General features: G+C 69.4%; 55 protein-coding genes and 2 pseudogenes (3 of these 57 cut by a window edge). 38 read left to right on the top strand and 19 right to left on the bottom strand.

Annotation, left to right across the window (positions count from 1 at the left end):
• The 3 genes from OMP39_RS15065 to OMP39_RS15055 form a co-directional block, all read left to right on the top strand.
• A protein-coding gene (locus tag OMP39_RS15065; protein ID WP_264892661.1) for a malonate--CoA ligase crosses the window boundary here: on the top strand, window positions 1-169 show its final stretch. 1,367 nt of this gene lie to the left of the window's left edge; 169 of the gene's 1,536 nt are visible here — the last part of the coding sequence; its start codon lies beyond the left edge, outside the window; it ends in the stop codon at window positions 167-169.
• Between the two features lie 150 nt (window positions 170-319).
• The gene (locus tag OMP39_RS15060; protein ID WP_264892659.1) at window positions 320-1,081 is read left to right on the top strand and encodes a metallophosphoesterase family protein; all 762 of its coding nucleotides are present in this window, start codon (window positions 320-322) and stop codon (window positions 1,079-1,081) included.
• Between the two features lie 121 nt (window positions 1,082-1,202).
• Window positions 1,203-2,651, top strand: a complete 1,449-nt coding sequence (locus tag OMP39_RS15055; protein ID WP_264892658.1) for a bifunctional serine/threonine-protein kinase/universal stress protein — start codon at window positions 1,203-1,205, stop codon at window positions 2,649-2,651.
• A gap of 112 nt (window positions 2,652-2,763) precedes the next feature.
• On the opposite strand, the gene OMP39_RS15050 is transcribed toward OMP39_RS15055, so the two are convergent.
• The 4 genes from OMP39_RS15050 to OMP39_RS15035 form a co-directional block, all read right to left on the bottom strand.
• Window positions 2,764-3,951, bottom strand: a complete 1,188-nt coding sequence (locus OMP39_RS15050) for a sensor histidine kinase (protein ID WP_264892657.1) — start codon at window positions 3,949-3,951, stop codon at window positions 2,764-2,766.
• Window positions 3,952-4,127: 176 nt separating this feature from the next.
• Window positions 4,128-4,892: a sulfite exporter TauE/SafE family protein gene (locus OMP39_RS15045; protein WP_264892655.1), complete on the bottom strand. Its 765-nt coding sequence runs from the start codon at window positions 4,890-4,892 to the stop codon at window positions 4,128-4,130.
• Window positions 4,893-5,267: 375 nt separating this feature from the next.
• On the bottom strand, window positions 5,268-5,792 hold the full coding sequence (locus OMP39_RS15040; protein WP_264892654.1) for an RNA polymerase sigma factor: 525 nt from the start codon (window positions 5,790-5,792) through the stop codon (window positions 5,268-5,270).
• Window positions 5,789-5,995, bottom strand: coding sequence for a YgaP family membrane protein (locus OMP39_RS15035; RefSeq protein ID WP_264892653.1), 207 nt, complete (start codon window positions 5,993-5,995; stop codon window positions 5,789-5,791). Before OMP39_RS15035 ends, OMP39_RS15040 begins: the two co-directional genes overlap by 4 nt.
• 319 nt (window positions 5,996-6,314) lie before the next feature.
• Between OMP39_RS15035 and OMP39_RS15030 the strand changes: the two genes are divergently transcribed.
• The 7 genes from OMP39_RS15030 to OMP39_RS15000 all read left to right on the top strand — a co-directional run bounded on the left by OMP39_RS15030 (window position 6,315) and on the right by OMP39_RS15000 (window position 14,484).
• Window positions 6,315-7,295 carry an IS5 family transposase gene (locus OMP39_RS15030; protein ID WP_028915768.1) on the top strand — a complete coding sequence of 327 codons (981 nt, stop codon included), beginning with the start codon at window positions 6,315-6,317 and terminating at the stop codon, window positions 7,293-7,295.
• Window positions 7,296-8,268: 973 nt separating this feature from the next.
• Window positions 8,269-9,345 (top strand): IS5 family transposase, encoded by a 1,077-nt coding sequence (locus OMP39_RS15025; protein ID WP_232301078.1) that lies wholly within the window; start codon window positions 8,269-8,271, stop codon window positions 9,343-9,345.
• Window positions 9,346-9,505: 160 nt separating this feature from the next.
• On the top strand, window positions 9,506-11,002 hold the full coding sequence (locus tag OMP39_RS15020; RefSeq protein ID WP_264892651.1) for an RNA-directed DNA polymerase: 1,497 nt from the start codon (window positions 9,506-9,508) through the stop codon (window positions 11,000-11,002).
• 186 nt (window positions 11,003-11,188) lie between these two features.
• On the top strand, window positions 11,189-11,674 hold the full coding sequence (locus tag OMP39_RS15015) for a CC0125/CC1285 family lipoprotein (protein WP_264892649.1): 486 nt from the start codon (window positions 11,189-11,191) through the stop codon (window positions 11,672-11,674).
• Between the two features lie 138 nt (window positions 11,675-11,812).
• Complete coding sequence (locus tag OMP39_RS15010; protein WP_264892648.1) at window positions 11,813-12,358, top strand: hypothetical protein; 546 nt, start codon at window positions 11,813-11,815, stop codon at window positions 12,356-12,358.
• A gap of 218 nt (window positions 12,359-12,576) precedes the next feature.
• On the top strand, window positions 12,577-12,975 hold the full coding sequence (locus OMP39_RS15005; protein WP_264892647.1) for a hypothetical protein: 399 nt from the start codon (window positions 12,577-12,579) through the stop codon (window positions 12,973-12,975).
• Between the two features lie 546 nt (window positions 12,976-13,521).
• The gene (locus tag OMP39_RS15000) at window positions 13,522-14,484 is read left to right on the top strand and encodes an IS5 family transposase (RefSeq protein ID WP_264892646.1); all 963 of its coding nucleotides are present in this window, start codon (window positions 13,522-13,524) and stop codon (window positions 14,482-14,484) included.
• Window positions 14,485-15,201: 717 nt separating this feature from the next.
• Here the strand turns inward: OMP39_RS15000 and OMP39_RS14995 are convergent.
• Window positions 15,202-15,678 (bottom strand): hypothetical protein, encoded by a 477-nt coding sequence (locus tag OMP39_RS14995; RefSeq protein ID WP_264892645.1) that lies wholly within the window; start codon window positions 15,676-15,678, stop codon window positions 15,202-15,204.
• Window positions 15,671-17,332, bottom strand: a complete 1,662-nt coding sequence (locus tag OMP39_RS14990) for a GMC family oxidoreductase (protein ID WP_264892643.1) — start codon at window positions 17,330-17,332, stop codon at window positions 15,671-15,673. The genes OMP39_RS14995 and OMP39_RS14990 overlap by 8 nt, the downstream gene beginning before the upstream one ends.
• A 218-nt stretch (window positions 17,333-17,550) precedes the next feature.
• On the opposite strand from OMP39_RS14990, the gene OMP39_RS14985 reads away from it, so the two are divergent.
• Together OMP39_RS14985 and pal are read left to right on the top strand one after the other, a co-directional pair.
• On the top strand, window positions 17,551-18,093 hold the full coding sequence (locus OMP39_RS14985; RefSeq protein ID WP_264892641.1) for a VUT family protein: 543 nt from the start codon (window positions 17,551-17,553) through the stop codon (window positions 18,091-18,093).
• A gap of 217 nt (window positions 18,094-18,310) precedes the next feature.
• On the top strand, window positions 18,311-18,835 hold the full coding sequence (gene pal, locus OMP39_RS14980; RefSeq protein WP_264892640.1) for a peptidoglycan-associated lipoprotein Pal: 525 nt from the start codon (window positions 18,311-18,313) through the stop codon (window positions 18,833-18,835).
• Between the two features lie 315 nt (window positions 18,836-19,150).
• Here pal and OMP39_RS14975 read toward each other — a convergent pair whose 3' ends face one another.
• On the bottom strand, window positions 19,151-19,699 hold the full coding sequence (locus OMP39_RS14975; RefSeq protein ID WP_264892638.1) for a CreA family protein: 549 nt from the start codon (window positions 19,697-19,699) through the stop codon (window positions 19,151-19,153).
• A gap of 103 nt (window positions 19,700-19,802) precedes the next feature.
• Between OMP39_RS14975 and OMP39_RS14970 the strand changes: the two genes are divergently transcribed.
• The 6 genes from OMP39_RS14970 (at window position 19,803) to modC (ending at window position 25,660) form a co-directional block, all read left to right on the top strand.
• A complete protein-coding gene (locus OMP39_RS14970; RefSeq protein ID WP_264892636.1) occupies window positions 19,803-21,815 on the top strand; it encodes a helix-turn-helix domain-containing protein in 2,013 nt (670 codons plus the stop codon).
• 10 nt (window positions 21,816-21,825) lie between these two features.
• Entirely contained in the window at window positions 21,826-22,590 is a 765-nt protein-coding gene (locus tag OMP39_RS14965; protein ID WP_264892634.1) for an AzlC family ABC transporter permease, read from the top strand.
• On the top strand, window positions 22,587-22,922 hold the full coding sequence (locus tag OMP39_RS14960; protein WP_264892633.1) for an AzlD domain-containing protein: 336 nt from the start codon (window positions 22,587-22,589) through the stop codon (window positions 22,920-22,922). The genes OMP39_RS14965 and OMP39_RS14960 overlap by 4 nt, the downstream gene beginning before the upstream one ends.
• A gap of 183 nt (window positions 22,923-23,105) precedes the next feature.
• Window positions 23,106-23,870, top strand: a complete 765-nt coding sequence (modA, locus tag OMP39_RS14955) for a molybdate ABC transporter substrate-binding protein (RefSeq protein WP_264892631.1) — start codon at window positions 23,106-23,108, stop codon at window positions 23,868-23,870.
• A gap of 4 nt (window positions 23,871-23,874) precedes the next feature.
• Entirely contained in the window at window positions 23,875-24,552 is a 678-nt protein-coding gene (gene modB, locus OMP39_RS14950) for a molybdate ABC transporter permease subunit (protein WP_264892630.1), read from the top strand.
• A gap of 1 nt (window position 24,553) precedes the next feature.
• Entirely contained in the window at window positions 24,554-25,660 is a 1,107-nt protein-coding gene (modC, locus tag OMP39_RS14945) for a molybdenum ABC transporter ATP-binding protein (protein ID WP_264892628.1), read from the top strand.
• Window positions 25,661-25,687: 27 nt separating this feature from the next.
• Here modC and chrA read toward each other — a convergent pair whose 3' ends face one another.
• The gene (gene chrA / locus OMP39_RS14940; RefSeq protein WP_425340645.1) at window positions 25,688-27,043 is read right to left on the bottom strand and encodes a chromate efflux transporter; all 1,356 of its coding nucleotides are present in this window, start codon (window positions 27,041-27,043) and stop codon (window positions 25,688-25,690) included.
• 181 nt (window positions 27,044-27,224) lie between these two features.
• On the opposite strand from chrA, the gene OMP39_RS14935 reads away from it, so the two are divergent.
• On the top strand, window positions 27,225-27,587 hold the full coding sequence (locus OMP39_RS14935) for an SPW repeat protein (protein ID WP_264892625.1): 363 nt from the start codon (window positions 27,225-27,227) through the stop codon (window positions 27,585-27,587).
• 39 nt (window positions 27,588-27,626) lie between these two features.
• Here OMP39_RS14935 and OMP39_RS14930 read toward each other — a convergent pair whose 3' ends face one another.
• From OMP39_RS14930 to OMP39_RS15415, 3 genes and pseudogenes are all read right to left on the bottom strand, one after another.
• The gene (locus tag OMP39_RS14930) at window positions 27,627-28,259 is read right to left on the bottom strand and encodes a MarC family protein (RefSeq protein WP_264892624.1); all 633 of its coding nucleotides are present in this window, start codon (window positions 28,257-28,259) and stop codon (window positions 27,627-27,629) included.
• A gap of 18 nt (window positions 28,260-28,277) precedes the next feature.
• A pseudogene (locus OMP39_RS14925) lies at window positions 28,278-28,434 on the bottom strand (SDR family oxidoreductase); the annotation flags it as partial.
• Window positions 28,380-28,625, bottom strand: a pseudogene (locus tag OMP39_RS15415) (hypothetical protein); the annotation flags it as partial. The pseudogenes OMP39_RS15415 and OMP39_RS14925, both read right to left, overlap by 55 nt.
• Before the next feature lie 38 nt (window positions 28,626-28,663).
• On the opposite strand from OMP39_RS15415, the gene OMP39_RS14920 reads away from it, so the two are divergent.
• The 5 genes from OMP39_RS14920 to OMP39_RS14900 all read left to right on the top strand — a co-directional run bounded on the left by OMP39_RS14920 (window position 28,664) and on the right by OMP39_RS14900 (window position 34,339).
• A complete protein-coding gene (locus OMP39_RS14920) occupies window positions 28,664-29,698 on the top strand; it encodes an ABC transporter substrate-binding protein (RefSeq protein ID WP_264892620.1) in 1,035 nt (344 codons plus the stop codon).
• A 317-nt stretch (window positions 29,699-30,015) separates the two neighbouring features.
• Window positions 30,016-30,897: an ABC transporter ATP-binding protein gene (locus tag OMP39_RS14915; RefSeq protein WP_264892618.1), complete on the top strand. Its 882-nt coding sequence runs from the start codon at window positions 30,016-30,018 to the stop codon at window positions 30,895-30,897.
• A 90-nt stretch (window positions 30,898-30,987) separates the two neighbouring features.
• Entirely contained in the window at window positions 30,988-31,815 is an 828-nt protein-coding gene (locus OMP39_RS14910; protein WP_264894585.1) for an ABC transporter permease, read from the top strand.
• A 78-nt stretch (window positions 31,816-31,893) separates the two neighbouring features.
• Window positions 31,894-32,361, top strand: coding sequence for a DUF2892 domain-containing protein (locus OMP39_RS14905; protein WP_264892616.1), 468 nt, complete (start codon window positions 31,894-31,896; stop codon window positions 32,359-32,361).
• Window positions 32,362-32,431: 70 nt separating this feature from the next.
• Entirely contained in the window at window positions 32,432-34,339 is a 1,908-nt protein-coding gene (locus OMP39_RS14900) for a PhoX family protein (protein WP_264892614.1), read from the top strand.
• Window positions 34,340-34,408: 69 nt separating this feature from the next.
• On the opposite strand, the gene OMP39_RS14895 is transcribed toward OMP39_RS14900, so the two are convergent.
• Window positions 34,409-35,935 (bottom strand): CoA-acylating methylmalonate-semialdehyde dehydrogenase, encoded by a 1,527-nt coding sequence (locus OMP39_RS14895; RefSeq protein ID WP_264892612.1) that lies wholly within the window; start codon window positions 35,933-35,935, stop codon window positions 34,409-34,411.
• Between the two features lie 229 nt (window positions 35,936-36,164).
• On the opposite strand from OMP39_RS14895, the gene OMP39_RS14890 reads away from it, so the two are divergent.
• A complete protein-coding gene (locus OMP39_RS14890; RefSeq protein ID WP_264892611.1) occupies window positions 36,165-37,103 on the top strand; it encodes a LysR family transcriptional regulator in 939 nt (312 codons plus the stop codon).
• A gap of 424 nt (window positions 37,104-37,527) precedes the next feature.
• Entirely contained in the window at window positions 37,528-37,950 is a 423-nt protein-coding gene (locus OMP39_RS14885) for a universal stress protein (RefSeq protein ID WP_264892609.1), read from the top strand.
• 118 nt (window positions 37,951-38,068) lie between these two features.
• Here OMP39_RS14885 and OMP39_RS14880 read toward each other — a convergent pair whose 3' ends face one another.
• Window positions 38,069-38,698 (bottom strand): TetR/AcrR family transcriptional regulator, encoded by a 630-nt coding sequence (locus OMP39_RS14880; RefSeq protein ID WP_264892608.1) that lies wholly within the window; start codon window positions 38,696-38,698, stop codon window positions 38,069-38,071.
• A 239-nt stretch (window positions 38,699-38,937) separates the two neighbouring features.
• Between OMP39_RS14880 and OMP39_RS14875 the strand changes: the two genes are divergently transcribed.
• The gene (locus tag OMP39_RS14875; protein ID WP_264892606.1) at window positions 38,938-39,399 is read left to right on the top strand and encodes a fasciclin domain-containing protein; all 462 of its coding nucleotides are present in this window, start codon (window positions 38,938-38,940) and stop codon (window positions 39,397-39,399) included.
• Window positions 39,400-39,421: 22 nt separating this feature from the next.
• On the opposite strand, the gene OMP39_RS14870 is transcribed toward OMP39_RS14875, so the two are convergent.
• The 4 genes from OMP39_RS14870 to OMP39_RS14855 form a co-directional block, all read right to left on the bottom strand.
• Window positions 39,422-39,634 (bottom strand): hypothetical protein, encoded by a 213-nt coding sequence (locus OMP39_RS14870; protein ID WP_264892604.1) that lies wholly within the window; start codon window positions 39,632-39,634, stop codon window positions 39,422-39,424.
• Between the two features lie 212 nt (window positions 39,635-39,846).
• Window positions 39,847-41,430, bottom strand: a complete 1,584-nt coding sequence (locus OMP39_RS14865; protein WP_264892603.1) for an alkaline phosphatase D family protein — start codon at window positions 41,428-41,430, stop codon at window positions 39,847-39,849.
• 94 nt (window positions 41,431-41,524) lie between these two features.
• Window positions 41,525-42,463 (bottom strand): DMT family transporter, encoded by a 939-nt coding sequence (locus tag OMP39_RS14860; RefSeq protein WP_264892601.1) that lies wholly within the window; start codon window positions 42,461-42,463, stop codon window positions 41,525-41,527.
• A 91-nt stretch (window positions 42,464-42,554) separates the two neighbouring features.
• The gene (locus OMP39_RS14855) at window positions 42,555-43,493 is read right to left on the bottom strand and encodes a LysR family transcriptional regulator ArgP (protein WP_264892599.1); all 939 of its coding nucleotides are present in this window, start codon (window positions 43,491-43,493) and stop codon (window positions 42,555-42,557) included.
• Between the two features lie 73 nt (window positions 43,494-43,566).
• On the opposite strand from OMP39_RS14855, the gene OMP39_RS14850 reads away from it, so the two are divergent.
• On the top strand, window positions 43,567-44,214 hold the full coding sequence (locus OMP39_RS14850; protein ID WP_264892598.1) for a LysE/ArgO family amino acid transporter: 648 nt from the start codon (window positions 43,567-43,569) through the stop codon (window positions 44,212-44,214).
• A gap of 58 nt (window positions 44,215-44,272) precedes the next feature.
• A complete protein-coding gene (locus OMP39_RS14845) occupies window positions 44,273-45,586 on the top strand; it encodes a D-amino acid dehydrogenase (RefSeq protein ID WP_264892596.1) in 1,314 nt (437 codons plus the stop codon).
• 247 nt (window positions 45,587-45,833) lie between these two features.
• Here OMP39_RS14845 and OMP39_RS14840 read toward each other — a convergent pair whose 3' ends face one another.
• A complete protein-coding gene (locus OMP39_RS14840; RefSeq protein ID WP_264892594.1) occupies window positions 45,834-46,793 on the bottom strand; it encodes a LysR family transcriptional regulator in 960 nt (319 codons plus the stop codon).
• A gap of 142 nt (window positions 46,794-46,935) precedes the next feature.
• Here OMP39_RS14840 and OMP39_RS14835 point away from each other — a divergent pair, with 142 nt between their 5' ends.
• Window positions 46,936-47,190 carry a hypothetical protein gene (locus OMP39_RS14835; protein ID WP_264892592.1) on the top strand — a complete coding sequence of 85 codons (255 nt, stop codon included), beginning with the start codon at window positions 46,936-46,938 and terminating at the stop codon, window positions 47,188-47,190.
• 188 nt (window positions 47,191-47,378) lie between these two features.
• Here the strand turns inward: OMP39_RS14835 and OMP39_RS14830 are convergent, their stop codons facing one another.
• Window positions 47,379-49,244: a phosphoenolpyruvate carboxykinase (GTP) gene (locus OMP39_RS14830; protein WP_264892590.1), complete on the bottom strand. Its 1,866-nt coding sequence runs from the start codon at window positions 49,242-49,244 to the stop codon at window positions 47,379-47,381.
• Between the two features lie 499 nt (window positions 49,245-49,743).
• Here OMP39_RS14830 and OMP39_RS14825 point away from each other — a divergent pair, with 499 nt between their 5' ends.
• Window positions 49,744-50,601, top strand: coding sequence for a substrate-binding domain-containing protein (locus tag OMP39_RS14825; RefSeq protein ID WP_264892589.1), 858 nt, complete (start codon window positions 49,744-49,746; stop codon window positions 50,599-50,601).
• Window positions 50,602-51,189, top strand: coding sequence for an MOSC domain-containing protein (locus OMP39_RS14820; RefSeq protein WP_264892588.1), 588 nt, complete (start codon window positions 50,602-50,604; stop codon window positions 51,187-51,189).
• Between the two features lie 514 nt (window positions 51,190-51,703).
• Entirely contained in the window at window positions 51,704-52,039 is a 336-nt protein-coding gene (locus tag OMP39_RS14815) for an energy transducer TonB (RefSeq protein WP_264892587.1), read from the top strand.
• A gap of 4 nt (window positions 52,040-52,043) precedes the next feature.
• Window positions 52,044-52,784 (top strand): MotA/TolQ/ExbB proton channel family protein, encoded by a 741-nt coding sequence (locus OMP39_RS14810; protein WP_264892586.1) that lies wholly within the window; start codon window positions 52,044-52,046, stop codon window positions 52,782-52,784.
• Window positions 52,785-52,806: 22 nt separating this feature from the next.
• Window positions 52,807-53,226, top strand: a complete 420-nt coding sequence (locus tag OMP39_RS14805) for an ExbD/TolR family protein (protein ID WP_264892585.1) — start codon at window positions 52,807-52,809, stop codon at window positions 53,224-53,226.
• Window positions 53,227-53,347: 121 nt separating this feature from the next.
• Window positions 53,348-54,121, top strand: coding sequence for a ferredoxin--NADP reductase (locus tag OMP39_RS14800; protein ID WP_264892584.1), 774 nt, complete (start codon window positions 53,348-53,350; stop codon window positions 54,119-54,121).
• Window positions 54,122-54,302: 181 nt separating this feature from the next.
• Window positions 54,303-55,191, top strand: partial view of a ChaN family lipoprotein gene (locus OMP39_RS14795; protein ID WP_264892583.1) — the 5' portion only. It continues 2 nt past the right edge of the window; 889 of the gene's 891 nt are visible here — the first part of the coding sequence; its start codon is at window positions 54,303-54,305; the stop codon is cut by the window's right edge — 1 of its three bases falls inside, at window position 55,191.
• A protein-coding gene (locus OMP39_RS14790; RefSeq protein ID WP_264892581.1) for a CaiB/BaiF CoA transferase family protein crosses the window boundary here: on the top strand, window positions 55,190-55,191 show a 2-nt sliver of it. 1,198 nt of this gene lie beyond the right edge of the window; just 2 of its 1,200 coding nucleotides fall inside the window; the start codon is cut by the window's right edge — 2 of its three bases fall inside, at window positions 55,190-55,191; its stop codon lies beyond the right edge, outside the window. The genes OMP39_RS14795 and OMP39_RS14790 overlap by 4 nt, the downstream gene beginning before the upstream one ends.

Below are 55,191 nucleotides of genomic sequence, written 5' to 3'. Positions count from 1 at the left end.
CGCCGCGCTCGACGAAGCTGCCCTCATCGCGGGCCTCAAGGGCCGCATCGCCAACTACAAGGTGCCCAAGCGCGTGTTCGTCGTGCCCGAGCTGCCGAGGAACGCCATGGGCAAGGTGCAGAAGAACCTGCTGCGGCAGGAGCGGCAGGGCTTGTTCGTGGGGGGGTGAAGCCGGCGTGGCCTGCCGTTCGCGGCGCCATGCCCTCACGAGCGGCACGACGCCCCGCGTTTCAGCGCCACACCCGTTCGGGTTTCTACCGAGCGACCGCCGCCCTCTTGCAAGCCTCGCCTCAGCCTGGCGCGTCATGATCGGCTCACGATGAAGACCGCCGTGCTGTCCGACGTCCATGCCAACCGGCCGGCGCTGGAGGCGTGTCTCGCCCATGCGCGGGCGCAGGGGGTGGGGCGCTTTGCGCTGTTGGGGGATCTGGTCGGCTATGGGGGCGAGCCGATCGCGGTGTTGGACCGCGTGATGGGTCTGGTGGCGCACGAGGGTGCGCTGGCGGTGTTGGGCAACCACGATGCGCTGGCGCTGGACCCGCCGGCCGTGCCGCGCCAGCGCGGCGAGCAAAGCGCGGTGTGGACGCACGCGCAGCTGTCGCCGGCTCATCGCGACTTCTTGCGCTCGCTGCCGCTCGTGGCGCACCTGTCGCCCGAGGTGCTGCTGGTGCACGCCAGTGCCGACGGCCCCGAGCGTTGGCACTACATCGAGGACGCGAGCGCCGCCGAGCGCAGCCTCTCGGCCGCCGCGCAGCAAGACGGGGCGATCCGCTATGTGTTCAGCGGCCATGTGCACGAGCAGGCGCTGTACTACCTCACGCCCACGGCCAAGCTGATGCGCTTTGCGCCGCAGCCGGGCGTGCCGATCCCGGTGCCCCCGCACCGGCAGTGGCTCGCCATCGTGGGCTCGGTGGGCCAGCCGCGCGACGGCGATGCGCGCGCGATGTACGCGATCTACGACGACGCGGCCGCGCAGATCACCTTCCACCGCGTCGAATACGACGTGCCCGCCGCGGCGGCGGCCATCCGCGCGGCGGGCCTGCCCGAGTTCGACGCCGAGCGGCTGGAGCGTGGCCGGTGAGCGGCAGCCCGCCCGTGGTGGCGGGAGCCGCCGCGCCCGCCACGGCTTGCTTGGGCAACGGCCCGCCTTGGCAAGCGCCGCGCGCAGTCGTCCCCCGCGAGCCCCTGCGAGGCCCCTCTAGATGAAGCTCCTCGAACCCGGCACCGAGATCGACGGCTTTCGCATCCGCCAGTGCATCCACGTGGGCGGCATGGCCCACATCTACGCGGTGGAATACGCCAGCGGCGCGCCGGATCCGGGCTTTCCGATGGCGATGAAGATCCCGCGCATGACGCAAGGCGACGGCGCGGAGAACATCGTGAGCTTCGAGGTCGAGTTGCAGATCCTGCCGACGCTCACCGGAGCGCACGTGCCGCGCTTCGTCGCGGCGGGCGACCTGCTGCGCCTGCCGTACCTGGTGATGGAGTACGTGCCGGGCCGCACGTTGCAGCATTGGGTCGAGGCCCCCGAACGCCCCGATGCCGACACCATCGCGCGTCTGGGCGCCGCCACTGCGCTTGCCGCGCACAGCCTGCACCAGCAGAACGTCTGCCACCTCGATCTGAAACCGGCCAACGTGCTGGTCAAGGACGACCGCACGGCGGTGTTGCTGGACTTCGGCCTCTCGTGCCACGCCCACTACCCGGACCTGCTGGCCGAGGAGATGCGCACGGCCGTGGGCTCGCCCGCATGGATCGCGCCCGAGCAGGTGGTGGGCGTGCGCGGCGACTTGCGCAGCGACATCTTCGCGATCGGTGTGATGCTCTACGAGCTGGCCACCGGCGAGCTGCCCTTCGGTGCGCCCGTCACGCGCGGGGGCCTGCGCCAGCGGCTGTGGATGACGCCCGCGCCGCCGCGCCAGCACAACCCCGCCGTGCCCGAATGGCTGCAGGAGGTCATCTTGCGTTGCCTGGAGGCCGAGGCCGAGCGCCGCTACCCGAGCGCCGCGCACCTGGCCTTCGACCTGGCCCACCCCGATCAGGTGACGCTCACCGAGCGCGGCCGGCGCACCCGCGGGGTGGGCTGGCGCGAGCACCTGCGGCGGTGGGTCAAGGCCGCGGGCATGCACTACCAGCCCAGCCCGCTGCCCTCGCAGCAACTGGCCGAGGTGCCGATCGTGATGGTGGCGGTGCCGCACCGTGACGTGAGCGACGCCACGCTCTACGCGCTGCGCCAGGCGGTCGCGCGCTCGCTCGGCATCCGCCCCGGCGCGCGGCTCGCGTGCGTCACCGTGATCTCGCCGTCATCGGCCAGCAGCGCCGACGACGCCCGCAGCGAAACCAGCCGCCATCGCCGCCACCTGGCGCGCCTGCGCCAATGGGCCGCGCCGCTCGACCTGCACGGCCACCAGGCGAGCTACCACGTGCTCGAATCGAACGACGTCGCCCAGGCCCTGGTGCGCTACGCCCAGAGCAACCAGGTGAGCATGATCATCCTGGGGGCGGCCACCCACGGGCTCCAGTTGCAGCGCTTCATCGACACCGTCCCCCTCCGCGTGGCGCGCGAGGCGCCGTGCACCGTCATCCTCGTGAAAGAGCCGCCGCCCGTGGGCGCGATCGCTGCCGCCCAGGCGCCGCACGCCGGGCGCTGAGCCTGTGCGGCCCACCTTGCGCGACCTGTTCGGGCGGCGAGGGGAGGGCCGACGCGAGGGGCCGGGCCAGGAGCGGGGCGCGCGCCGCGCGCAACGGCCGCTTGCCGCTCGGTCAGCCGTGTGCGGCGAGCGTGCTCTTGGCCGGCTCCCGGCTCGGGGGCCGGGGGGCGGGCGAGGGTTGCCGCGCCCGGTACGGCAGCGAGAAGCAAAAACACGCCCCCTCGCCGGGCCGCCCGCTCGCCCACACCCGACCACCATGGCGCTGCACCACCCGCTTGACGATGGACAGCCCGATGCCGCTGCCGGGGAAGTCGGCATTCGAGTGCAAGCGCTGGAACACGCCGAACAGACGGTCGGCATGGCGCATGTCGAAGCCCGCGCCGTTGTCGCGCACCTGGAAGACGACTTCCTCGCCACGCACCTGGCCCTCGATCTCGATGCGCGGCTGCGGCACCCGGCGCGTGAACTTGATCGCGTTGCCGATGAGGTTGTGCCACACCTGCCGCAGCAACACGGCGTCGGCCAGCACCACCGGCAGCGGCCCGCACACCACCTGCGGCGCCGGCTCGCCGGGCGCGGGGGCGAGCAGGTCGGCCAGCACCGCGCGCACCACCGCCGCCGAGTCGACCGGTTGCACCTCCAGGGTCTGCTGCTCCACGCGCGACAGCGCCAGCAGCTCGTCCACCAGCAGCGTGAGCCGATCGCATTCGCTCGAGATGAGCGCCAGCATCTGACGCGGGCGGGCCTCCAGCGACTGGCCGCTCTCGTACACGAAGCGCGCCGCCGCCCCGATGGAGCCGAGCGGCCCCTTCAGGTCGTGCGACACCATGCGCGTGAAGCTCTGCAAGTCGCTGTTGGCCCGCTCCAGCTCCTGGGTGCGCTCGCGCACGCGCTCCTCCAGCGAGCCGGCCAGGGTCACCAGCTCCCGCTCGCGCTCCCGCAGCCGTGTGACGAGCAGCGCCAGCGAGCGCGACAGACACTCCAGCTCCGGCGGCTCGGCGGCGCCGTGGTCGGCCGTAGCGAAGTCGGAGACGCGGCCCGTCGCCAGCGCCTCGGCCTCCTCGGCCACCTCGCGCAGCCGCTGCCACACGCAGTGGGCCCACCACCATGCCGCCCCGCCCAGGAGGGCACCCGCCACCGGCGCCCACACCCAGGGAGGCCAACCCTGCAGGGAGGCGAGTGCCGCGCCCGCCAAGCACACCGCCGCGCTCATCACCCCCAGCCAGGCGCCGGCCGTCGGGGGCGAAGGCGTGGGCACCCCGCGTCGGGGCCAGTGGCGGTGAAGGATGGGCGCAGGCATGGGGCCGATGGAGCCGCGCCGGCGAGCGGTGGCGCGGTTACGACATGTTGCAACGCACGCACGCCAACTCGCGCCTGTCTGAGTTGACAGGTGCCTTCATCGACCCTCGGGAAGCGTGCACGACGCCCGACCGCGACCGGCCAGGCCCAGGCCGCCGCCCGCCGCGTGCTGCCCGGTCAGGTCAGTAAGAACGCGTCGTACCCCGTCTTCAGGATCAACGCGCCCACCACGAGCAGGAACACCCCGCGCACGAAGCCCGTGCCGTGCTTGAGCGCCAGCCGCGTGCCCAGCAAGCTGCCCGCCACGTTGGCCACCGCCATCGCGAGCGCGTAGTGCCACCAGATGTGCCCCTTGGCGATGAAGAGCGCCAGCGCCGACAGATTCGTCGCCGTGTTGAGCAGCTTGGCGCTCGCCGAGGCGTGCAGGAAGTCGTAGCCCAGCAGCCGCACGAACAAGAACACGAAGAAGCTGCCCGTGCCCGGGCCGAAGAAGCCGTCGTAAAAGCCGATCACCAGGCCGATGGCCGAGGCGATCCACGCCTCGGCCCGCCCGCGAAAAGGCCGCGTGTGCTCGCGGCCCAGGTCCTTCTTGGCCAGCGTGTAGAGCAGCACACCCAGCAGGATGAGCGGCAGCGCCTTGCGCAGGCCCTCGGGCGGCACCACCGTCACCGTCCAGGCCCCGAGCGCACTGCCCACCAGGGCCGCCACGGCAGCGGGCACCAGCGCACTCCACACCATCTCCACCCGCCGCGCGTACTGCACCGTGGCCCACGCCGTGCCCCACACCGCCGCGCCCTTGTTCGTGCCGAACAGCGTGGCCGGCGCCGCCGAGGGGAAGGTGCCGAACAACGCCGGCACCAGGATCAAGCCGCCGCCCCCCACGATGGCATCCACGAAGCCCGCGAAGAGGGAGGCGACGGTGACGACAGCGAACTCGAGCATGGGCAAGGCGTGAGGCAGGGGCGCCACGAGGCGAAGCGGCGATTCTCACCCAACCCCGCCAGGCGCGACCCTGTCGACCTTCGCCGGCGGTCGTCGCTCGCCGCCCTGGCCGGCCCCGAGCCCAGAAAAACAAAGGGCGCTGGCAGTGCCAGCGCCCGTCAGGCATGGCGTCCGTCAACCGGCGCCACACTCATCTCTTGGAATGGTTGTGCTGTCTCCTCAGTCCCCCGCCCTGCGCGAGCGCCGCCTGTTGGGCCGCCTCGCTGCGAGTGGATGAGACTGTATGCGCTGGTCTCCGGGCGGGCACTAGGGGTTTTCCTGCCCCGTTCTGGGGCGGTCAGTATCGAACGCTCGGTTCGTTGCGCCGGGGAACCGCTACCCGGGGGGTGCCATCAGATGCTCTCGCACCATCATCCGAGCGCGGTGCAAGCGGCTCTTGATGCAGGCGATCGTTTCTCCGGTCCGTCGAGCAATTTCTTGCAGAGACAATTCCTCGAGATCCCTCAACAGCACGATTTCCAGATAGTGGGGAGGCAACGATTCCAGGGCACGCGCCAAGTCCAAGCGCAGCGTTTCGTCGGAGCGCGCCGTGAGCCCGGCCAACACATCAGGGGTCAGTTCATCGTTGCGCATGACCCACCGGGCCAGCCTCGCGCACTCTCTCTTGACGATGGTCATGAGCCAGGCAGAAAGTGCCGTGGCTGCCCGCAGTTGCGGGAGGCGCTGCGCGATGCGCACGAGGGATTCCTGCACGGCGTCGTCGACGTCGGCGGCCATGCAGTACCGTCGTGCGTATCGCCGGATATCCGGCTGACTGCGGCGCAGCAGCCACTCCAGCGCACGCGAGTCACCCTGCACCGCTCGACGGATCACCGAATCGTCAAGGGCGGCCAGGCTCATTTCTTTCGCTCTCCAAAACCGGCGATCGCACACATCGGGCACCAGCCCACCAAACCCGTGACCGCGAGCGCGACGATACCGATGCCGACGGGAATCAGCAGCGCTTCATTCAGAATGCCGGCCACCATCAGGGCGCTGCCAACCAGAGCCATCAGGATGCGGGTCAGGCGGTGCAGGGGCGAAATATTCTTACGATACAGCATGTGGTCCTCCAGTCATGAAGTCGCCAACGACTTCCGAAGACAAGAGGCTGCGAGAGGCGAAAAGGATTCGCGGGCGGTGTCGGCCCCGAAGGGTGACCGCCCTGCGCTAACCTCACCGACGCGAAGCCCGGCAAGCAGCCGCACCAGTGGACGTATTGCTGCTCCGTCCGTATGCTGTAGTGCCGCGCGCGAATACAGGCCAGGCTGCATTTCATCCAGCAGGCGAGGGGGTGCTCCACACGAGACGTCGAGTTAGGGAAGGTCTGAACAACTCCGCCCGATTGCGCGACAATGCCTCACCGTGATCGGGGTGAGTGCGATGCAGCTGTCGTTCGGTGATGCCGAGGGTCTGGGGAGCCGCAAGCGCACGCGGCGCGAGGTGTTTTTGGCGGAGATGGAGCAGGTGGTGCCGTGGCAGGCGCTGCTGGGTCTGATCGAGCCGCACTACCCGAAGATGGGCCGTCCCGGTCGCCAGCCCTATCCGTTGGCGACGATGCTGCGCATCCACTTCCTGCAGCAGTGGTATGCGCTCAGCGACCCGGCGATGGAAGAAGCCTTGTACGACACGCCGGTGATGCGCCGCTTCGCGCAGTTGGGCGGGCTTGCCGACATCCCGGACGAGACGACGATCCTCAACTTCCGCCGGCTGTTGGAGACGCACGGGCTGGCCGAGAAGCTCTTCGAGCAGGTCAACGCCCATCTTCAGCGCAAGGGCCTGAGCCTGCGCAGTGGCACGATCGTGGATGCCACGATCATCAGTGCGCCGAGCTCGACCAAGAACAAGGCGGGCGAGCGCGATCCGGCGATGCACCAGACCAAGAAGGGCAACCAGTGGTTCTTCGGGATGAAGGCGCACATCGGCGTGGATGACGCGTCCGGTCTGGTGCACCACGTGGAATGCACGGCGGCGAACGTGGCCGACGTGACGCAGGTGTACAAGCTGCTGCACGGCCGGGAAGACACGGTGTGCGGCGACAGCGGCTACACGGGTGCCGAGAAGCGCGAGGAGCTGCAGGACGTGGACGCCGGATTCCTGATCGCGGAGAAGCCGTCGAAGCTGCGTGCGATGAAGAACGAGCGCGAGCGGCGCTACGCCGAGCGGTGGGAGCGCTACAAGGCCAGTCTGCGGGCGAAGGTGGAGCACCCGTTCCGGGTGATCAAGCGGCAGTTCGGCTACACGAAGGTGCGCTACCGCGGCCTGGCGAAGAACGCGGCGCAGGTGCTGACGCTGTTCGCGCTGTCGAACCTGTGGATGGCGCGCCGGCGTTTGTTGCCGACGACGGGAGCAGTGCGTCCGTAAGGCGGGGAAACCCGCCAAAAACCGCCCTGCACGGGCGAAATCCGGCTCGAAAGCGACGCCAGGCCGGCGCCACGATGCCGCAATCCGGGCGGCAGAGCGGGTTGTTCAGACCTTCCTTAGGGACCATTGCGATGCTGTATGTATATACAGCATCCCCGCGCAAGCCTAGGGGGCGCGTTGCTCGTGCTAGCTGCCATGTCCGGCTTGTTTGGTCGTGGCTGAAGATGCAGCGCATGGCACGGTCGCGCTCTAACCCGTTGCTCAATCAAACGTCCTCCGGCTGGCTACGCCAGCCTCCGTCCACCGCTTAGCGCCCCCTGTTAGAGCGCGCGTGAAGCGGCACCGGGGCACGTCGGCCGCTGCTTGAAACAGCGGCGAGGGGTTTCTCGGCCTCTTAGGCTCGGGGTGTGTGGAGGTCAGGGGCGCTTGGGCAGCAGGTTCAGTTTGAAGCGCTCGCTGGCTGGGTTGTTCGTCCCCGGGTGCTCATGGTCGGGCTAGTCTGTCTGGTCGTCTGGCCATGTGCCTCCCCCGAAAGTGGGCCTTGCGGGGCGGGGCGGCTCGCGGGAAAACTTTGGCAATGGGTTTCTTGCCGTTAACGCACCGAGCAACTTTGAGCCGCGGTTCTGTCTGAGCAGTGGCGCGGTCGGCTACAGCTCTAACTCTCCATCGAGGAGACGTCTACCGGCAGGCCACGCTGCAGAGGTGGTTCATTGTCGCTTCCGCGCGGCCTGCCGGTAGTCGCCCCTCATGTCGAACGTTGGACCGCATGAGACCGCAGTGCGATGATCCGACCGTCAAAGAGCGGCTCGCCGCTCCCGATCTAAGACTTAGAACCTGATATGACGCAGCCGCTCAAGACACTTATCTCTGCCGAGACCCTCGACTTTGCGTTGCGGCATATAACCAGCTACTACGGGGCACTTCTCGAAACCTCCCTCCCCCTTGCAGCCCGTGAGCCGGCATGATGTCGCCCATGATCACCCCGCGCATCAAGCCCTCGTCTTTGTGGCGTCACCAGCCTGGCGCTGACCTGTTCGTGCAGGACCAGCGCCAAGCCAAGCTCGGCGGCTTCATCGCCAACCTGGCAGCAATGGACGAACTGATCGACTTCGCGGCCATTGCCGCCCGGGTCGACACCGCCTGCCCTCGCGCTGACCGTAGCAAAGGCGGGCGCCCGCCGTACCCCACCGAGGTGATGGTGCGGCTGCTGTTCATCCAGTCGCTGTACAACCTCAGCGACGAGGACTGCGAGTACCAGGTGCTGGACCGCATGAGCTTCCAGCACTTCTGCCGCCTGGACGGAGCACTGCACATCCCCGATGCGCGCACGCTGTGGAGTTTCAAGCAGCGCTTGGCCCAAGGCGGTCTGGGCGGCCGCGCTATCTTCGAGGCGGTGAGCCTGCAGTTGCAGCAGCACGGCTACATCCCGCGCGGCGGGCAGATCGTGGATGCCAGCATCGTGCAGGCACCGCTCACCCAGGCGAACAAGGACGAGCGCGAAGCGCTCAACGAAGGCCGCAGGCCCGAGGGCTGGAATGCCAAGCGGCTGCAGCACACCGACCGCGACGCGCGCTGGACCAAGAAGCACGGCAAGAGCTTCTACGGCTACAAGGTGCACGCCAACGCGGACGCGCGCTACAAGCTGATCCGCCGGGCGAAGGTCACGCCGGCCAACGCCGACGACGGCCAGACGCTCAAGGAGGTGCTGGACCGCGCCAACACCGGCGCGCGGCTGCTGGCCGACCGAGGCTACGACGCGCAGACCAACCGCCAGTTGCTGCAGGCCCACGGGCTGCGCGACGGCATCGCGCGGCGTGCCAAGCCCGGGCAGGAGCGGCGCGTGCGACTGGACGCGCGCAACAAGGCGATCAACCGCGTCCGCGCCAGAGGCGAACATGTGTTCGCCGGCCTCGAGCAGTTGGGCGGCAAGTGCGTGCGGGCGATGACGCTGGCGAGAAACGAACTGGCGATCCTGCTGAAGTGCGCGGCGTACAACGCCAAGCGGCTGGTCTGGCTGGTGCGCCATGACCCGTGCGGGTGTGCGCGATGAAGGGAGAGGTGCGCCCGCAGAGCCTGCAAACGCAGTTTTGCAGGGCCTCGGGCGCCCGCCAAGGCTGCGATGACGGGGCCTGAGCGGCACCGAGAACCCCGAACTGAACGACGCGAGCGCCCTCATGCCGGTTCAGCCTTCGGAAATGGGGTTATGCGAAGTGCCCTACGACACCGACTTCTTCCCTCGAGCAGAGGAGTTCTTCGCGATCGGCCACCTCTGGGACGAGGTGAAAGCGCACATCCTGAACTCAGAACTGGATCAAGTGCTTTCAGCCCCGCCCTTAGTGGAGCCTTGGCCGAAGACGCGGAACGGATTCAGAGTCGTTCATCGACCCGAGCCAATAGATTCGTTGATCTATGCAGCGTTAGCTAAAACTGTGGCAATGTCCGTGGAAGGGGCACGCGCGAGCCCGGAAGTCGCCTGCTCCTACAGAATCTCGGAGAGCGATAGGAGCTTCTTCGCAGACGGGTCAGGCTTTAATGTGTATCGTGAGCGTTGCGAGAACCTCGCCAAGGCATACCCATTCGTGCTTTCTGCGGACATCGCTGACTTCTACAACAAGATCTATCTTCATCGACTGCAGAACGCGATTCAGTCAGCGACCGATGTCCCACCGGGGATCTCCAAGAAAATCGAGTATTTCCTCACTGCGCTCAATACGAGAGCATCCCAGGGAATCCCTGTCGGCCCTGCAGCCAGCATTGTCATGGCCGAGGCTACTCTCATCAATGTCGATCAGTTCGTCTACGGTCGTGGGTTTGACCACGTTAGGTATGTTGATGATTTCCGGATCTTCGGAAACTCATATCAGGAGCTAGAGGCGTTGGTGCAGGACTTTTGCCTCTATCTTCACGAGAATCAGAGACTCTCACTCTCAGCGGAGAAGACTCGGATCAGCAAGTCCGAGGAGTTCGTGCAGAAGGAGCTGAACAATCAATATCAGTTGGAGAAGCTTGAAATCCTCGGAGAGATTGAAGTTGTCAACCCTTACACGATGGAGGTTGAAGATGTTGATTTGACTCCCTTGGACAACGTCGGAGAAATCTTGCTCGATGCCCTGAAGCGCATCACAAAGTTCGACTCGCTGGATCTGGGCGTGATTCGTGCCATCGTGCGTAGAGCTCGGGCACACGAAATCCCGGACATCGCTCCGATGCTCATGGAGAACATGTCGTTCTTTGCTCCGGCGGCGAACGACATTGCTCTGTATCTAGACTCCGTCACGGATTCGGATTTCATCGACTCACACGGAGCAAAGCTGGAGGCGCTTGCAGAAGATCCTGCCGCAAACATCAGGGCCGTTAGGCTCTGGCTCGAATGGTACTTCTCTCGTCACTCTGGTCTTCTGAAGTTGCCTAAGATTCGCTCCTTTGTATTCACGAGCAGACGGCTCCGTCCGCAGGCCCGTGCCGCAATAACAATGGGCAACCAGGCTTGGGTGAAGGACAGGAAGAACCAGCTGCTCCACTATGCGTATTGGGACAGGCGCTCGATTTTGCTAGCAGCCCAAATCCTGTCCAAGGATGAGCGCGAAAAGTGGCTTTGGCCCCTGATCACAGGCGAAAGCCTTAGCACCATGGAGAAGTGGATGGCAAAGTGGGTGCTTTGTGGCTCCCCAGAAACCAACCCTCTCGAAGATGAATTGCCTTTCTGATGCCGTTCGTGACAAGCGCTCTTGTGAACCTCGTCTTCATGCGCATGCGGCCTAACAGGTCGTTCGACCCGGACACGCAGCGGCATTGCGCCGCGAGGCGTGCAGGAGAGCACACGCCCCGCGGCGCAATGCCGCTGCCTGCCGGTCAACTCCAACGTTAGAGCTCACGACGGAGGCATCAATCCTATGAAAGCACCAATCAGCTCGGCTCTGGCCGCGATCTTCTTGACCGCCTGCGCAACTGCATATCGGCCGTACACTTTCTTGGGCGGCGGGGGCTGGAAAGAAGTGCAGATCGCGGACAACGCCTTCAAAGTTACTTTTGAGGCGAACGGCCATATGTCAAAAACACAGGCAGCAGACTTGGCGCTTCTGCGCGCAGCAGAGCTGGCATTGGCCAACGGCTACAGTCACTTCATCATCGGGTCTGCCCCCGACGATTCGAGGACCGGGGCCTATACAACGCCATCTACGACCAACATCAACTTGACAACCTACGGTAATTCAACGCGCGGAACCGCGCAGACCTACGGGGGACAGACGTACGTTTTTAGCTTTCCTGCGCCTTCCATCACCGTCGTCCTCTTCAAGGAAAAGCCGCCTCTGAGCACGACCGTGTACGATGCCGCGCTGGTAGCGAAGTCGATAAAGGTTCAGTACGGTATCAAGTAGCGGCGGTCCGCTCTAACCCCTCCATCGAGCGGACATGCGCCGGCAAGCCGGGTCATACCGCTCATGTCGAACGTTTAGGGGATCAGTCGTCCATGTTACCCTTAACTGTTGATTCCTAAAACACGTTAGCCCTTGGCTATGACTGACGAGGAATATCAAGCGCTGGTTGCCCGAATTCAATCCGGTTCGCTTCTTATTGGCGTCGATCGGAGCATGGCCCGAAAGCTTTATACGGATGTTTCGCTTTCCCGTATCGAGGCAGAAACGGGTGAAGCTCCATACTTCGAGAAGATGGTGGTGCTCGGAGCTTTTGTGGGCGCTCCTGTCTCGCTGCTTGCTAGTTTTGTCTTGGCCGTCTTGGCCTTCGGCTGGTGGGCAGCACTCGCCATCCCCGTCTCAATTGTCGTCTACTTCGTGGTCGCGGGTGCCTCGTCCATGCCCAAGCAGGGTATGACTGGCGTGACCGTGCTTCTCTTCCTTGCGTTACTCAGTGTTTACCTGGGCTGGTTCCCCTCCGAGTATATCGGGTGGTACGCGGCACTCTTCTTGTTTGCCCTTTGGAACGCACGGCTGGTCTATGTTGCAGCAACACATTTCGTCCGTGCCTTTGTAATTCGAAACCGCCGCGCGTATGAATTTCTCGCTCCACACATCCATTTGCGGGAGGCGAGTTGTGAGGGCTAACCATCCAGTCAACGCGGGCGCTGTGCAAGCGGCTCGCCGCTTGCACAGCGCCGGTTACTGATATCGCACTTCCCATCGTCGCACTTCGATGCCGTTGGCCGCAACGCGGCTTGTTCGAGACACGGAAGCCCCTTTCATTCGTTAGGCTTGGCACAAACGCAGTCATCCCCCCCCCCCCCCCCCCCCCCCCCCCCCGACCTGAACACCTACGGAGCATCATGACCCTCATTGTCAATGACATAGTTTGGTGGCAGATATCTCTCGAGAGTGTTGTGAACTCCTGGATTCCGGGAATATCTACGTTCTTGCTTGGCGTGTGGTTTGCCCGGATCGACGAACGCAGGAAGCTGAAGCAGAAGTTGAAGGATGACCTACTGCAGATTTTCATACCGATCTTCAACTCTGGCCAATCAATCACGCTTTCGGAAGCCGAGAATGCCGCGAGAAGAATGCTTCATACATTCAATGCATACAAGCGCATTTACTCAGGAGTCTTCAACAAGGCCGCAGAGGAAAAGCTTGGCGCCATTCTCGCTGATGGATTTCTCGTGAATAATAACGTAAACAAGCCGTTCATGGAGCCAGACGTCATCCAAGACTTGATCAAGACGTTATGAGCTGCCAGCAAGCGAGACCTAACCCCTCCATCGAGCGGCAGCTACCGGCAAGCCAGGGGCTGCCGCTTATGTCGACCGTTAGAGCGTGCATAGAGCATGTCCCCAACGCCGTCAGCAGTTCAAGTTCAGATCGCCCATCGCAATAGGTCGGTGCGCAACTACACGTGCTTCGGGGGCATCCTCGTCGGCCTGGCAATGCTCCGCAATAGTCGTCCTGCTCTCAGCTCGTAAGCTCTTCCCAATACTTGCTGAGTGTCCAAACTGTGGGCAAAACTGGGAGATACGCGAAGGCCGCAGCGTTCAGACAGAAGACCAAATGACAAACTGGAAAGTATGTCCCGGTTGCAGGCTGCCCATGCCATAGCGCCACTCGTGGCAAAATTATCAAGGCGGCTTCGTGGAAATTGTGCGCTCTAACCCTTCCATCGAGAGGACGCTGTCCGGCAAGCCGGCCAGGGCCTCTCGTGTTGAAAGTTGAGGAAGGTCTGCACAAATGGGCCCCCGCCGTGCTTGGCAAGAGCATGAGCTGCTGAGACCATATCGCCCATGAAGCAACACAGCCTGGGCCTGGGGATGACGGCCAAGCGCACGCGGCGGCGCGAGTTTCTGGAAGAGATGGAACGCGTGGTGCCCTGGGCGGACCTGGTGGCGCTGGTGTCGCCCTACCTGCCCGAGGGCCGGCGCGGACGCCCGCCGTTTGCCCCGGAGACCATGCTGCGCATCCACTTCATGCAGCAGTGGTTCAACCTGAGCGACCCGGCCATGGAAGAGGCGCTGCACGACGTGCCGCTGTTTCGCGAGTTCGCCGGACTGGAAGGCTGGGACGAACGGCTGCCCGACGAGAGCACCATCCTGAGGTTCCGCCACGTGCTCGAACAGCACCAGCTGGCCGCCCAGATGCTGAAGACCGTCAACGACCTGCTGGGCGCCAAGGGGTTGCTGCTCAGGAGCGGCACGGTGGTGGATGCCACGCTGATCGCAGCCCCGAGCTCCACCAAGAACGCCTCGGGGCAGCGTGATCCCGAGATGAAGCAAAGCCGCAAGGGCCAGCAGTGGTACTTCGGCATGAAGTGCCACATCGGCGTGGATGCCGACTCGGGCCTGGTGCACACCGCGCGCGGCACTGGCGGGCACGTCAACGACGTGGTCGAGGCCGCCAGCCTGCTGCATGGGCACGAGCGCGACGTGTTTGCCGATGCGGGCTACCAGGGTGCGGGCAAACGAGCTGACGCGCCGCCCGGAGTGCAGTGGCACATCGCCATGAAGCCGGGCCAGCGGCGGGCCTTGGACAAGACCGATCCCATCGAAGGGCTGACCGAGCAACTCGAGCGTTTGAAGGCGCGCATCCGGGCCAAGGTGGAACATCCCTTCCGGGTGGTCAAGCGCCAGTTCGGGCATGTGAAGGTGCGCTACCGGGGCCTGGCCAAGAACACGGCGCAGCTGCACACGCTGTTTGCGCTGGCCAACCTGTGGCTGGCGCGCCGCCAACTCCTGGGAGCCGGGGCATAGTGCGCCCGAAATGGGCCTGCGGGGCCGCCACGGCCACCGAATCGGCGGGAGTGTTGGCGCATTGGGGCCGAAGGGGGCATCGCAGACATTCGATTTCGAGTCACTCGGGGCGCAGGCACGGTTCAGGGGGCTTTGTGCAGACCTTCCCTAATTCGTCGATCATGATATCTCCGGAAAATCTTTCTCTCGGGCGACTCCGGGATGCGCTTGTACGGGCAGACGTGAAGTCCGTAGACATCGACGAGAACGGATGTTTGAAAGTCACGGTTCACGACCAAACCATCGTGGTCGCTGTGATTGGGCGTCACCAAGTAAGATTCCTGCGACCGTCGACCGCATCGTCCCGGCACCACGCGAATGAGGGGGCGCTGCTAAGTGCCGCCAACAGCCTTAACTCGGACTTGGCTTTCATGACGGGGGCGTACGTGTCAGAGGAGAGCACCCTCATCTTTACGCACGCCCTCTCCGTGTCGGGCGGGGTTTCGGAGTGGAACGTGGCAATGGCGTTACTGGAGTTCGAGATAGAAGCAGCCATCTTGGATCAGCTCGTGGAGAAGGCCCTCGGAGAGGCAGGTCGATAGTCGGGAGATCGACGGGTGACGTCTAACGCCCGCTCTTCTCGGACATATCGCGGCTATAGGCTGAAGCGGGGCCGGCATGCTGTACCGGAGGCTGTTGCCTCAAAGTGCCGGCCCTTTGTGTGAGTCCCTGCATACACTATCTCGTCCGTTTGACACTCCCAGCCTTTGTTGCACTGGTCATGGCACTCACCGGCGCCTCAGGGGAAGGGGGCCTTTCCGTGCTTGAACGCACCGCAGAGACGTTGCCGTCTCTGTACATGATGTTTGCCTTGCCCCACTGGATCTGGGCGGGCGTGGCGAGTCTCTTTGACGCATCAAGGGAGCGGTGGTGGGTGGCTTCATTGGGCTCCACCTTTTGCTTTGTGCCGTCTGGTTTTTCGTCGCCCAGTCGACCGAATCCCACGCGGCCAGTGGTTGGTTTCTCTACCTGCTTGGGGCCCCGGCTTTCCTGGCAACCGGTGCGCTCGCTGGACGTTTCATCGCGGTAAATCGCACCAACCGACATCGCGCCGCGCCGGCACAAGGACATGGTTCGCTCGCCATCCCAGCCGCGCTGCACCTGCGCGGCGACGCTCGACAGGCCGCGGGCGAACTCCGGGGTCGACTTAAGCACCCGCCACAATCCACTCCGCCGCCCGCTCCGCAATCATCAGGGTCGGCGAATTGGTGTTCCCGCTCGTGATCGTCGGCATGACGCTGGCGTCCACCACGCGCAGGCCGGTGATGCCGCGCACTTTGAGGTGGGGGTCGACGACGGCGGTCGGGTCGCTCTCGCGGCCCATCTTGCAGGTGCCCACGGGGTGGAAGATGGTGGTGGCGATGTCGCCGGCCAGGCGGGCGAGTTCTTCGTCGGACTGGTACTGGGGGCCGGGCTTGATCTCTTCGGGGCGGTAGCGCTGCAGAGCCGGTTGGGCGACGATGTGGCGCGTGACGCGCAGGGACTCGGCGGCGACTTTGCGGTCCTCGGGGGTGGAGAGGTAGTTGGGCTGGATCGCCGGGGCGTCCTCCCAGCGCGGCGAGCGGATGCGCACGTGTCCGCGGCTGGTGGGGTTGAGGTTGCACACGCTCGCGGTGAAGGCGTTGAAGGGGTGCAGGGGCTCGCCGAAGGCCTCGAGCGACAGCGGCTGCACGTGGTACTCGATGTTGGGCCACTCGTGCTCGGGTGACGAGCGGGTGAAGGCGCCGAGCTGCGAAGGCGCCATGCTCATCGGCCCCGTGCGGCGCCAGGCGTATTCCAGGCCGATGAGCGCCTTGCCCCACCAGCGCGAGGTGAGGGTGTTGAGCGTCTTGACGCCCTGCACCGAGTAAACGGCGCGGATCTGCAGGTGGTCTTGCAGGTTCTCTCCGACGCCGGGCAGCTCGTGCTTGACCTCGATGCCGTGCTCGTGCAGCAGCGCGCCGGGGCCGATGCCCGAGAGTTGCAGGATCTGCGGCGAGCCGATGGCGCCGGCGGCGAGGATGACCTCGCGGGTGGCGCGCACGGTCTCGATGCCGTGGGGCGTGACGACCTCGCAGCCGGTCACGCGCCAGCCGCCGTCGGGCCGGCGCTCCATCACCAGTTGCTTGACCTGCGCGCCGGTCCACAGCTCGAAGTTGGGGCGCGCCATGCACACGGGCCGCAGGAAGGCCTTGGCGGCGTTCCAGCGCCAGCCGGCGCGCTGGTTGACCTCGAAGTAGCCGACGCCCTCGTTGGTGCCCTGGTTGAAGTCGTCGCTCGCAGGCACGCCGGCTTCCTGCGCAGCGCGGGCGAAGGCGTCGAGGATCTCCCAGTGCAGGCGTTGCTTTTCGACGCGCCACTCGCCGCCGTGGCCGTGCGCGGCCTTGAAGGCGTCGCTCTGCTCGGCAATGCGCTCCGGGTCGAGGCGCCAGTGGTTCTCGTGGCGCTTGAAGTAGGGCAGGCAGGCGTCCCAGCGCCAGGCGTCCTCGCCGGTCTCGCGCGCCCAGGCGTCGTAGTCGCGCCTTTGGCCGCGCATGTAGATCATGCCGTTGATGCTGGAGCAGCCGCCCAGCACCTTGCCGCGCGGGTAGCGCAGCTTGCGGCCGTTGAGCCCCGGGTCGGGCTCGGTCCAGTACATCCAGTCGGTGCGGGGGTTGCCGATGCAGTAGAGGTAGCCGACCGGGATGTGGATCCAGTGGTAGTCGTCGGCGCGGCCGGCCTCGAGCAGCAGCACGCGGTGCTCGGGGTGGCGGCTCAGCCGGTTGGCGAGCAGGCAGCCGGCGGTGCCGGCCCCGACGATGATGTAGTCGAAGGTGGGCGCGTCGGCCACGGCGTCTCCTCGTTGTTGTCGGTCTGCGCGGGGCGTGCCGCCACAGCGCCGCGGCCGTCGGGGGCGCGGCAGCACGAGTCTACGCCGGGCGGGGGCGGGTTTCCCATCGCGCAGGCGACACGGCGGGCGCGCCACGGGCGGCGCCGCGCCGATGCCGCCCGCTGCGGGCCTTTGTAACTACGGGTAAACCCTCGAACCTGCGACAATCCAGCGCCATCATGCTCCGCTCGACCGCCTCCTGGGTGCGCCTGTGGCGCCCGCTTGCCGCGATGACGGCCGTCATCGTCGCGTCGAACTTCCTCGTCCAGTTTCCGATCAACGACTGGCTGACCTGGGGTGCCTTCACCTACCCGGTGGCGTTCCTGGCGACGGACCTGACCAACCGCGCCGCCGGCCCGGTGGACGCGCGGCGCGTGGCGTGGGCGGGCTTCGGGCTGGCCGTGGTGCTGTCGCTGGTGCTGGCGCCCCGGCGCATCGCGCTGGCCTCGGGGGCCGCGTTCATCGTCTCGCAGATCCTCGACATCGCCGTCTTCAACCGCTGGCGCCAGCAAAGCTGGTGGAAGGCGCCCTTCATCGGCTCGGTGGTCGCGTCGGTGGTCGACACGCTGCTGTTCTTCTTCCTCGCGTTCGCTGGCACCGAGTTCGACTGGCTGATGCTGGGGGCGGGCGACCTCTCGGCCAAGTGGTTGATGGCGGCGGTGCTGCTCGCGCCCTACCGCGCGATGCTGCCGCGACTCGACCGCTGGGTGCCGGCGCGATGACGGTGGCGGCCACCGCATGCCCCGCGGCGCGCGGCCCGGCTGCGGCGCCTCTTGAAACCCGGCGCGGCGCCCCCACTCTCGGCGCCGCCGACGGGCGGCGCCCGGTGCACGGCCCTCGGCCGAGCCCGTGCGCGCCGTCGCGTCTCAGATCCTGCCCCGGGGGCCCTGCGGGCCCGCTGGCGCTTGTCCACTCCCACTCAGAAGGAGCTCTTGCATCATGAACCGTTCTCGGTCCCTCATCGCCACCTTGCTTGCCACCGCCTTCGTTCTTGGCGGTTGCGCCTCCACCCAGCTCGACCAGCCGGCCGCGGCCCCGACGAGCACCGGCAGCGCCGGCGCGACGGCCGCGCCGCAGTCGCAGGTGACGACGGTCAACACCGGCAACGCCGCAGCCACCGGCCAGGCGGCCGAGAATCTGGCGCGCGCCATCTACTTCGACTTCGACAGCGCGGTCATCAAGGCCGAGCACCAGCCGACCCTCAGCGGCTATGCCAAGCTGCTGTCGAACAGCGAGCAGCGCAAGCTCACGATCGAGGGCCACACCGACGAGCGCGGCAGCATCGAGTACAACCTCGCGCTCGGCCAGCGCCGTGCCGAGTCGGTGCGCAAGGCCCTGGCGCTGCTGGGCGTGAAGGACGCGCAGATGAAGGCCGTGAGCTACGGCGAGGAGCGCCCCGCCGTCGACGGCCACGACGAGGAGGCGTGGTCCAAGAACCGCCGCGCCGAGTTCAAGCTGCGCTGAGGCCCGGCGCCCGGCCGCCCGAAGCCGGGCCGCAACCCCCGCGGGGGGTGGGGCGTACGCCCCGGGGGCAAAGAGGTGCCGCCCGGCGCCCGGCCGCCCGAAGCCGGGCCGCAACCCCCGCGGGGGGTGGGGCGTACGCCCCGGGGGCAAAGAGGTGCCGCCCGGCGCCCGGCCGCCCGAAGCCGGGCCGCAACCCCCGCGGGGGGTGGGGCGTACGCCCCGGGGGCAAAGAGGTGCCGCCCGGCGCCCGGCCGCCCGGCCGAACAAGCCTCTTGCAACGCCGCCTGCGGGCGGCGTTTGCGCCTCCGGCGCCAGTCACTTCACCGGGATCGGCGTGGCGGCCGGCACCGGCACCGCGGTCACGCTGTTCTGCGGCGATCCTTCGATCACCCGCTCGGAATAGGTCAGGTACACGAGCGCGTTGCGCTTGCGGTCGACCATGCGCACGATGCGCAGGCGCTTGAAGAGGATGGACATGCGCTCGCTGAAGACTTCTTCCTGCACGGGCAGCGGCTGCGCGAAGCCGATGGGCCCGACCTGCCGGCAGGCGATCGACGCTTCGGACTTGTCTTCGGCCAGCCCGAGCGCGCCCTTGATGCCGCCCGTGCGTGCGCGCGAGACGTAGCAAGTCACGCCCGACACCTTCGGGTCGTCGTAGGCCTCGACCACGATCTTGTGGTCGGGCCCGATGAACTTGAACACGGTGTCGACGGAGCCGAGCTCCTCGGCCGAGGCGGGCACCGCGGCCGCCCCGAGGGCGCCGGCGAGCGCCGCGGCGGCCGCGGCCCGTGCCGCGCGCCAGCGGGCGGGCTGAAGACGAGATGCGGCCGCTTCGGGCGGGGTGGATGCGTGAGGGTGTGCCATGGCGACAGGATGCCACGGGGGAAGCGTGCCGGACCCGACGTTGCGCCTGCGCGTCTTTCTGCTTAAGATCGGTGCGTTCGATTTACAGAACAGATGGGGGAGAATGTCGAACATCGCTGTCGGTTTGGGGCGGCAGATCCGCCGGGTTCGCGAGCAACGAGGATGGACGCTGTCGGGGTTGGCCGAGCGGTGCGGCATCGCCAAGTCCACCCTTTCCACGCTCGAGGCCGGGGAGGGGAACCCGACCGTCGAGACTTTGTGGACGATCGCGAGCGCTTTGGAGGTCCCGTTCTCGCTCTTGCTGGAGGACGAGGCAAGTCACGGCGCCGGCGCGGCAACCGCCCGCGATCCAGGCTCCGTCGTTCGGCTTGTCGAACGACGGGCGGGCCCCCCCACCATCGAGGTCTACTCGGTCGACTATGCCGCGGGGTACCGCCGCGAAGCGCCGCCGCATCCCGCAGGGGTGCGCGAGCAGGTCACGGTGCTCGAGGGAGCGATGTGGGTGGGCGATCCTCGGCACCCGCGCCTTCTGCGGGCGGGGGAGTCCCACAGCTTCCCTGCCGATCGACCGCACTTGTACGCGGCCTTCGAAGGGCCCAGCAGAGCGCTCGTCCTCGTGCAGTATCCGCAGCGCGAGGCTTTGCAAGGGCCCTTCGTGCTGGCCTTGGATTGGCCGCAACGTGAAGAGGAATGGGAAGGGGTCCGTGCGGCCACCGATCGATTGCTGATCGAGGTGGCGAACGGCATCGGCGCCCGGCTCCTTCGTTTCCGCAACTGCAAGCTGCCCGCCCCACAGGCAGGGCAGAGGCTGGCTGAGCAGATCGTGCAGCGGCGAGACGGCTTTACCTGGCCGGTGTACGCTGTCGCCGGCCACGACGTCGAAGGCCCGTACATCGCTGTCTCGCCGCTGCGCTACACGCGCGCCTTCGCTCGCGCGCAGGGCGATGCGCCGCGCACCTTGCTGACGGAAGCGGTGCAGTGGGCGCGTTGGGCCGAAGCGCCTGGCCGACCTCTGGACGAGGGGACTCGCCGCCAGCTGCGTCGACGGGCGGCGAGCGATTCGTGGATCTTGAGTGCCCTCGCGGCCGAGGTCCTCACGCAGCGTGGAGAGCTGACCCTGCCGAGCCCGCTGCGACAGCGGGCGCGCCGCCGGCTCGCGACCCCGGCTGCGGGGGGCGACGGCGGCTTTTCGAGCCGTATCGACGTCGACGACTACGACGCCTTCGAGTTGTTGCACCCGGCCTACGCTCGCCAAGTGGTGGCCATGGCCGAGGACGTGCAGCAGTTTCTGCCCGCGCACGCGCGAAGCGACGCCCGCAGCGCCTTGGATGTCGGCACCGGGCCGGGTGTGCCGCTGCTGATGTTGCAGGAACTGCTGCCGGCACAACGATTCATTGCCATCGAGCCCGATCCGAAGGCCTTCGCCTACCTTCAGCACAAGCTGCGCGGCCATCCCCACGTGCAGGCGCTGCAGGCGGACTTCCTCGAAGCCGACTTGGCGCCGCAATCCTGCGACCTCATCACGTCCGTCGGCGCCTCGCATCACTTCAATACCGCCTTCATGCTGCAACAGGCGATGCGACTGCTGCGGCCCGGGGGTGTCCTCGTGATCGCCGACGAGTTCCTTCCGCCATTTGCCCAGCTCGCTCAGCGCAACTTGGCCCTGGTGCGGCACCACGCGGCGTATGTGCTGGCCGCCATGGCCTGGATCGGGCGAGAGCCCCTCGGCACACTGCCGCCTGGGGAGTGGGCGGGGTACCGGCGCTTTCAGGATTCGCTTTGTCTGGCTTTGCTCGATGCCGAGGCCGGACGCGAGACCGCCGCGGTCGAACGATGCCGCGAACTCCTCCTCGAGTGGAGGAATACCGGTCTGCCCGAGATGCCCGAGCACCCGGTGGCGGCGTACATGCGGTTTTTCTGCCTCGAGCTGCAGGCGATGGTGGCGGGGTTCGATGACGAGGTCGAGCGCAAGACGCATCCCAAGCGTTTCCTGGAACTGGCGTGTCTGGCCGGCTTCGAGCTGTTACGGCACCGCCGCGTGTTCGCCACCGCGGGCCACGACGATTGGGATGGTGGCACGCACGTCTTCGCCTTGCGCAGGCCCGCCGAGGGGTGAGGGGGCGGCGATGGCGGCACGAAGACCGGCCCCGTTCCTGCGCGGACTCGGCGCGAGCTCGTCGATCGCGATCGGGTACCTGCCGATCGCATTCTCGTTCGGCCTGACCGCGGTGCAGGCCCAGGTGCCGGCCTGGGCGACCGTGCTGATCTCCGCCGTGGTGTTCGCGGGGGGTAGCCAGTTCGTGCTGATCGCCCTGTTGTCGTCGGCAGCGCCCGTGCTCGGAACGGTGGGAGCGGTGTGGCTCATGAACGTGCGGCACCTCTTCTACGGCCCCGCGCTGGCGTCCCGGTTGGGCGCGCCCGCGTGGCGGCTGCCGCGGCCGCTGCTGGCTTTCGGCTTGACCGATGAGGTGTTCGCTGCGGCGGCGGGGCGGTTGCAGGGGCTGCCCGTCGATGAGCGGCAGGCCTGGCTGGTGGGGCTGCAAGCGGGCGCCTATGCGGCCTGGGTGGCGGGCACCCTCCTGGGCGTGCGCTTCGGCGAGCAGCTCGCGGCGGTTTCGCCCGTATTGCGCGAGACCCTCGACTTCGTGCTGCCGGCGCTCTTCTTCGCCCTGCTGCTCGAAGTCGTCCGTCAAACGCCCAAGCAGGCGACCGCGGCCGCGGCGGCGGTGGCGGCGGTGTTGCTGCCCTGGTGGCCGGCGCATGCCGCGATGCTCGCCGGCATGCTGGGCGGGGCGGTGTGGGGAGCGCGAGGCGGCGACCGGGTGCCGGCTTCGGGAGCCGCGGGCGTACCGGGCCGCGACGATGGGCTGGACGACAGGGGACGCCGATGACTGAACGGCTGCTGTGGATCATCGTGGCTTGCGGCATCGGCACCTTCCTGATGCGCCTGTTGCCCTTGTACTGGCGGCCGTCCCCGGTGCCCTCGCCGGCGGCGCGGGCGCTGCGGCGCATGCTCGAAGCGTTGGGACCGGCCGCGATCGCGGCACTGCTCGTCGTCTCGTTGTGGCCCTATGTCGGTCGCGGCTCGGGCACGCTCGGCGCTGCGGGTGCTCTGGCGGGCTTGGCCGGGGTGGCGCTGGCGCGCGGGTGGTGGGGCGGACTGGCGCTGCCCACGCTGTTCGGCGTCGTCTGCCATGGGCTGGTGCGCTGGGCGGGGGCCTGAGCCGTCCCTCGCGCGGTGCCCCGGACGCCGTGCGCTCCTCAGGGGGCAGGAGGTGGCCGTGGTATGTTTCGCGCTGCCCGCTGCCTGCCTCCTGCCGCCTCGCCCGCCATGCGCCCTCCACACCCCCGCCTGCTCGCCGCCGTCGGCGCCGCCCGCCCACCTGTTTTGTGTGGACGGGCCCCGGTGACCTGGCGCGGCGGTCTGGCGGCGTTCGCCCTGGCGCTCGTGGCCGCGCTGCCCGGGCCGGCGCATGCGGGCCAGGTGTTGGTCGCGGTGGCCGCCAACTTCGCAGAGGTCCTGAACGAGCTCAAGCCCGGCTTCGAACGCCGCACGGGCCACACGCTGGTCGCCACCACCGGCTCGACGGGCAAGCTGTACGCCCAGATCAAGGGCGGGGCGCCCTTCCAGGTACTGCTGTCGGCCGATGCGCACACGCCCGAGCGGCTGGAGCGCGAGGGCCTGGGGGTGCCGGGCACCCGCTACACCTACGCGCTGGGCCAGCTCGCGTTGTGGAGCAAGACGCCGGGGCTGTGGGGGGGTGACGCCGTCGCCTACCTGCGCGCGGGACGGCTGCGGCACGTGGCCCTCGCCAACCCTGAGCTGGCGCCCTACGGCGTCGCGGCGCGCGAGACGCTGCAGGCGCTGGGGGTGTGGGACGCGCTGAAGGACAAGGTGGTGATGGGGCAGAACATCGGTCAGACCCATTCGCTCGTGGCCACCGGCGCGGCCGAGGTGGGCTTCGTGGCGCTGTCGGCGCTCAAGGGCCCGCGCCAGGCCGTGGAGGGCAGCGTGTGGGTCGTGCCGGCGCGGCTGCATTCGCCCATCGTGCAGCAGGCGGTGCTGCTCGCCCCCGGGCGCGACGTGCCGGCCGCGCGGGCGCTGCTGCAGTACCTGAAGTCCGACGAGGCGCGCCGCACCATCGAGGCCTGGGGCTACGGGGTCGAGTGAGGCGATGACGCTGCCCGACCTGGCGCCGCTCGTCCTCACGCTCAAGCTGGCGGCCTTGACCACGCTGGTGCTGCTGCTGCTCGGCACGCCGCTGGCATGGTGGCTCGCGCACACGCGCTCGCGCTGGAAGCCTGTGGTGGAGGCCACCACGGCCTTGCCGCTGGTGCTGCCTCCCACCGTGCTGGGCTTCTACTTGCTCGTGCTGCTCAACCCGCAAGCGCCGCTCGGGCGCTGGTGGCTCACGCTCACCGACAGCACGCTCACGTTCTCGTTCGCGGGGCTGGTGGTGGCTTCGGTGATCTATTCGCTGCCCTTCACGGTGCAGCCGTTGCAGGCGGCGTTCGAGGCCGTGGGCCGGCGCCCGCTGGAGGTGGCGGCGACGTTGCGAGCGTCGCCGTTGGACGCCTTCTTCACCGTGGCCACGCCGATGGCTGCGCGCGGCTACCTCACCGCCACCGTGCTCACCTTCGCACACACCATCGGCGAGTTCGGCGTGGTGCTGATGGTGGGCGGCAACATCCCGGGGCAGACGAAAGTCATCTCCATCGCGATCTACGAACACGTGGAGACGATCAACTATCCCGCCGCACACACGCTGTCGGCCGGGCTGCTCGCCTTCTCCTTCCTCGTGCTGCTGTTCGTGTACGTCTGGAACCGGCGCTACCCCGTGCATCTGCGCTGACATGCCCACGCTCCATCTGGCCGCCCAGGCTCACTATCCGGACTTCGCGCTCGACGTGCGCGGCGACTGGCCGCTCGAAGGCATCACCGCGCTGTTCGGCCCGAGCGGCAGCGGCAAGAGCACCCTGCTGCGCGTGATCGCCGGGCTGGAGCCGCGTGCGAGGGGGCGTGTGGCGCTGGACGATGAAGTCTGGCTGGCCGAGCCGCCGGCGCGCCCGGTGCCGGCGCACCGCCGGGGGGTGGGGCTCGTGTTCCAGGAGGCGGGCCTCTTCCCGCACCTCACCGTCGAGGGCAACCTGCGCTATGCCGAGAAGCGCTCGCGCGGCGTCGGCGCCGCTGCCGTGCGCTGGGAGGACGTGGTGCGCGCGCTCGATCTCGCCGGGCTCTTGCACCGCAAACCGGGGTCGCTCTCGGGCGGCGAGCGTCAGCGCGCGGCGCTCGGGCGCACGCTCCTGGCGCGGCCGCGCCTGCTGCTGATGGACGAGCCGCTCGCGGCGCTCGACGCGCGCCGCAAGGCCGAGATCCTGCCCTACATCGAGCAGCTGCCGCGTGCCTTCGGCGTGCCGGTCATCTACATCACGCACGACATCGACGAGGTCACGCGGCTGGCCGACCGGCTGGTGCTGCTGTCGCAAGGGCGGGTGGTGGCGGCCGGCCCCTTGCATGAGCTGCTCGAGCGGCTGGACTTGCAGCCGGCCACCGGTCGCTTCGAGGCGGGCGTGGTGCTCGAGACGCGCGTCGAGCACCACGACGAGCGCTTCCGCCTCACCCACGTGCGCCACGGCGCGCAGGCGCTCGTCGTGCCGATGACCGACGTGCCGGTCGGCACGGTGTTGCGTCTGCGCATCCGCGCGCGCGACGTGGCGCTCGCCGTCGAGCCTCCGCGGGGGCTGAGCATCCGCAACGTACTCGCCGGCACGCTCGCGGCGCTGCACGAGGAGCCGGACACGCCGTTCGCCGAGACGCTGGTGGACATCGGCGGCGCCCGCCTGCGCGCCCGGCTGACCCGCGAGGCCGTGGTGGATCTGGGCCTGACGGTGGGGCAGCCCGTCTATGCGCTCGTCAAGACCATCGCGCTGGACCGCCGGGCGGCCGCCAAAGCCGAATGAACCCCCAGGCCCCAGCCGGCGCGCGCGTCACAGCGCGAGCCTCGCCGCCAGGCCCACCGAGGCGCATGCGGCCAACAGCGGGATCACCCCCACCTTGAAGCGGAACAGCGCGACCGCCGCCGCCACCGCGATGAGCGCCGAGACGGCGTCGAACGGCCCGCCGAAGCCCTGGGGCCACAGCACGTGGTAGGCGAAGAACAGCGCGAGATTGACGATGACGCCGACCACCGCCGCGGTGATGGCCGACAGCGGGGCGGTGAAGCCCAACTTGCCATGCGTGGCCTCCACCAGCGGGCCGCCCGCGAGGATGAACACGAACGACGGCAAGAAGGTGAAGAACGTGACGACGCAGGCCGCCAGCGTGCCGCCGAGGAAAAAGCGGTCCGGCCCCGCCACCTCGGCCAGCCAGCCGCCGACGAAGCCGACGAAGGCCACGACCATGATGAGCGGCCCCGGCGTCGTTTCGCCCAGCGCCAGCCCGTCGATCATCTGCGCGGCCGACAGCCACTGGTGGTGCTCCACCGCGCCCTGGTAGACGTAGGGCAGGACCGCATAGGCCCCGCCGAAGGTGACGAGCGCCGCCTTGGTGAAGAACCACCCCATTTGCGCGAGCGTGGACTGCCAGCCTTGCGTGGCGACCAGCGCGAGCATCGCCGCGCCCCACAGCCCCAGGCCCACCGCCAGCACGCGCAGCAGGCGGGCCCGGGTGAAGCGGGCGTGCGGCGGCGGCGGGGTGTCGTCGTCGATGAGGGCCGGCCCGGCGCTCGGCCCCGCCGCGCCATGCCCGCCGCCGAGTGCGAAGACCCCAGGCGCCCGCTGCGCGCCGAAGTGCCCGATGAGGCCGGCTGCGATGACGATGGCGGGGAAGGGCACGTCCAATGCGAAGATGGCGACGAAAGCCGCGGCCGCGATGCCCCACATCCAGCCGTTCTTGAGCGCCCGCGTGCCGATGCGATGGGCGGCGTGCAGCACCAGCGCCGTGACCGCCGGCTTGATGCCGTAGAAAATCCCGGCCACCACCGGCACGTCACCGAAGCGCAGGTACACCCACGACAGCGCGATCAGGATGGCGAGCGACGGCAGCACGAACAAGGCGCCCGCGACAATGCCGCCCCAGGTGCGGTGCAGCAGCCAACCGATGTAGGTGGCCAGTTGCTGCGCCTCGGGGCCGGGCAGCACCATGCAGTAGTTCAATGCATGCAGGAAGCGCTGCTCGCTGATCCACCGGCGGCGCTCGACCAGCTCGGTGTGCATGATTGCGATCTGCCCGGCCGGCCCGCCGAAACTGATGAAACCGAGCTTGAGCCAGAAGCGCAGGGCTTCGGCGAAGCTGACGGCGGCGGGGGCTGGCCGCGGCGTGGGGGCAGGGGGTGTGTCCGGCATGGCGCGCAGCATACGCGAGCCGCGCCCCGGAAGACGGAACATGGCGACCGCTGGCGAGTCCAATGAGGAGGCCGCCGCCGGCGGGCCGCTTGCGCGCCGCCGCGCCCGCCCGTATGTCCGGTCCCGAGAGGGTGGGGCTTGGTGCGCGGCCGCAGGGGGCCGTTTCTCTGAGGAGGACGACATGGTGCAAATCAAACATTGGCAAGACGCGGTCAACGCCGTGCTGGGTGTGTGGCTGGTGCTCTCGCCCTGGGCCTTGGGCTTCCAGAGCGAGACGACGCCGATGGCCAATGCGGTGATCGTGGGTGCCGCGCTGATCGCGGCCGCGCTGGGCGCCATGCTGGTGCCTCGCGCCTGGGAGGAATGGACCGAGCTGGTCCTGGGCCTGTGGATGATCGTGGCGCCCTGGGTGCTCGGCTTTGCCGCGATGCGTGAGGCGATGCTGGCCTCGACGATCACCGGCGTCGTGGTCGCGGCGCTCGCGTTGTGGACGCTCGCCACCGATCCCGAGTGGGGCGGCTGGTGGCGCCGAGAAGCCCATTGACGGCCGCACGAAGGGTGGCACTGGCCACCCTTCGGTGTTTCAGGCCTGCCCGAGCGCCGGAAAGAGTTTGACCAGCCCGTCGGCCATGATCTCGACGGCCAGGGCCGCGAGGATCAGGCCCATGAGGCGGGTCATGATGTTGATGCCCGTCTGCCCCAGCATGCGGGCGATGCGGCCCGCGGCCGACAAGGCCAGGAAGGCCGCCACGCCGATCACCACGCCGTAGCCCACCAGCACGCCGAGTTCCCACCAGTGACGGGTCTTCTGCGCGTAGATCACCATCGTGGAGATCGTCGCGGGCCCCGTCAGCAGCGGGATGGTGAGCGGCACGACCGCGATGCTCGCGCCGCCATCGGCCTTGGAGGCGCCTTCGGCCACGTCTTCCTTGCGCGTTTCTGCTGGCTGGGCCTGCAGCATCTGCAGCGCGCTGATGAGCAGCAGCATCCCTCCGCCGACCTGGAACGACGCGATCGAGATGCCGAAGAACTCGATGATGCGCAGGCCCGCCAGGGCGCTGATCGCCACCACCAGGAAGGCGGTGAACGAGGCCACGCGGATCGTTCGCAGCCGCTGCTCGCGGCTGAAGCCCTGCGTGAAGTGGATGAAGAACGGCACCACGCCGACCGGATTGACGATGGCCAGCAGCGCGATCAGGGGCTTGATGAGGTCCATGCGGCCACCGTGCAGCGCTCAGCGCCCGCCGCTCACGTCGAGCAAGGCGCCGGTCGTGTAGCTCGCCTGCGGCGACAGCAGCCACACGATCGCCTCGGCCACTTGCTCGGCGGCCCGTGCGTCGCGGTGGTAGTTGACCACCACCCGGTGTCCGAGCCGAGCGCAAAGGCGCGCCGTGTCGGCGCCGATGCCGCGGCTCGCGCCGGTGATGAGCGTGATGGGCGTCGTCATGCGGCGATTGTGCGTGAGTTGTGCGCCAGGTTGTGCGCGAGTTGCGCACGAGTTGCGCGAGCGCCGCACGCCAGGGGCACGGCTCAGGGCAAGTCCCGAAAGCCCGGCACCCGAGCGGTGGCTAGAGTGGCTCATTCGACTGTCGACGAGAACGCCCAAGAAGGAGACACCCGATGAAACGACGCACGCTGCTCGCCGCCGGACTGGCTGGCGGCGCGACGCTCGGCCTGCCGGCCCTGGTACGCGCCCAGGCGATCGAGAAACCGAAGGTCACGATCGCGGTAGGGGGCAAGAACCTGCTGTACTACCTGCCGCTCACGGTGGCCGAGAGCTTGGGCTACTTCAAGGACGAGGGGCTCGAGGCGCAGGTGGTGGACTTCGCCGGGGGCTCGCAGGCCCTGCGCGCCGTGGTGGGTGGCAGTGCGGACGTGGTCTCGGGCGCCTTCGAGCACACGGTCAACATGCAGGCCAAGGGCCAGCGCATGCGCGCGTTCGTGCTGCAGGGACGCGCGCCCCAGATCGTGCTCGCGGTCAACAAGCGCACGATGCCCAACTTCAAGTCCCTGGCCGATCTCAAGGGGCGGAAGATCGGCGTGACCGCTCCCGGCTCGTCGACCAACATCATGGCGAACTTCGTGCTCGCCAAGGCGGGCCTCAAGCCCACCGACGTGAGCTTCATCGGCGTGGGGGCCACCAACGCGGCCATCGCGGCGATCCGCCAGGGCCAGATCGACGCGCTCTCGCACCTCGACCCGGTCATCACCATCCTCGAGCGCGCGGGGGACATCCAGATCGTCACCGACACGCGCATCGTCGCCGAGGCCGACCGCGTGTTCGGCGGGCCGATGCCCGCGGCCTGCCTCTATGCGCCGCAGACCTTCGTCGACCGGCACCCCCACACCGTCCAGGCGCTGACCAATGCCATCGTGCGCGCCGACAAGTGGATCCAGCGCGCCGGCCCGGGCGAGATCATCAAGGTCGTGCCCGAAGGCTTCCTGCTCGGCGACCGGGCGGTCTACATCGATGCGTTCCTCAAGAGCAAGGGGGCCCTGTCGCCGGACGGCATGATCCCCGAGCAGGGGCCCGCCACCGCCCTGCGCGCGCTCGCCAGCGTCGACGAATCCCTCAAGGACGCCCAGCTCGATCTCGCGGCCGTCTACACCAACGAGTTCGTCAAGAAGGCGAACGCAAAGTATCCGAAGGGATGAGCGCCGCCGCCCGGCCGCCCGAAGGCGGCGCTCACCTCCCGCGGGGAGGTGATCACGAAGTGATCGGAGGGTTGTCATGAGCGCCGCCGCCCGGCCGCCCGAAGGCGGCGCTCACCTCCCGCGGGGAGGTGATCACGAAGTGATCGGAGGGTTGTCATGAGCGCCGCCGCCCGGCCGCCCGAAGGCGGCGCTCACCTCCCGCGGGGAGGTGATCACGAAGTGATCGGAGGGTCGTCATGAGCGCCGCCGCCCGGCCGCCCGAAGGCGGCGCTCTTCCTCCCTCGGGGAGGTGGTCACAGAGTGACCGGAGGGCCGACATGGCCGCCGCCGCCCGGCCGCCCGAAGGCGGCGCTCCGGCTCTGTCTTTGCGCGACGTGACCTGCACCTTCGTCGACCGCGAAGACAAGAGCAAGCGTTACACGGCCGTGCGCGACGTCACGCTCGACCTCGCGGCGGGCGAGTTCGTCTCGGTCGTCGGGCCCACCGGATGCGGCAAGAGCACCTTGCTCAACGTCGCGGCCGGGCTGCTGCAGCCCAGCACCGGCAGCGTCGCCGTCTTCGGCGAGCCGCTGGCCGGCATCAACCGGCGCGCCGGCTACATGTTCCAGAGCGACTCGCTGATGCCCTGGCGCACGGCGGCCGAGAACGTCGCCGCGGGGCTCGAGTTCCGGGGCGTGCCCCGGGCCGAGGCCTGTTCGCAGGCCGAGGAATGGCTCAAACGCGTGGGCCTGGGCGGCTTCGGCGACCGCTACCCGCACCAGCTGTCCGGTGGGATGCGCAAGCGCGCCAGCCTGGCACAGACCTTGATCCTCGACCCCGACATCATCCTGATGGACGAGCCCTTCTCGGCACTGGACATCCAGACGCGCCAACTGATGGAGAACGAGTTGCTCGCCTTGTGGAGCTCGGGCACTGCCCGACCGCGGCCCGACCTCGCCAGCGGCGGCCCAGGCCGCAAGGCGGTGCTCTTCATCACGCACGACCTCGACGAAGCGATCGCGCTGAGCGACCGCGTCGTCGTGATGAGCGCGGGCCCCGGCTCGCGGCCCATCGGCGAGTTCCGGATCGACCTGGAGCGCCCGCGCGACGTGGCCGAGGTCCGGGTGGCGCCCCGCTTCATCGAGCTGCACCAGGCCATCTGGGCCGTGCTGCGCGAGGAAGTGCTCAAGGGCTACAAGCAGCAGCTGGCCGCCGCGTGAGCCACAGCCTCGGGAGGTGAGCCGATCCGAAGGGCCGCCCCCGGGCCCGTGGCCCCGTTGCAACGACGAACCGTGTTTCCCCGCACACCGATGTGGTCCTCGATCAAACCCAACCCCCGCAACCTGCGGCTGTGGCAGGCCGGCCTGCTCGTGGCCGTCTTCGCGTTCTGGCACGTGATGACCCAGCCCGGGCTCATCCCGCCATTGCTTTTCGACAACGACCAGCAGGCCGCGTTCTTCTTCGGCGAGCCGCTCAAGATCTTCGCCCGCATCTGGGACTGGTTCTTCGGTGCGGCCGACATCTACGTGCACCTGTGGATCACGCTGCTGGAGACGCTGCTGGCCTTCGGCATCGGCACCGTGTTCGGCCTGGTCATGGGCCTGTGGCTCGCGTTGAGCCCGGTGGCCGCCGCGATCCTCGACCCCTACATCAAGGCGCTGAACTCGATGCCGCGCGTGATCCTGGCGCCGATCTTCGCGGTGTGGTTCGGCCTCGGCGTGGCGAGCAAGGTCGCCCTGGGGGTCACGCTCACGTTCTTCATCGTGTTCTTCAACGTGTATCAGGGCGTGAAGGAGGTGAGCCCGGTGGTGCTCGCCAACGCGAGGATGCTCGGGGCGAGTCAGAAACAGCTGCTGCGCCACGTGTACCTGCCCAGCGCGACGAGCTGGGTCTTCAGCTCCCTGCACACCTCGGTGGGCCTGGCCTTCGTCGGTGCGGTGGTGGGCGAGTATCTCGGCTCCTCGCAAGGCGTGGGCTACCTCATCCTGCAGGCCGAGGGCAGCTTCGACATCAACACCGTGATGGCCGGCATCCTCGTGCTCACCGCGTTCGCGCTCGTGCTCGATGCCGCCGTGGGCCAGGTGGAGCGGCGCCTGATGAAGTGGCAGCCCCGCAGCGGCGAGACCGAAAGGATCTGAACAGGCGGGCGCGGCGGCCGCGCCTCGGGAACGGGGGTTGCTGCCTTTTCGTGCATGACCCCTGCACGGAGGCCCCCCATGGACGACACCTTGCCGACCCCCACCGCCGAGCGCGTGCGCGAAGCGAGCCCCAGCCGCGCGAACGAACGCATCCGCCGCATGACGGAGGCCCACATCGCCTACGCCGCGCGGCAGGGGCCGCAGTACATCGAGGAGCGACTGGCCGAACTCGACCGCGAGTGGGACATCGAGCGGTGTTTGGAGGCGACGGCGGCCTCGTTCAGCCTGATCGGCATGACGCTGGGCGCGACGGTCAACCGCAAGTGGTTCGCGCTGCCCGCGGTGGTCGCGGCCTTCCTGTTGCAGCATGCCATCCAAGGCTGGTGCCCGCCGCTGCCGCTGCTGCGTCGCCTCGGCGTGCGCACGGCCGACGAGATCAACCGCGAGCGCTACGCGCTGAAAGTCCTGCGCGGGGATTTCGCGGACGTTCCTTCGACCGACGTGACGCACAGCGTGGACGAGGTGCTGGGCGCGATCCGCCATTGAAGGGCGCCGTACCGTTGCCGCGAGGGCGCCCCGCAGCGTCACAATCGGGCATGACCCCGACGAGGTGAGCATGCCCAAGGACCACGCGACGATGGAGGACTCGAATCGGTCCTCCAACCCGGACATTCACAGCCTCAGCGACGCGGGCCGTCGGCGTTGGTTGTGCGGCGGCCTCTCGGCCTTGGGGGCCGGGTTGCTCGGCCCGGCGCTCGCCGCCTGCGGCGCCCCCGGTCCACGCGCGTTCTCCACGCGCGGGGCCTTGGGCTTTCAGTCGGTCCCGCCTTCGCGAGCCGACACCATCGTGGTGCCACCCGGCTACGTCGCACAGGTCATCGCCTCGTGGGGCGAGCCGGTGGGCATCGCCGGGCAGATGCCGCCCTTCAAGCCCGATGCGAGCAACACCGCCGAGGATCAGGCGCTGCAACTGGGCATGCACCACGACGGCATCCACTACTACCCGCTCGACGGCAGTCGCCGCGGCCTGCTCGCGATGAACCACGAGTACACCGACGACGGCCTGCTGCATCCGGACGGCATGCAGCCCTGGACGCCGGAGAAGGTGCGCAAGTCGCAGGCCGCCCACGGCGTGTCGGTGATCGAGGTCGAGCGCCTGCCCGACGGCCGCTGGCAGATGGTGAGACCCTCGCGGTACGCGCGCCGCATCACCGTGCACACCCCGATCGCGATCGCGGGCCCGGCAGCCGGCCACCCGTTGATGCGCACCGCCGCCGACCCGCTGGGCGAGCGGGTCCTGGGCACGTTGAACAACTGCGCGAGCGGGCGCACGCCCTGGGGCACCTACCTCACGGGCGAGGAGAATTTCATCGGGTACTTCAGCGGGCCAAAGACGCCCGATGAGCACGCGCGGCGCTGGGGGCTGCGCCCCGGCAGCTGGTACCGCTGGCACGAGCACGACGAGCGGTTCGACGCCGAGAAGCACCCCCACGAGCCGAACCGCTTCGGCTGGATCGTCGAGATCGACCCGCTGGATCCGACCTCCACGCCCGTCAAGCGCACCGCGCTCGGCCGGGCGGCGCACGAGGGCGCGTGGGTGGCGGTGACCCGCGATGGGCGGGCGGTCGTCTACTCCGGCGAGGACGCCCGCTTCGAGTACATCTACAAGTTCGTCTCGCGCGACCCCATCCGCCCCGGCGGTGCGCGCGCCAATCGCGAGCTGCTGGACCACGGCACCTTGTATGTGGCGCGTTTCGACGCCGATGGCCGTGGCCGCTGGTTGCCGCTCCTGCACGGCACCGGCCCACTCACGGCCGCCCACGGCTTTGCCGACCAGGGCGAGGTGCTCATCAAGACCCGCCAGGCGGCCGACCTGCTCGGCGCGACCAAGATGGACCGCCCCGAGTGGCTCGCGATCGACCCGCTTTCCGGCGAGGTCTACTGCACCCTCACCAACAACTCGCGTCGGGGGCAGCCCGGCCACCCCGATGTGGACGCCGCCAACCCGCGAGCCGGCAACGTGATGGGGCACATCATCCGCTGGAAGGAGGCGGGCGACTTCGACGCCACCTCGTTCACATGGGACCACCTCGTGCTGGCCGGCGACCCGGCCAACGAGCGGCCCGAGGCGCGGGGCAACATCCTGGGCGACCTCTTCGCGTGTCCCGATGGCATCGCCTTCGACAGCCGCGGGGTGCTGTGGATCCAGACCGACGCGCACGCCTCGCAGTTGCACCGCGGAGAGTTCGCGCGCTTCGGCAACAACCAGCTGCTGGCCTGTGACGTCGCGACGGGCGAGGTGCGCCGTTTCCTCACCGGCCCGGTGAACTGCGAGATCACCGGCCTCACGTTCACGCCCGACCTGCGCACGATGTTCCTGAACGTGCAGCACCCCGGCGAGTCCCCCTCGGACCGCAGCGATCCGGCCGACCCCACGCGCTACTCGCGCTGGCCCGACGGAGGGCGTCCGCGCTCGTCCACCGTGGTGGTCCGCCGCGCGGACGGGGGCGTCATCGGGACGTGACGGCAGGACGCGACTTGGGGTGGCGCGCGCAGGCTCGCTACGCCCTCGGCGCGCGCCACCCGGCGCCGTTCACTTCGCGGTGGGCATCACGAACTCGGCGCCCTTGGGCGTGCTCTCGGGCCAGCGCTGCATCACCGACTTCTGCTTGGTGTAGAAGCGCACGCCTTCTTCGCCATAGGCATGCATGTCGCCGAACAGCGAGCGCTTCCAGCCGCCGAAACCGTGCCACGCCATCGGCACCGGGATCGGCACGTTGATGCCGACCATGCCCACCTCGATGCGGCGCGCGAACTCGCGTGCGATGTGGCCGTCGCGCGTGAAGCAGGCGACGCCGTTGCCGTACTCGTGCGCGTTGACCAGCTCGACCGCCTCGGCGAAGTCCTTCACGCGCACGCACGAGAGCACGGGGCCGAAGATCTCCTCGCGGTAGATGCGCATCTCGGGGGTCACGTGGTCGAACAGCGTGCCGCCCAGCCAGAAGCCGCCCTCATGGCCCGGCACCCGGTAGCCGCGCCCGTCCACGACGAGCGTGGCGCCGCTGGCCACACCGTCCTCGATGTAGCCGCAGATGCGGTCGAGCGCCTGCCGCGTGACGATCGGGCCCATCTCGGCGTCCAGTTCCATGCCGTTCTTGATCTTGAGCGCCTTGGCGCGCTCGGCCAGGCGCGGCACGAGCTTGTCGGCCACGTCGCCCACCAGCACCGCCACGCTGATGGCCATGCAGCGCTCGCCGGCGGAGCCGTAGGCCGCGCCCACCAGCGCATCGACCGCCTGGTCCAGGTCCGCGTCGGGCATCACGACCATGTGGTTCTTGGCGCCGCCCAGCGCCTGCACCCGCTTGCCGAAATGCGCGCCGCGCTCGTAGATGTAGTGCGCGATGGGCGTCGAGCCGACGAAGCTCACCGCCTTCACGTCCGGGTGCTCCAGCAGCGCATCGACGGCGACCTTGTCGCCCTGCACGACGTTGAAGACCCCATCGGGCAAGCCGGCCTGCTTCAGCAACTCGGCCATGAAGAGCGAGGGCGACGGGTCGCGCTCGCTGGGCTTGAGCACGAAGGTGTTGCCGCAGGCGATCGCGACCGGGAACATCCAGCACGGCACCATGCACGGGAAGTTGAACGGCGTGATGCCGGCCACCACGCCCAGCGGCTGGCGCATCGTCCAGTTGTCGATGCCGGTCGACACCTGCTCGGTGTAGTCGCCCTTGAGCAGTTGCGGGATGCCGCAAGCGAACTCCACGATCTCGATGCCGCGCGTGACTTCGCCCTGCGCGTCGGTGAACACCTTGCCGTGCTCGGCGGTGATCATCGCGGCCAGGGTGTCGCGGTGCTGGTTCAGCAGTTCGAGGAACTTGAACATCACCCGTGCACGGCGGATCGGGGGCGTCTGCGCCCAGCCGGGCAGCGCCTCCTTCGCAGCGGCCACCGCCGCCTGCACGTCCTCGGGCTCGGCCAGCACCACCTGCCGGGCCACCGCGCCGGTGGCGGGGTTGTAGACGTCCTGGCGGCGCAGGGCGCGCCCGGCGGTCGCCTGTCCCGCGATCCAGTGGCCCACCTCGGCCTTCAGGCCGACTTCCATGCGTTCGGCAGCGCCCATGTCGTCTCCTCGGTGCAATGCGTGCGATTCGACCAGTCTAGGCAGCGGTGGCCCGTGCGCCAAGGTCGATCGACTGACATCATTGTTCAGTTCGGTGAACAATCGACGCCATGTTTCGCCCACGGGCCAGGCCGGTGGGACGAGGGGCTTTGTATCTTTGCCCCCGGGGCTGGCGCACTGCCCCCCAGGGGGTGTCGGCCCGGCTTCGGGCGGCCGGCCGCCGGGCCTCATGAGGGACACGACGATGGGCGATGCACGCATCGAGGGGTTGTGGGCGCACGTCCATGCGCTGGGCGAGCTCGCGCGACAGGGCAGCTACACCGGCGCCGCGCGGCGGCTGGGCATCTCCAAGGCGGCGATGAGCCAGCGCATTGCCGAGCTCGAGCGGGCCGCCGGTGTGCCGCTCGTGCAGCGCACCACGCGCTCGGTGCGGCTCACCGAAGCGGGCCAGCAGCTCGTGGAGGCCACGCGCGAGGCTTATGAGCAGATCGAGCGCAGCTTCGCCAGCGTACGCGACCTCGCCGGCGAGCCGCGCGGGATCGTGCGCATCACCGCGCCGGTCGCGCTCGGGCGGCAGCAGATCGTGCCGCGCCTGGCGGACTTCCTGCGGCGCTACCCGCAGGTGCGCGTCGAGATGGACCTGTCCGACCGGCTCGTCTCGCTGGCGCAGGAGGGCTTCGATCTCGCGATCCGCCATACCGCGAGCCCGCCCGACACTCACGTGGCCTGGGCCCTGTGCGAGACGCGCTCCTGGCTGGTGGCCAGCCGCGCCTACCTGCGCCGGCGCGGCGAGCCCACCCACCCGCGCGAGCTCGAGGCGCACGACTGCCTCGCGTACCCGCGCCCAGGCGCCGCGCCGGCGTGGAGCTTCGAGGCCCGCGACGGCACCCGGGTCACGGTGCCGGTGCGGGGCAGCTTCGCGGCCAACAACAGCGAGGTGCTGCGCGAAGCGGCGTTGCAGGGGCTGGGGCTCGCCGTGCTGCCCGATTTCAGCGCGCAACAGGCGCTGCAAGCAGGCCGCCTGCGCGCCGTGCTGCCCCGGTGGCGACCGGTGGGCGCGTTCGGTGAGCGCATCTACGCGATCCGCCCCTACAGTCCGGTCGTGCCCCGGGCCGTGCAGGCGCTCGTGGCCCATCTGCGCGAGTCCTTGCAGGGCGGCTTCGTGTGAGGGGGAGCAAAAAAACACCCGCCGGGAGGCGGGTGGCAAGTCCAGTCAAGGACGTCGTTGGGAGAGGTGAGCGCCGCGCACGGCGGGGCTGCGGCGCTGATCGGGCGCCGGCCCGCGGCCTTCGAGCCGCAGACGGGCGGTATGTCTGTTCACAGCTTGAGAAGGACTGTAACCCCCGCCGCGCTGCGCCCCTATCCCCCGGATAGGGGACAAGGAACACGGCATCGTTTACACGCGTTCCGTTTAGAGCGCCATACCGTCCTGCGGGGACTTCGGCCTGCGGCCGCGCGCGGCGTGTGGCACCATGCGCGGCGCCGAGCCCGTCCGAGGGGCGCTGCACGCGCATCATCGGCTTGACGTGAGTCAAGACCGGCCAGCACCCGGTCGGCGAAGCTCGGCTTGTTTGCACACGACAGGAGTGACGATGAAGATCTTGATTGCGGTGGACGGCAGTCCCTTCACCAAGCGCATGCTGGGCTATGTGGCCGCGCACGACGAACTGTTCGGTCCGGCGCACGAGTACACGCTGCTCACCGCCGTGCCGGCCGTGCCCCCCCGCGCGGCCGCCGTCATCGACAAGCAAACACTGGCCGAGTACTACGCCGACGAGGCCGAGAAGGTCCTCAAGCCGGTGCGTACGTTCTTCGAGAAGCAGGGCCTGAAGGCCAAGACGAGCTTCAAGGTGGGCCATCCCGCCGAGGTCATCACCAAGGCCGCGACCACCGGCAAGTTCGAGCTGCTCGTCATGGGCTCGCACGGCCACAACGCGCTGGGCAACCTGGTGCTCGGTTCCGTCGCCACCAAGGTGCTGGCCGACTGCAAGACGCCGGTGCTCCTGATCCGCTGATCCCGCCCGCCCGGCCAGTTCAAGGCCGGGCCGTTCCCTCTCGAGCGGCCCCGCCGGCCGGGCCGCTTTCCGCTTTGGCTTTGTCTTGACGACGCTTCGGGCTCCGGCCCTCCGTCGCTCAGGCCGCTGCGGGCTTGCGCGGCCCACCGCACAGGCCATGGAAGCAGGTGGCCAGCAGGTGGCGGATGATCTCGTCGTCGCTGTACTGGCCGCCCGCCTTCAGCAGGCTCAGCACCGGATCGCAGGCCCGCGCGAACAGCGTGTACAGCACCACCTCCGCCGGCAATGCCGGGTCGATGAGGCCCGAGGCCTGCGCCTCGGCGATCCACCGCCCGAGCCGCTCGCTCACTTCCACCAGCCGGTCCATGTAGTCGCGGTTCGCCAGCAGCGCCTGCCGCAGCGACGAGTTCTGAGCCGGCAACGAGGGCATCTCGCCGGCCAGTTGGACTTCCATCGTCCAGCGCACGACCGCCTGCAACTGCTCCAGCGGCCCCACGTCCGCCCGCGCCTGGCGCTCGTCGAGGAACGCCAGCGCGCGGTCGAGCACGCGGATCATCGCTGCGGCGGCCAGCTCCTCCTTCGAGGTGAAGTGCTTGTACAGGCTCGCCTTCGCAATGCCCACCTCGGCGGCGACCTCGTCCACCGTCATCAGGTCGAAGCCCTTCTCGGCCAACAGGCGGTTGACCGCCGCGAGGATCGCATCCTCGCGGGCGCGCAGCATCTGTTCGCGGAAGGACAAGCGGGCCATGCCCCATTCTAGGCATCCCCGCCGCAAGTTGAACGTTTTCGTTCCATCGAGTACGAAGTAGTCGTGAAACAACCATGGAGTTTACGTGCTGAACCGATGAGTCTATATTGGTCCCACGGTCGCGCAGGCGGCCGCAAGACGGCAGCCGCTCATGCCCCGCGCGGCTGCGGGCAGGGGCCGCGTCGCACCTGCCGGCCTCGAGCCGAAACCGCGGGGTCTGACTCAGCAGGAAAGCACAGATGAAACTCAAGTCATGGTTCGCCGCGGCTGCCCTGGGTGCCGGCCTGGTCTCGGGCGCCTGGGCCAAGGACATCGTGGACGCGGCGGTCGCCGCCGGCTCGTTCAAGACGCTGGTGAGTGCGGTGCAGGCCGCCGGGCTGGTCGACACGCTCAAGGGGCGGGGGCCCTACACGGTGTTCGCGCCCACGGACGAAGCGTTTGCCAAGGTGCCGAAGGAGCAGCTCGATGCGCTGCTGAAAGACAAGGACCGCCTGCGCGCGGTGCTCACCTACCACGTCGTGCCGGGCAAGGTCATGGCGCAGGACGTCAAGCCGGGCAAGGTGAAGACGGTGCAGGGGCAGGAGCTGACGCTCACGACCGAAGGCGGCGTCAAGGTCGATGCGGCGCGCGTCGTGCAAGCCGACGTGATGGCGGACAACGGGGTCATCCACGCCATCGACACCGTCGTGATGCCGCGCTGACGCCGCGGCGCGCCGCCTGCCTTCAGACGGGCGGGTGGCGGTCCAGCGGCGCGGGGCGCGTCTCGGCGTGGCCTCCGTCGTCGCCTTGCGGCACGAGCCAGCCGGCCTGCTCGTCGGGCAGGCTGGCTTCCAACCCCAGCTCGGTGCCCAGGTCGGCGGCGTCCGGCGGCTGCGCAGGGGCGGGATCGCGATGCATCCAGGGCTGCATCCAGGCCGGGAGTGAGAAGCTGGCCATGAGACACCTCGGGCATATCGGTTCTCGGGTATCGACAGTGTGCGGGCGGCCGAGGATGCGCGATATCCCGAATTGGAGGGACTCTGCGGCCCATCTGGCCCCGGGGTCGCGGGGGAGGGGGCGGGGGCAAGCCCGCACGGATGCAACAAAGCTCTTGCGCCCCACCCCCCGCGGGGGTCACGGCCGGGCTCCGGGCGGCCGAGCGCCGGGCCTTAGAGATCCCGTTGCACCCCGGCCACGCCGGCGACCGCGGCGAATGCCGCCTGCGTGCGCAACTTCGCCTGCGGCAGAACCGGGAACTCGGTGGCCCGGAAGGTGCAATGCACCGCCTGCGGTCGCACGTCCAAGAGCGCATAGCCGCGCTCGTCGCCCCGGGCGTGGACGAGGTCGGGGTTGGCCGCGCGGATCAGCGCCATCGCCATCTCGGGCAGGCCGCGCGTGGTGATCGAGCTCGTGACGAATTCGCTCGCGACGATGGGGGTGCGGTCGTCGTTCGGCACCAGGCGCAACTGGGCCGCCACGTGGCGATGCACGTCGCCTCCGAGGGTCACCACGTCGCGCACGCCCGCCTCGTGCAGGCCGCGCAGCAAGCGCTCGCGCGCCCTCGGGTAGCCGTCCCAGGCGTCGCTGTAGACGCTGCGTCCCAACGGTGTGTCGATGCCCCAGGAGCTGATCTGGCTGGCTTGGCCCAGCAGCTTCCAGCGCCGCGTGCTGCCGGCCAGGCCCTGCATCAGCCACGCCTCCTGCGCGTGCCCCAAGACGGTGCGGCCCTCGTCGGCCAACTCGTCGCAGTAGGTGAGCACGCGCCCGCCCAGGTCGCCCTCGGCTCGGGGACAGGCCTGCGGGCTGCGGTACTGGCGGCCGTCCAGCGTCCACAGCTCGGCCAGGCGCCCCCAGACGAAGCGCTCGTGGATGCGCATCGACGCGCCTTGCGGTGCCATCGAGGGCGACACGGGCAGGTGTTCGAAGTACGCCTTGTAGGCCGCGGCGCGCCGGCGCAAGAAGGCGTGCGGGTTCTCGCCCAGCCAGGAGGTGTCGCTCGCGTAGTCGTTCTCGACCTCGTGGTCGTCCCAGGTCAGCACCCAGGGGTGCGCCGCGTGAGCGGCCTGCAGATCCGGATCGAGCTTGTACAGGGCATGCCGCCGGCGGAACATCTCCAGCCGCGTGGGCACGGGCCCGCCGTGCGAGCGCAGCTTGTAGCGCGGGTTGCTCGACTCGTAGATGTAGTCGCCGACGAAGAGCACGAAGTCCAGGTCCTGGGCAGCGATCTCGCGGTGCGCCGCGTAGTGGCCCTGCTCGTAATGCTGGCACGACGCCAGCGCGATCCGCAGGTGCGGGACGTCCGCGTCCTCCGGGGGCGCGGTGCGCGTGCGTCCCGTGCGGCTCCAGGCGTCGCCGCTGCGAAAGCGGTAGTGATACACGCGGCCCGGCGTCAGCCCCGTCACCTCCACGTGCACGCTGTGCGCGTGTTCGGGGCGCGCCAGCACCTCGCCGCGCCGCACCACTCGCGCGAAGGACTCGTCCTCGGCCACCTCCCAGTGCACCCCGTGCGCCTCGGGGGGCATCCCGCCGTCCCGCTCCAGCGGGCGCGGCGCCAGCCGCGTCCACAGCACGACCGACTCCGGCCGTGGCATGCCGCTGGCCACGCCCAGCGTGAAGGGCTCGTGGGCCCAGCGCGGCTCGTCCACCGCCCGCCGCGCCAAGGGCGCCGTGGACGAGCCGAACAGGCTGCCCAGCGCCAGGGCCGCAGCACTGCGGCCGAGCGAGCGGAGGAAGTGGCGGCGATCCAGCGGCATGGAGCGGGGGCGGGCGGCGGCGTCTGGGATGGATTGTGAAGCCAAGCCGGCGGTTGCTGCGCCAGGGCCGGCCGCCCCGGCGGGCCGCGCCGCCTCAGCGATGCCCGCGGATCGCGGCCACGATGCCCAGCGTGAAGAGCGCGGCCGCCGCCAGCTCGAGGCCCGTCGGCCAGCGCTGCTCGTAGGCGAAGCCGTAGGCCAACGCGAAGAGCGTCTCGCTGACGATGAGCTGCCCGGCGAGCGACGTGGGCAGGCGCTGGCTGGCCAGGTTCCACAGCCAGGTCGCCAGCCACGAGGCCCCCAGCCCCATCGCCAGCGAGATGGCGAGAAACAGCGGCCACTGAGCGGCCCGCAGCAGCTCGGTGTCGGCAGGATGCCCCGGCATCCAGGCCACCACCGGCAGCAGCCCGAGGACGGTGGCCACGCCGAGCAGGTTGGTCCACACCGCGTTGGGCAGCTCGGGGTGGCGCTGCAGCCACCGCGCGTTGAGCCAGGCATAGGCCGTCCAGCAGGCGAGCGCGGCGACGGCGCAGGCGAGCCCGGTGGCAAAGCCTTCGCCCGCGCCGGCGCGCGTCGTGCCCCAATGCATCAGCACGAGCCCCGCGAGCGTGCAGGCGGCCCCCGGCGCCAGACGCACGAGCCTGAGCCCCGGCGGGCGGCCGATCACGAGCAGCCACAGCGGGATGGTCCCGATGATGAGCCCCGTGAGGGCGGTGCCGGCGCCCCGCACGGCGGCCACCACCAGCAGGTAGTACAAGCTGTTGCCCAGCCATCCGAGCGCGAGCGCGGCCAGCCACACCCGCGCACGCAGGTGCGCGCGGGTGGTGCGCCAGCTCCATGCCATCGCGGCGACCGCGATCGCTCCATAGGCGAGGTAGCGGCCGACCGTCACCTCCATCCCGGTGTAGGCCGGCACCAGCCGCGGCAGGACGAAGACGAGACCCCACAGCGCCCCCGCCGCGAGCCCGGCGGCGATGCCGGCACCGAGGGAGCCCGGGCGCCCGGCCAGGGACGAGACGGTCGATACGTTCATGTCTGCATTCTCGCGTGGCGGCGGGGCGCCGATCACGCGCCGGGTGCTGGGCGAGCCGCCACGCCATGCTGGTGCGGCCCCACGGTGCCGCTCACTCGCTCCGGTCTTCGGCTTCCAGCGGGAGGAGGGCGCCCCGCGCGCCTTCGATCAGCGCGTCGCCGATGCGGCTGATGAGCGCGGCGCGTTCGCCCGGCCGGCGTTCGTCGCCCAGCTTCCAGCGGTGCCAGTAGAGGGCGACCTGCACGGTGACCTCGGGACACAGCGGGACGAGCTCGCCGCGCTCCAGCCATGCGCGCACCTGCAGCAGCGGCACCACGCCGACCCCCCAGCCCATGCGGGCCGCACGGGCGTAGGCCTCCGACGACGGCACGAAGCGCTCGCGCAGCCGCGGCTGGCGCACCCCGAAGGCGCGCGACACCCATTGCCTTTGCATGTCGTCCTTGCGGTTGAAGACGAGGAAGGGCACGCGCGAGAAGTTGCCCCGGTGCAGGCCGTCGGGCAGGTGGCGGGCCACGAACCCGGGGCTGGCGACGGCGACGTAGGGCATCACGCCCAACGGCGCCACCCAGCAGCCGCGCAGCGCCTGGCGCACCGTGGTCACGCAACCCAGCACGGCGCCTTGGCGCAGCCAGTCGTGCGTGAAGTCCTGGTCGTCCACCACCAGCTCGAGCGACACCCCTTCCTGCACCAGCGGGTCGAGTGCCGGCAGCACCCAGGTGGCCAGGCTGTCCGCATTGACGGCGATGGGCAGGCGCTCGTCGGGTCGAGCGGTCGCCTCCAGCTCGCGCGCGGCGTCGGCCCGCAGCGCCTGCCATTGCCGCGCATAGCGCAGCAGCACCTTGCCGGGCTCGGTGAGCCGCGGCGGGCGCGAGCGCACCACCAGCAGCTGCCCGACCTCGGCCTCGAGCGCGCGCAGCCGCTGCGAGACGGCCGACTGCGTGATCGCCAGCCGCTGCGCCGCCCGCTCGAAGCTGCCCTCGTCCACCAGGGCGGCGAGGCACTCGAGGGCGGCGGGGTCCAGCGTTTTCATAAGCATCGCTAATGTAATGCGAAGAATATTCATCGTCCTTCACGGCGAAGCACGGCCGCACAACAATCGCGGGATGGATGCCGCCTTCCCGACCGTCGATGCCGCCGTCGGCCCCGCCGCCTTGCAGGGCCTGCTGGCGATGGGCGGGCTCATCGTCGCGATCGGCGCCCAGAACGCGCTGGTGCTGCGCCAGGGGCTGGCGCGCTCGCACGTGGGGGTGGTCGTCGCGGTGTGCACGCTGTCCGACTGGTGGCTGACGGCCGCGGGCGTGTACGGGCTGGGCCGGCTGATCGCCGACTCGCCGCTCGCGCTGCAGGCGGTGCGCTTCGGCGGCGCGGCGTTCCTGGCGCTGTACGCCGCGCGCGCCGCCCGCCGGGCCTGGCAGGGAGCGGCGGCCGGGCTGGTGGCGGCGGGCCCGGCCGAGCGCCTGGGCCCGACCGTGGCGGCTGTGCTGGCGATGACCTATCTCAACCCCCACGTCTACCTGGACACGGTGGTGCTGATGGGCACGCTGGGCGCCCAGCACGATGGGCTGGCGAGGCTGGCCTTCGTCGGCGGCGCGGGAGCGGCATCGGCGCTGTGGTTCTCGACCCTGGGCTTCGGCGCCGCGGCGGCGGCGCGCTGGCTGCGGCGTCCGCAGGTCTGGCGCGCGATAGACGCGGTCGTGGCCGGGGTCATGGCGTGGATGGCTGTGCAACTGGCGGCCAAACCTTTACCTTGAGGGCCACCGCCGCCACCGCGGCGGCCCTCACCTTGCGAACGCTCACGAGGAGTTCGTCATGCGAGTCAACGTTCTGGGCGCCGGCATCATCGGCGTCGCCACCGCCTGGTACCTGCGGCAGTCCGGCCACGAGGTCACCGTGGTCGACCGGCAGCCGGACGCGGCGCTGGAGACCAGCTTCGCCAACGGGGCGCAGATCTCGGTGAGCTTCTGCGAGCCATGGGCCAGCGCCGAGGCACCGATCAAGGTGCTCAAGTGGCTGATGCACGACGACTCGCCGCTGCTGTTCCGTCCCAGGCTGGACCCGCAGCAGTGGCGCTGGGGCCTGAGCTTCCTCACCCAGTGCACCGACGCGGCGTTCGAGCGCAACGTGCGGCAGCTCGTGGCCCTGGGCCGCTACAGCCACGAGTCGCTCAAGGAGCTGGTCGCCCAAACGGGCATCGAGTACCACCGCCTGGAGCGCGGCATCTTGCACTTCTTCTCCAGCCAGAAGGATTTCGAGGCCGGGGCCGAGGCGGCCGAGCTGATGCGCCGCTACGGCGTGGACCGGCGCATCCTGTCGCGCGAGGAGGTGCTGGCCGTCGAGCCGGCACTCACCGGCTTCGCCGGGCGCATCGCGGGCGGCACCTACACGCCCACCGACGAGTCGGGCGACGCGCGGGTGTTCACGCAGGAGCTGGCGCGGCGCTGCGCCCAGGCGGGCGTGGAGTTCCTCTACGAGCACGACGTGCTGGGCTTCGGGCTGGAAGGCGGCCGGGTGGGCTCGGTCCAGGTGCAGGACCGGCGCACCGGCCGTCGCCGCGCGCTGAAGGCCGACGCGCATGTGGCCGCGCTCGGCTCGTACACGGCCCCGCTGCTGCGCCCGCTCGGCATCTCGCTGAACATCTACCCCGCCAAGGGCTACTCGGCCACCTTGCGCCTGAAGCATCCCGAGCGGGCGAGCGTGGTCAGCATGATCGACGATGCGCGCAAGATCGCGATCTCGCGCCTGGGCGACGAGATCCGCATCGCAGGCACCGCCGAGCTGGCCGGCTACGACACCCGGCTCGACACGCCGACGGCCCGCGTGCGCTGCCAGGCGCTCCTGCGCCGCTACGACGAAGTCTTCCCCGGCGTCGCGGACACCTCCGAGCCCCACTTCTGGACCGGCCTGCGGCCCAGCACCCCGAACAACATCCCCTACATCGGGCGCAGCCGCATCCCCAACCTGTGGGTCAACGCCGGCCACGGTACGCTGGGCTGGACGCACGGCGCGGGCTCCGGCCGCGCGCTGGCCGAGCTGATGAGCGGCCGCCGCCCGGCGATCGACTTCGGCTTCTACGGCGAGCCGGCCGGCCGCTCGACGCTCGCCCCGCGTGCACAGACGGCCTGACCGAGGGCACCTGACAAAACAGGCAGTTACCGCGGCCGTGCTGCACCGCGACAATCATCCGCAGTAGCAATCGCTGTCATCGCCGCGCCCTTCGGGGCCGGCGCCCGCACCCTTCAGGGAGGGCCTTCGTGGGCAAAGAGCCCCGGTCCGCGCAAGCGGACCGGGCGTTCTATCCGTCCTCGGTCCTTCTCGGTCCAGGTTCTTCTCGGTCCTCGGTTCTTCTCGGCCCGCATCCGCGGGTTCGCGGCTACGCCCGGGCAGGTCGCAGCGCAGCCTCCCGGCGCCGGGCGGCCGCCTCACGCACCTGTTGCAGCATCCACCGGTACGCCGGGTGCCGGTCGTGGCGTTGGTGCCACAGCACCTCCACATGCACGCCTTGCAGCGAGAGGGGCAGGGGCCGCGTGACGAGCTCGCCCTCGAAGCCGGTGGCCGGCACGAACTGCCGGGGCAGCACCGTGAGCAGGTCCGATTGCGTCACCACCCGGCCCGCGGTGAAGAACTGGTTGACGGTCAGCACGACCCGGCGCGTGCGGTTGAGGGCGGCCAGCGCCTGGTCGACGAACCCATGCGCTCTGCCCGAAAAGCTCACCAGCAGGTGATGCGCGGCGCAGAACTCGTCGAGCGTGAGGACCCGCTTCGCCAGCGGGTGGTCCTTGCGCATCACGCACACGTACTCGTCGTCCCACAACCGTTCGTGGTGCAGCGGCGCTCCGTGGCCTTCGTGAGAGAGCGCGGCCACCGCGTCGGGGAAGTACCCCACCGCGAAGTCCGCCTCGTTGCGCTCCAACAGGGCCCGCGGGTCGCGCGTGGTCAGCGGCAGCACCCGCAGATTGGTGAGCGCTTGCTCTCGTTCTATCGCCGAAATCAAGTGGGGCAGGAGCGTCGCAGCGGTCGCATCGGCCATCGCCAGGCGGAACGTCGCGGCGTTCTGCCGGGGGTCGAAGGCCGACGGGTCCAGGGCGGCGCGCAGTTCGTCCAGGGCGGCCCGCACATGCGGCCACAGCGCCTCGGCCCGCGGGGTCGGCCGCACGCCGGAGGCGGTGCGCACCACCAGCTCGTCGCCGATCGCCTCGCGCAGCCGGCGCAGCGCGTTGCTGACCGCGGGCTGGGTCATCGCCAGGCGCTGCGCAGCGCGCGTGAGGTTGCGCTCGGCCATCACCTGGTCGAAGACGCGCAGCAGGTTCAGGTCCAGCGTGCGGAAGTTCACGGCGGGTCGGGCGAGCCTTGCGGCATCACGGCGGTGAATGCCCGAGATTCGCAGAATTCATTGGCGTCATACCTAGGGTAAACCCTAAACTTCCGGTCATCGAGATACGGGTGCCTTCGTACCCATTGCCAAGGAGCAAGTGATGACCGCCACCACCGTTGACTTCCAAGTCGCCCGTCGCGCCGGGGCTCCGCGTGGCGCTGCTGTGCTGGGTGATGCCGCGGCACGCCTGCTGAAGGCCGCGGGGGCCTGGCTGCGGTCGCTGCGCGCAGGCGATCCGTATGCCGATCGCGAGGCGCTGCTGCAACTCGCCCGCTCCTACGAGCGCAGCCAGCCGGGCTTCGCGGCCGATCTGCGCGCCGCCGCCCTGCGCTACGAGCCGGAAGACGTGCGCTGAGCACACGCGCATCCGCCGTGCCGCACTGAAAAAGAACAAGCCCGCCGTCGGCGGGCTTCGTCGTTGGTGGCGGTTCCGGCAGCGGGGTCTGGCAGTGGGTGGCCTCATCGGCCCGCGCCCCGCAGGGCACTGCCCGGGACCGTCGCCCTGCAGCCGCCCGCCGGCGTGCGCCCGGCGAGCCCGGTGCCTCAACCCGCCATGCGGGCCTCGATGCGGTCCTTGACCGCGCGCAGCTCGCCCGGCACGCGGGGCCCGAGCTGCTCGAACAGCTCGTCGTGCAGCTTCAGCTCGTGCTGCCAGGCCTCGTGGTCGAGGCTCGTGACCTTCTGGAACTGCTCGCGCGAGAACGGCAGGCCGTCCCAGTTCAGGTCTTCGTAGCGGGGCGAGACGCCGAAGACGTGCTCCTCGCCGGCCGCGCGGCCCTCGATACGGTCCAGCATCCACTTGAGCACGCGCATGTTCTCGCCGTAGCCCGGCCAGACGAACTTGCCGTCGTCGCCCTTGCGGAACCAGTTGACGCAGTAGATCTTGGGCAGCTGGGCGCCGTGGGCCTCCAGCGTGCGGCCGAGCGTGAGCCAGTGCTGGAAGTAGTCGGCCATGTGGTAGCCCATGAAGGGCAGCATCGCGAACGGGTCGCGGCGCACCACGCCCTGCTGGCCGAAGGCCGCCGCGGTGGTTTCGGAGCCCATCGTCGCGGCCATGTAGACGCCTTCGGTCCAGTCGCGCGCCTCGGTCACCAGCGGCACCGTGGTCGAGCGGCGGCCGCCGAAGATGAAGGCGTCGATCGCGACGCCCTTCGGGTCGTCCCAGGCGTCGTCCAGCGCGGGGTTGTTGGTGGCCGCCACGGTGAAGCGCGCGTTGGGGTGCGCCGCCTTGCGGCCGGTCTGCTTGGCGATCTCGGGCGTCCAGTCCTGGCCCTGCCAGTCGATGCAGTGGGCCGGCGGCTCGTCGGTCATGCCTTCCCACCAGACGTCGCCGTCGTCGGTGAGCGCGACGTTGGTGAAGATCACGTCGTGGCCGAGCGACGCCATGCAGTTCGGGTTGGTCTTGACGTTGGTGCCCGGGGCGACGCCGAAGTAGCCCGCCTCGGGGTTGATGGCATAGAGCTTGCCGTCGGCGCCCGGCTTGATCCAGGCGATGTCGTCGCCGATGGTGGTGACCTTCCAGCCGCCGAAGGCGGGCGGCGGGATCAGCATCGCGAAATTGGTCTTGCCGCAGGCGCTCGGGAAGGCGGCCGCGACGTGGTACTTCTTGCCCTCGGGGGAGGTCACGCCCAGGATGAGCATGTGCTCGGCCAGCCAGCCTTCGTCGCGGCCCATCGTGGAGGCGATGCGCAGCGCGAAGCACTTCTTGCCCAAGAGCGCGTTGCCGCCATAGCCGGAGCCGTACGACCAGATCTCGCGCGTCTCGGGGTAGTGCACGATGTACTTGGTCTTGTTGCAGGGCCAGGGCACGTCCTTCTGGCCCGGCTCGAGCGGCGCGCCGACGGTGTGTACGCAGGGCACGAAGTCGCCGCTCGTGCCCAGCACGTCGTACACGGCGCGGCCCATGCGGGTCATGATGCGCATGTTGACGGCCACGTAGGGGCTGTCGGACAACTCGACGCCGATGTGCGCGATCGGCGAGCCGATCGGCCCCATCGAGAACGGCACCACGTACATCGTGCGGCCGCGCATGCAGCCTTTGAACAGGGCGTTCTCGCCGGTTTGCAGCAGCGCGCGCATCTCGGCGGGGGCGATCCAGTTGTTGGTCGGGCCGGCGTCCTCCTGACGCTCGGTGCAGATGAAGGTGCGGTCCTCGACGCGGGCGACGTCGCTCGGGTCGCTCCAGGCCAGGTAGCTGTTGGGCCGCTTGGCGGGGTTGAGGCGCCGGAAGGTGCCGGCGTCCACCAACTGCTGGCACAGGCGGTCGTACTCCTCCTGGCTGCCGTCGCACCAGTGGATGCGGTCGGGCTGCGTGAGCGCGGCAACTTCCGCCACCCAGGCCAGCAGCTTGGCGTTCTTCACGTAGGACGGCGCATTGAGTGCCAGCCCTTGCATGACGGGTTGGTTCATCGGTTCTCCAATCATGAAAAGCACGGGATTCGGAGAACCGGCTGCGGTGCGAGGGGCACTCCCGCGGCGCCGCGGCGCGGGCGACGCGATCGGTCGTCCCGAGGGGGCGAGCCGCGCCGGGCGCGGGGCTCGATCGGGGACTGAAATACCACAGCACGGCTTTCCGAATGCCGCGCGACAGCCTTTCGGTGACTGGCACGTTCCGTGCCAGCGGACGGCTCCCGGGGCTGTGCGAGGCCGCCTTGCTCTCTCTGACGCGAGGGCCGCGCATCGTGTGCCGCCCTCACCCCTCGGTGGACGGCGCCTGTCGGCCGCCCGGCATTCAGTGTAATCCCGTGGTAACCGGGGCGCAGGACAAAGTATGCAAATCCTTTATGGGGCCATGCGCGGGCCTCGCACCAGTGTGCGATCTTCACGGCGAGGCCGACAAGGTGCCGAGCGGGGGCGCGTGCCCGGGGCTGAGCCACACTAACGGCTTGGACTCCCGAGCCCTGCCCCGATGAAACGCCCCCCGCCTTTCCGACGCCCGCGCCGCCAGCTGCTAGGTGCGGCCCTCTTGCTGCCCTGCGGCAGCCTGCGTCTTGCGCATGCCCAGCCGTCCCCGTCGGGCGAGGCGCGGGACCGCCCCTTGCGCGTCGCAGCCGCCACCGCCGTCGTGGACAGCGGCTTGGCGCGGCGCCTGCGCGATGCGCTCACCCGCGACATCGGTCTGGCCACGCAATGGCTGCGCGGGCCCAGCGCCCAGGCGTTGAGCGCGGTGGAGCAGGGCGGGGCCGATGTGGCGATCGCCCACGCCCCGGAGCTGGAGATCGCGTTGGACCGCCAGGGCCTGGTGCACGACCGGCGCCGGCTGGGCCGCAGCGAGTTCGTGCTCGTGGGCCCGGTGGCGGCGAAGGGGCCCGAGCGGGGCAAGGATCCCCTCGGCCTGAAGGGCACGCCCGACGTGCTGGAGGCGTTTCGGCGCCTCGCGCAGGCCGGGCCGCAGGGCGGCGTCGCGTTCGTCTCGGCGCCTCAGGGCACGGCGGCCCTCCTGCGGGAGGCGGCGCTTTGGAAGGCGGCCGGCGTCGTACCCCAGGGCGCTTGGTACATGCGTGCCGAAGGCGGTTGCGCGCAGGCCATCCAGGCCGCGCTGGCCCACAACGCCTACCTGCTGATCGACCGCCTCAGCTGGGCGGCGCTCGGCGCCAAGAGCCATGCGGTGCTCGTGCACGGCGACCCGCGACTGGAGGACGCCTACCACGCGATGCGCTCGTTCCGCAGCCCGCACCCGGCCGCCAAGCTGTTCATGAACTGGCTCACCGGGCCGACCGGCCGCCGCGTGCTGGCCGCCGGGGGCCTCCAGACGGGAGGGCAATGAATGACACCACGACCCCGGCTCGGTCGCCTGCGCTCGGTGCAGATCGGCACCGCGCGCCCGAGCGAGATCGCCGGCCGCGAGATGATGACGGCCTATCACAAGCACCCCGTGGCGGGCACCGTCGCCGTGCGGGCCCTCGGGCTGGAAGGAGACGAGCAGGCGGACCTGAGCGTGCACGGCGGGCAATCGAAGGCCGTCTATGCCTATCCGTTCGAGCACTACGCCTTCTGGCGCACGGTGCGCGCGCAGGCGGGCGTGGCCGGCTGGCACGACGAGCCCCCGCCCGGGTTGCTGGGCGAGAACCTCACCCTCGAAGGTCTGCTGGAGATCGACGTGTGGATCGGCGACCTGCTGCGCTTTCCCGACTGCGCGCTCGCAGTGAGCGAGCCCCGCTATCCCTGCTTCAAGCTCGACGCCGCCATGGGGTTTCGCCACGCGAGCAAGATGATGGTGCAATCGGGCTTTTGCGGCTTCTACTTGGCCGTGCGCCGCCCGGGCACTCTCGCCGCCGGCCAGACGTTCGAGCTGGTGCCCGGTCCGCGGGAGGTGTCGATCCGCGAGCTGTTCGAAGCGCGGGCGCGGCGCTGACCCTATAATGCGAATCGTTCTCATTTCGTGACAGGCCCCCATGTCTTCCCGGCCCCGCAGCCCCGCGGCCCCGTCCCGCGCGACGTCCGCAGCGGCTCCCTCGCCGTCGCCCGGCTCTTCCTCATCGCCTGCCGGGGCGGGCGGCGCGTCCGTCTCGGCGCGGGGCGTCCTGCCGCTGGGCTATAGCGACTCCGGCTCGCGCCGCACGCGCGCCTTGACGTTGGGGGCGGTCGTCGCCGCTCACGCCGTGGCCGGCTGGGGGCTGATGCAGGTGGACGCGGTACGCCGCGCCGTCGGCCAGGCCACCCCGATCTTCGTGGAGTGGGTGACGCAGGCGCCGCCCGCTCCGCCTCCACCCGCGCCTGCGCCCCCACCGCCGATGAAACCGGCCCCCAAGGCTCCAGCGCCTCCCAAGCCCGTGCTCACGGCTCCGCCGAGCCCGGCTCCCGCACCCTTCGTCGCGCCTCCGCCGCCGCAGCCCGCACCCCCGGCGCCCGCCGAGCCGCCCGCCCCCGTGGCCGCGCCTGCTCTGCCGGCCCCTGCGCCGGCCCCGGCGCCGCTGCCGCCCAAGCCGGTCTCCGCCAGCGCCGTGCAGTACCTGCGCCCGCCGGCGCCGGTGTATCCGGTGCAGTCCAAGCGGTTGGGCGAGCGGGGCCTCGTGGTCCTGCGCGTGGTGGTGGACGTGCAGGGCCGCCCCAAGCAGATCAGCGTCGAGCAGTCGTCGGGGTACCGCCGCCTGGACGACGAAGCCGTGCGCGCGATGCGCGAGGCGCGCTTCAAGCCCTACATGGAAGACGGGCAGCCGCGCGAGGTGTCGGTGCCCGCCCCGATCAACTTCGAAATGGAGTAATGGAATGAATGAGTCCCTCGGCTTCGGCCACTTCATCGCGCAGGCCGACGCGGTCGGCAAGACGCTGCTGGTCATCCTGCTGCTGATGTCCGCGATCTCGTGGTACCTCATCGTCATGAAGGGCATCACGCAGTTCGTGCGCAAGCGCCGCAGCGAGCAGTTCCTCAACTTCTTCTGGAACGCGAGCTCGCTGGAGCAGGTGCGCCACGAGATCGCCACGCACGGCGTGCACGACCCGTTCTCGCACCTGACGGCCCACGCGATGCACGCACAGGACCACCATGCCAAGTACGGCGCTGCCAAGCTCGAGGAAGCGGGCAGTGCGCAGGAGTTCCTCACGCGCACCATCAAAAAGGTGCTGGACGAAGAGACGCTGCGCCTGGAGAACGGCCTGACCGTGTTGGCCACCATCGGCTCCACGGCGCCTTTCGTCGGCCTGTTCGGCACCGTCTGGGGCGTGTACCACGCGCTGGTGGCCATCGGCCTGTCGGGCTCCGGCACGCTGGACAAGGTCGCCGGGCCCGTCGGCGAGGCGCTCATCATGACCGCCATCGGCCTGGCGGTCGCCATCCCGGCGGTGATGGGCTACAACTGGCTCACGCGCAGCAACCGCGTGCTCACGGCCAAGCTCGACGCCTTCGCGTTCGAGCTCTTCACCTTCTTGTCGATGGGGCAGTCGCTCAAGGGCGAGAACGTGCGGCCGCTCGCCGCCGCCCGCGCCGGCACCCAGCCCCAAGTCGCCTGAAGCCCGAGCCGAGGAGTGCAAGATGGCCTTCGCCAGCTTCGACAACAAGTCCTCCGGCGCGCCGATGGCGGAGATCAACATGGTTCCGCTGATCGACGTGATGCTGGTGCTGCTCGTGATCTTCATCGTGACCGCCCCGCTGCTCACGCACGCGGTCAAGATCGACCTGCCCAAGGCGAGCGCCGAGGTCAACCAGGGCCAGCCGCAGAAGATCGAATTCGCGATCGACGCGGCCGGCCAGCGCTACTGGAACGGCGAGCGCATCACCCGTGAGGAGGCCGCCCGGCGCTTCGCGGCCGAGGCCGCCCAGCCGAACCCGCCCGAACTGCACCTGCGCGCCGACCAGAACGTGGCCTACCGACTCGTCGCCGAGACGCTGGCCGATGCGTCCAAGGCCGGGCTCGGGAAGATCGGATTCGTCAGCGAGCCGGAGCCGCGCTGAGCCGGCCCACACCTGAATTTAGATCAAATGGTAATTAGGGTATGGGTGATTCATGTTCCGCCGGCATGTATGATCCCGGCTCCCGCCAGGTTCTCCTGGTAAACCCTCATCTGCCGTCGTCATGAGTGCCTTCAACGAAGAACGCGTGCTGAGCGTGCGTCACTGGACCGATCGCCTGTTCAGCTTCACCACGACCCGCGATCAGGCTTTTCGGTTCAAGAACGGCCAGTTCACCATGATCGGTCTCAAGGTCGACGGCAAGCCGCTGCTGCGCGCTTACAGCGTCGCGAGCCCCAACTACGAGGAGTACCTCGAGTTCTTCAGCATCAAGGTGCCCGACGGCCCGCTGACCTCGCGGCTGCAACACCTCCAGGTGGGCGACACCATCCTCGTGGGTCGCAAGCCGACCGGCACCTTGCTGCTGGACTACCTGCTGCCCGGCAAGCGGCTGTATCTGCTGGCCACCGGTACGGGCCTCGCGCCTTTTCTCAGCGTCATCCGCGACCCCGAGACCTACGAGCGCTTCGAGAAGGTGATCCTGGTGCACGGCTGCCGCCTCGTGGCGGAACTGGCCTACCAGGATCTCATCACCAAGGAGCTGCCCGAGCACGAGTTCCTGGGCGAACTGGCGGCGGGCAAGCTGATGTACTATCCCACCGTCACGCGCGAGCCCTACCACCACCAGGGCCGCATCACGACGCTGATCGACAACGGCAAGCTGTTCCAGGACCTGCACCTGCCGCCCCTGGACCGCGAGCACGACCGCGTGATGATCTGCGGCAGCCCGCAGATGCTCAAGGACTTGAAGCAGATGATGGAGGACCGCGGCTTCCACGAGGGCAACACGCACACGCCGGGCGACTACGTGATCGAGCGCGCGTTCGCGGACCAGTGAGCCCCCGGCGCGCCGCACCCGCCGGCACGACGAAAAGGCCCCTCGGGGCCTTTTTTCGTGCCCGTCGCTGCGGGCGGGCGACGGGCCCCGGCCCTCAGAGCGCCTTGCACGCGGACTACACTGGACCGATCGCCGGCGCGTCCGAGGGCCGGACCCGGCGCGGCACGATGGGGGAAAGTGGATGACCGACCTTCTGCGCCGGGCCTTGTCGAGCGCCCCGGCCGTGGCCCTGGCGGCCGGCGTCTGCGCGGGCCTGGCCGTCGGCAGCGCGCAAGCCCAGTCGGTGTGGATCTTCGGGGAGCGTCACGACCACCCCGATCATGCGAAGCAGACGGCGGAGGCCGTGCGCACGCTCGCGCGCGAATCGAGGTTGCGGGCGCTGGTGATCGAGATGGCCGAGCGCGGCCGCAGCACCTCGGGCCTGGGGGCGCAGGCCACCGAGGCCGACGTGCGCGAGTCGCTCGGCTGGCAGGAGGGCGCGTGGCCCTGGGCCCAGTACGCCCCGCTGGTGATGGCGGCGGTGCGCTCGGGAGCGCCGGTGTGGGGAGGCAACTTGCCTCGCGCCGAACTGCGCGCCGCGATGAGCGAGCCGCAATGGGACGAGCGTGTGCCGGCGCAGGTCCACGCGCGCCTGATCGACGCGGTGCGAGAAGGGCACTGCGATGTGTTGCCGGCCTCGCAGCTCGTGCCCATGGCCCGCGTGCAAATCGCCCGCGACGAGCAGATGGCGCGTGCCGTGACCGAGGCCGTCGAAGGCGCCGCGCCCGGGCAGGTGGTGGTGTTGCATGCCGGTGCGGCCCATGCCTCGCGGCTGACGGGAGTGCCCGTGCATCTGGCGCGGCTCGCGCCGTCGTTGCCCTTGCGGGTGATCGGCTTCGACTCGGCCTACGCATCAGCCGCCGAGCCCGGCTTCGACGAGTGGAGGGCGGCGCAGCATGTGGCGCCGCGCGACCATTGCGCCGAGTTGCGAGCGCGAGGGATGATGCCGCCTGCCGCGGCCCCGTCGGTGCCGGGCGTCGCGCCCGCCGCCCCGCCGTCTTCCCCGTCCGCCTCCGATCCTGCGTCCCGAT

This window comes from Schlegelella aquatica, from assembly GCF_026013905.1.
Taxonomy (GTDB): domain Bacteria; phylum Pseudomonadota; class Gammaproteobacteria; order Burkholderiales; family Burkholderiaceae_C; genus Caldimonas; species Caldimonas aquatica.
The sequence above is the reverse complement of the archived record's forward strand: the minus strand, read 5'-3'. Positions and strand labels throughout refer to the sequence as shown.

Bases quoted from the DNA above. Each gene is read 5' to 3' on its own strand.
- OMP39_RS15015 (WP_264892649.1), top strand. From the start codon at position 11,189: ATGAAAGCACCAATCAGCTCGGCTCTGGCCGCGATCTTCTTGACCGCC.
- OMP39_RS15025 (WP_232301078.1), top strand. From the start codon at position 8,269: ATGATCACCCCGCGCATCAAGCCCTCGTCTTTGTGGCGTCACCAGCCT.
- OMP39_RS14865 (WP_264892603.1), bottom strand. From the start codon at position 41,430: ATGCCGCTGGATCGCCGCCACTTCCTCCGCTCGCTCGGCCGCAGTGCT.
- chrA (WP_425340645.1), bottom strand. From the start codon at position 27,043: ATGCCGGACACACCCCCTGCCCCCACGCCGCGGCCAGCCCCCGCCGCC.
- OMP39_RS14910 (WP_264894585.1), top strand. From the start codon at position 30,988: ATGTGGTCCTCGATCAAACCCAACCCCCGCAACCTGCGGCTGTGGCAG.
- OMP39_RS15010 (WP_264892648.1), top strand. From the start codon at position 11,813: ATGACTGACGAGGAATATCAAGCGCTGGTTGCCCGAATTCAATCCGGT.
- OMP39_RS14845 (WP_264892596.1), top strand. From the start codon at position 44,273: ATGCGAGTCAACGTTCTGGGCGCCGGCATCATCGGCGTCGCCACCGCC.
- OMP39_RS14800 (WP_264892584.1), top strand. From the start codon at position 53,348: ATGAGTGCCTTCAACGAAGAACGCGTGCTGAGCGTGCGTCACTGGACC.
- modC (WP_264892628.1), top strand. From the start codon at position 24,554: ATGCCCACGCTCCATCTGGCCGCCCAGGCTCACTATCCGGACTTCGCG.
- OMP39_RS14805 (WP_264892585.1), top strand. From the start codon at position 52,807: ATGGCCTTCGCCAGCTTCGACAACAAGTCCTCCGGCGCGCCGATGGCG.
- OMP39_RS14855 (WP_264892599.1), bottom strand. From the start codon at position 43,493: ATGAAAACGCTGGACCCCGCCGCCCTCGAGTGCCTCGCCGCCCTGGTG.
- OMP39_RS14975 (WP_264892638.1), bottom strand. From the start codon at position 19,699: ATGGCACACCCTCACGCATCCACCCCGCCCGAAGCGGCCGCATCTCGT.
- OMP39_RS14885 (WP_264892609.1), top strand. From the start codon at position 37,528: ATGAAGATCTTGATTGCGGTGGACGGCAGTCCCTTCACCAAGCGCATG.
- OMP39_RS15030 (WP_028915768.1), top strand. From the start codon at position 6,315: ATGCAGCTGTCGTTCGGTGATGCCGAGGGTCTGGGGAGCCGCAAGCGC.
- OMP39_RS14825 (WP_264892589.1), top strand. From the start codon at position 49,744: ATGAAACGCCCCCCGCCTTTCCGACGCCCGCGCCGCCAGCTGCTAGGT.
- OMP39_RS15035 (WP_264892653.1), bottom strand. From the start codon at position 5,995: ATGCTGTATCGTAAGAATATTTCGCCCCTGCACCGCCTGACCCGCATC.
- OMP39_RS14835 (WP_264892592.1), top strand. From the start codon at position 46,936: ATGACCGCCACCACCGTTGACTTCCAAGTCGCCCGTCGCGCCGGGGCT.
- OMP39_RS14850 (WP_264892598.1), top strand. From the start codon at position 43,567: ATGGATGCCGCCTTCCCGACCGTCGATGCCGCCGTCGGCCCCGCCGCC.
- OMP39_RS15000 (WP_264892646.1), top strand. From the start codon at position 13,522: ATGAAGCAACACAGCCTGGGCCTGGGGATGACGGCCAAGCGCACGCGG.
- OMP39_RS15050 (WP_264892657.1), bottom strand. From the start codon at position 3,951: ATGCCTGCGCCCATCCTTCACCGCCACTGGCCCCGACGCGGGGTGCCC.
- OMP39_RS14905 (WP_264892616.1), top strand. From the start codon at position 31,894: ATGGACGACACCTTGCCGACCCCCACCGCCGAGCGCGTGCGCGAAGCG.
- OMP39_RS14935 (WP_264892625.1), top strand. From the start codon at position 27,225: ATGGTGCAAATCAAACATTGGCAAGACGCGGTCAACGCCGTGCTGGGT.
- OMP39_RS14970 (WP_264892636.1), top strand. From the start codon at position 19,803: ATGTCGAACATCGCTGTCGGTTTGGGGCGGCAGATCCGCCGGGTTCGC.
- OMP39_RS14890 (WP_264892611.1), top strand. From the start codon at position 36,165: ATGAGGGACACGACGATGGGCGATGCACGCATCGAGGGGTTGTGGGCG.
- OMP39_RS14870 (WP_264892604.1), bottom strand. From the start codon at position 39,634: ATGGCCAGCTTCTCACTCCCGGCCTGGATGCAGCCCTGGATGCATCGC.
- OMP39_RS14860 (WP_264892601.1), bottom strand. From the start codon at position 42,463: ATGAACGTATCGACCGTCTCGTCCCTGGCCGGGCGCCCGGGCTCCCTC.
- OMP39_RS14820 (WP_264892588.1), top strand. From the start codon at position 50,602: ATGACACCACGACCCCGGCTCGGTCGCCTGCGCTCGGTGCAGATCGGC.
- OMP39_RS14930 (WP_264892624.1), bottom strand. From the start codon at position 28,259: ATGGACCTCATCAAGCCCCTGATCGCGCTGCTGGCCATCGTCAATCCG.
- modB (WP_264892630.1), top strand. From the start codon at position 23,875: ATGACGCTGCCCGACCTGGCGCCGCTCGTCCTCACGCTCAAGCTGGCG.
- OMP39_RS14830 (WP_264892590.1), bottom strand. From the start codon at position 49,244: ATGAACCAACCCGTCATGCAAGGGCTGGCACTCAATGCGCCGTCCTAC.
- OMP39_RS15055 (WP_264892658.1), top strand. From the start codon at position 1,203: ATGAAGCTCCTCGAACCCGGCACCGAGATCGACGGCTTTCGCATCCGC.
- OMP39_RS15045 (WP_264892655.1), bottom strand. From the start codon at position 4,892: ATGCTCGAGTTCGCTGTCGTCACCGTCGCCTCCCTCTTCGCGGGCTTC.
- OMP39_RS14915 (WP_264892618.1), top strand. From the start codon at position 30,016: ATGGCCGCCGCCGCCCGGCCGCCCGAAGGCGGCGCTCCGGCTCTGTCT.
- OMP39_RS15005 (WP_264892647.1), top strand. From the start codon at position 12,577: ATGACCCTCATTGTCAATGACATAGTTTGGTGGCAGATATCTCTCGAG.
- OMP39_RS14965 (WP_264892634.1), top strand. From the start codon at position 21,826: ATGGCGGCACGAAGACCGGCCCCGTTCCTGCGCGGACTCGGCGCGAGC.
- OMP39_RS15040 (WP_264892654.1), bottom strand. From the start codon at position 5,792: ATGAGCCTGGCCGCCCTTGACGATTCGGTGATCCGTCGAGCGGTGCAG.
- OMP39_RS14985 (WP_264892641.1), top strand. From the start codon at position 17,551: ATGCTCCGCTCGACCGCCTCCTGGGTGCGCCTGTGGCGCCCGCTTGCC.
- pal (WP_264892640.1), top strand. From the start codon at position 18,311: ATGAACCGTTCTCGGTCCCTCATCGCCACCTTGCTTGCCACCGCCTTC.
- OMP39_RS14880 (WP_264892608.1), bottom strand. From the start codon at position 38,698: ATGGCCCGCTTGTCCTTCCGCGAACAGATGCTGCGCGCCCGCGAGGAT.
- OMP39_RS14875 (WP_264892606.1), top strand. From the start codon at position 38,938: ATGAAACTCAAGTCATGGTTCGCCGCGGCTGCCCTGGGTGCCGGCCTG.
- OMP39_RS14920 (WP_264892620.1), top strand. From the start codon at position 28,664: ATGAAACGACGCACGCTGCTCGCCGCCGGACTGGCTGGCGGCGCGACG.
- OMP39_RS15060 (WP_264892659.1), top strand. From the start codon at position 320: ATGAAGACCGCCGTGCTGTCCGACGTCCATGCCAACCGGCCGGCGCTG.
- OMP39_RS14900 (WP_264892614.1), top strand. From the start codon at position 32,432: ATGCCCAAGGACCACGCGACGATGGAGGACTCGAATCGGTCCTCCAAC.
- OMP39_RS14810 (WP_264892586.1), top strand. From the start codon at position 52,044: ATGAATGAGTCCCTCGGCTTCGGCCACTTCATCGCGCAGGCCGACGCG.
- OMP39_RS14895 (WP_264892612.1), bottom strand. From the start codon at position 35,935: ATGGGCGCTGCCGAACGCATGGAAGTCGGCCTGAAGGCCGAGGTGGGC.
- OMP39_RS14960 (WP_264892633.1), top strand. From the start codon at position 22,587: ATGACTGAACGGCTGCTGTGGATCATCGTGGCTTGCGGCATCGGCACC.